The organism is Pacificibacter maritimus, assembly GCF_003814915.1.
GTDB classification, from domain to species: Bacteria; Pseudomonadota; Alphaproteobacteria; order Rhodobacterales; family Rhodobacteraceae; genus Celeribacter; species Celeribacter maritimus.
This window is the reverse complement of sequence record NZ_RKQK01000004.1, coordinates 113,693-171,363: the sequence shown is the minus strand read 5'-3', so window position 1 is coordinate 171,363 and position 57,671 is coordinate 113,693. Positions and strand designations below refer to the sequence as shown.

Annotated in this window: 54 protein-coding genes, 1 tRNA gene and 1 riboswitch (2 of these 56 running past the window's edge); of the genes, 25 read left to right on the top strand and 30 right to left on the bottom strand. The window is 49.3% G+C overall.

All coding sequences use genetic code 11. The features are described 5' to 3' along the window. Positions 1-784, bottom strand: partial view of a thiamine ABC transporter substrate-binding protein gene (locus tag EDD53_RS12340; RefSeq protein WP_123793697.1) — the 5' portion only. The gene continues 191 nt to the left of window position 1, outside the view; 784 of the gene's 975 nt are visible here — the first part of the coding sequence; it begins with the start codon at positions 782-784; its stop codon lies off the left edge, out of view. A gap of 42 nt (positions 785-826) precedes the next feature. After that, a riboswitch (TPP riboswitch) is annotated at positions 827-929 on the bottom strand. Between the two features lie 100 nt (positions 930-1,029). On the opposite strand from EDD53_RS12340, the gene aroC reads away from it, so the two are divergent. Beyond that, positions 1,030-2,133, top strand: a complete 1,104-nt coding sequence (gene aroC / locus EDD53_RS12335) for a chorismate synthase (RefSeq protein WP_123793695.1) — start codon at positions 1,030-1,032, stop codon at positions 2,131-2,133. Position 2,134: 1 nt separating this feature from the next. Here the strand turns inward: aroC and EDD53_RS12330 are convergent, their stop codons facing one another. From EDD53_RS12330 to EDD53_RS12320, 3 genes are all read right to left on the bottom strand, one after another. Then, positions 2,135-2,995 carry a DMT family transporter gene (locus EDD53_RS12330; protein ID WP_170162755.1) on the bottom strand — a complete coding sequence of 287 codons (861 nt, stop codon included), beginning with the start codon at positions 2,993-2,995 and terminating at the stop codon, positions 2,135-2,137. Positions 2,996-3,069: 74 nt separating this feature from the next. Next, a complete protein-coding gene (locus EDD53_RS12325; protein ID WP_123793693.1) occupies positions 3,070-3,357 on the bottom strand; it encodes an HU family DNA-binding protein in 288 nt (95 codons plus the stop codon). A 130-nt stretch (positions 3,358-3,487) separates the two neighbouring features. Continuing rightward, a complete protein-coding gene (locus tag EDD53_RS12320) occupies positions 3,488-4,966 on the bottom strand; it encodes an AMP nucleosidase (RefSeq protein WP_123793691.1) in 1,479 nt (492 codons plus the stop codon). A 331-nt stretch (positions 4,967-5,297) separates the two neighbouring features. Between EDD53_RS12320 and EDD53_RS12315 the strand changes: the two genes are divergently transcribed. Continuing rightward, entirely contained in the window at positions 5,298-5,984 is a 687-nt protein-coding gene (locus EDD53_RS12315; RefSeq protein WP_342772328.1) for an SDR family oxidoreductase, read from the top strand. Between the two features lies 1 nt (position 5,985). Here EDD53_RS12315 and dxs read toward each other — a convergent pair whose 3' ends face one another. From dxs to EDD53_RS12290, 5 genes are all read right to left on the bottom strand, one after another. Then, complete coding sequence (gene dxs / locus EDD53_RS12310; RefSeq protein ID WP_123793687.1) at positions 5,986-7,914, bottom strand: 1-deoxy-D-xylulose-5-phosphate synthase; 1,929 nt, start codon at positions 7,912-7,914, stop codon at positions 5,986-5,988. Positions 7,915-7,928: 14 nt separating this feature from the next. Further along, the gene (locus tag EDD53_RS12305) at positions 7,929-8,795 is read right to left on the bottom strand and encodes a polyprenyl synthetase family protein (RefSeq protein WP_123793685.1); all 867 of its coding nucleotides are present in this window, start codon (positions 8,793-8,795) and stop codon (positions 7,929-7,931) included. Beyond that, a complete protein-coding gene (locus tag EDD53_RS12300) occupies positions 8,796-9,038 on the bottom strand; it encodes an exodeoxyribonuclease VII small subunit (protein ID WP_123793683.1) in 243 nt (80 codons plus the stop codon). Between the two features lie 102 nt (positions 9,039-9,140). Continuing rightward, entirely contained in the window at positions 9,141-9,836 is a 696-nt protein-coding gene (locus EDD53_RS12295; protein ID WP_123793681.1) for a response regulator, read from the bottom strand. Further along, positions 9,833-10,339 (bottom strand): MarR family winged helix-turn-helix transcriptional regulator, encoded by a 507-nt coding sequence (locus tag EDD53_RS12290; protein WP_123793679.1) that lies wholly within the window; start codon positions 10,337-10,339, stop codon positions 9,833-9,835. Before EDD53_RS12290 ends, EDD53_RS12295 begins: the two co-directional genes overlap by 4 nt. A gap of 164 nt (positions 10,340-10,503) precedes the next feature. Between EDD53_RS12290 and EDD53_RS12285 the strand changes: the two genes are divergently transcribed. Beyond that, positions 10,504-11,373 carry a branched-chain amino acid aminotransferase gene (locus tag EDD53_RS12285; RefSeq protein ID WP_123793677.1) on the top strand — a complete coding sequence of 290 codons (870 nt, stop codon included), beginning with the start codon at positions 10,504-10,506 and terminating at the stop codon, positions 11,371-11,373. A 102-nt stretch (positions 11,374-11,475) separates the two neighbouring features. Then, positions 11,476-11,937, top strand: a complete 462-nt coding sequence (locus tag EDD53_RS12280) for a hypothetical protein (RefSeq protein WP_123793675.1) — start codon at positions 11,476-11,478, stop codon at positions 11,935-11,937. A gap of 13 nt (positions 11,938-11,950) precedes the next feature. On the opposite strand, the gene queG is transcribed toward EDD53_RS12280, so the two are convergent. Genes queG through mtgA form a run of 3 tightly spaced genes read right to left on the bottom strand, consistent with a single transcriptional unit; the run spans position 11,951 to position 14,364 of the window. Then, the gene (gene queG, locus EDD53_RS12275; protein WP_123793673.1) at positions 11,951-12,988 is read right to left on the bottom strand and encodes a tRNA epoxyqueuosine(34) reductase QueG; all 1,038 of its coding nucleotides are present in this window, start codon (positions 12,986-12,988) and stop codon (positions 11,951-11,953) included. Between the two features lie 26 nt (positions 12,989-13,014). Continuing rightward, positions 13,015-13,680, bottom strand: coding sequence for an FtsZ-binding protein FzlA (fzlA, locus tag EDD53_RS12270; RefSeq protein WP_123793671.1), 666 nt, complete (start codon positions 13,678-13,680; stop codon positions 13,015-13,017). A gap of 48 nt (positions 13,681-13,728) precedes the next feature. Next, positions 13,729-14,364 (bottom strand): monofunctional biosynthetic peptidoglycan transglycosylase, encoded by a 636-nt coding sequence (mtgA, locus tag EDD53_RS12265; RefSeq protein WP_425464067.1) that lies wholly within the window; start codon positions 14,362-14,364, stop codon positions 13,729-13,731. Here mtgA and EDD53_RS15010 point away from each other — a divergent pair. Then, positions 14,363-14,509 (top strand): hypothetical protein, encoded by a 147-nt coding sequence (locus EDD53_RS15010; RefSeq protein WP_246002399.1) that lies wholly within the window; start codon positions 14,363-14,365, stop codon positions 14,507-14,509. The two genes, mtgA and EDD53_RS15010, sit on opposite strands and share 2 nt — an antisense overlap. 112 nt (positions 14,510-14,621) lie before the next feature. Here the strand turns inward: EDD53_RS15010 and gltB are convergent, their stop codons facing one another. Next, positions 14,622-19,157, bottom strand: a complete 4,536-nt coding sequence (gene gltB / locus EDD53_RS12260; protein WP_123793667.1) for a glutamate synthase large subunit — start codon at positions 19,155-19,157, stop codon at positions 14,622-14,624. A gap of 157 nt (positions 19,158-19,314) precedes the next feature. After that, positions 19,315-20,748 carry an NAD(P)-dependent oxidoreductase gene (locus EDD53_RS12255; protein WP_123793665.1) on the bottom strand — a complete coding sequence of 478 codons (1,434 nt, stop codon included), beginning with the start codon at positions 20,746-20,748 and terminating at the stop codon, positions 19,315-19,317. A gap of 226 nt (positions 20,749-20,974) precedes the next feature. On the opposite strand from EDD53_RS12255, the gene EDD53_RS12250 reads away from it, so the two are divergent. Then, complete coding sequence (locus EDD53_RS12250; RefSeq protein WP_123793663.1) at positions 20,975-21,781, top strand: undecaprenyl-diphosphate phosphatase; 807 nt, start codon at positions 20,975-20,977, stop codon at positions 21,779-21,781. Positions 21,782-21,834: 53 nt separating this feature from the next. Here EDD53_RS12250 and EDD53_RS12245 read toward each other — a convergent pair whose 3' ends face one another. Continuing rightward, a complete protein-coding gene (locus EDD53_RS12245; protein WP_123793661.1) occupies positions 21,835-22,821 on the bottom strand; it encodes a complex I NDUFA9 subunit family protein in 987 nt (328 codons plus the stop codon). Between the two features lie 141 nt (positions 22,822-22,962). Here EDD53_RS12245 and EDD53_RS12240 point away from each other — a divergent pair. Further along, positions 22,963-23,049 (top strand) — tRNA-Leu (locus EDD53_RS12240). Between the two features lie 83 nt (positions 23,050-23,132). On the opposite strand, the gene EDD53_RS12235 is transcribed toward EDD53_RS12240, so the two are convergent. The 8 genes from EDD53_RS12235 to EDD53_RS12200 form a co-directional block, all read right to left on the bottom strand. Beyond that, the gene (locus EDD53_RS12235; RefSeq protein WP_123793659.1) at positions 23,133-24,236 is read right to left on the bottom strand and encodes a flagellar basal body P-ring protein FlgI; all 1,104 of its coding nucleotides are present in this window, start codon (positions 24,234-24,236) and stop codon (positions 23,133-23,135) included. Beyond that, positions 24,236-25,198 (bottom strand): flagellin, encoded by a 963-nt coding sequence (locus EDD53_RS12230; RefSeq protein ID WP_170162754.1) that lies wholly within the window; start codon positions 25,196-25,198, stop codon positions 24,236-24,238. Before EDD53_RS12230 ends, EDD53_RS12235 begins: the two co-directional genes overlap by 1 nt. A 44-nt stretch (positions 25,199-25,242) precedes the next feature. After that, positions 25,243-26,703 (bottom strand): flagellar hook-associated protein FlgK, encoded by a 1,461-nt coding sequence (gene flgK, locus EDD53_RS12225; RefSeq protein ID WP_123793655.1) that lies wholly within the window; start codon positions 26,701-26,703, stop codon positions 25,243-25,245. Between the two features lie 34 nt (positions 26,704-26,737). Further along, entirely contained in the window at positions 26,738-28,042 is a 1,305-nt protein-coding gene (locus tag EDD53_RS12220; RefSeq protein ID WP_123793653.1) for a flagellar hook protein FlgE, read from the bottom strand. 90 nt (positions 28,043-28,132) lie between these two features. Further along, on the bottom strand, positions 28,133-28,981 hold the full coding sequence (locus tag EDD53_RS12215; protein ID WP_123793933.1) for an OmpA/MotB family protein: 849 nt from the start codon (positions 28,979-28,981) through the stop codon (positions 28,133-28,135). A gap of 155 nt (positions 28,982-29,136) precedes the next feature. Then, entirely contained in the window at positions 29,137-30,633 is a 1,497-nt protein-coding gene (locus EDD53_RS12210; protein ID WP_123793651.1) for a heme biosynthesis protein HemY, read from the bottom strand. A gap of 12 nt (positions 30,634-30,645) precedes the next feature. Beyond that, complete coding sequence (locus tag EDD53_RS12205; protein WP_123793649.1) at positions 30,646-31,860, bottom strand: COG4223 family protein; 1,215 nt, start codon at positions 31,858-31,860, stop codon at positions 30,646-30,648. 79 nt (positions 31,861-31,939) lie between these two features. Continuing rightward, positions 31,940-32,641 (bottom strand): uroporphyrinogen-III synthase, encoded by a 702-nt coding sequence (locus EDD53_RS12200; RefSeq protein WP_123793647.1) that lies wholly within the window; start codon positions 32,639-32,641, stop codon positions 31,940-31,942. 100 nt (positions 32,642-32,741) lie between these two features. Between EDD53_RS12200 and EDD53_RS12195 the strand changes: the two genes are divergently transcribed. From EDD53_RS12195 to EDD53_RS12180, 4 genes are all read left to right on the top strand, one after another. Then, positions 32,742-33,710, top strand: a complete 969-nt coding sequence (locus EDD53_RS12195) for an NAD(P)H-dependent glycerol-3-phosphate dehydrogenase (protein ID WP_123793645.1) — start codon at positions 32,742-32,744, stop codon at positions 33,708-33,710. Positions 33,711-33,713: 3 nt separating this feature from the next. Continuing rightward, complete coding sequence (locus EDD53_RS12190) at positions 33,714-33,989, top strand: YciI family protein (protein WP_123793644.1); 276 nt, start codon at positions 33,714-33,716, stop codon at positions 33,987-33,989. Beyond that, the gene (locus tag EDD53_RS12185; protein WP_123793642.1) at positions 33,986-34,414 is read left to right on the top strand and encodes an EVE domain-containing protein; all 429 of its coding nucleotides are present in this window, start codon (positions 33,986-33,988) and stop codon (positions 34,412-34,414) included. Before EDD53_RS12190 ends, EDD53_RS12185 begins: the two co-directional genes overlap by 4 nt. Positions 34,415-34,478: 64 nt before the next feature. Next, a complete protein-coding gene (locus tag EDD53_RS12180) occupies positions 34,479-34,868 on the top strand; it encodes a DUF1761 domain-containing protein (protein ID WP_123793641.1) in 390 nt (129 codons plus the stop codon). 101 nt (positions 34,869-34,969) lie between these two features. Here EDD53_RS12180 and EDD53_RS12175 read toward each other — a convergent pair whose 3' ends face one another. Both EDD53_RS12175 and ahcY read right to left on the bottom strand, forming a co-directional pair. Further along, a complete protein-coding gene (locus EDD53_RS12175) occupies positions 34,970-35,311 on the bottom strand; it encodes a DUF2853 family protein (RefSeq protein WP_123793931.1) in 342 nt (113 codons plus the stop codon). A gap of 171 nt (positions 35,312-35,482) precedes the next feature. Further along, the gene (gene ahcY, locus EDD53_RS12170; RefSeq protein ID WP_123793639.1) at positions 35,483-36,871 is read right to left on the bottom strand and encodes an adenosylhomocysteinase; all 1,389 of its coding nucleotides are present in this window, start codon (positions 36,869-36,871) and stop codon (positions 35,483-35,485) included. A 136-nt stretch (positions 36,872-37,007) separates the two neighbouring features. On the opposite strand from ahcY, the gene EDD53_RS12165 reads away from it, so the two are divergent. After that, positions 37,008-37,598, top strand: coding sequence for an HD domain-containing protein (locus tag EDD53_RS12165; RefSeq protein WP_123793637.1), 591 nt, complete (start codon positions 37,008-37,010; stop codon positions 37,596-37,598). Further along, positions 37,595-38,062, top strand: coding sequence for a GNAT family N-acetyltransferase (locus EDD53_RS12160; RefSeq protein WP_123793635.1), 468 nt, complete (start codon positions 37,595-37,597; stop codon positions 38,060-38,062). The genes EDD53_RS12165 and EDD53_RS12160 overlap by 4 nt, the downstream gene beginning before the upstream one ends. A 105-nt stretch (positions 38,063-38,167) precedes the next feature. On the opposite strand, the gene EDD53_RS12155 is transcribed toward EDD53_RS12160, so the two are convergent. Together EDD53_RS12155 and EDD53_RS12150 are read right to left on the bottom strand one after the other, a co-directional pair. Continuing rightward, entirely contained in the window at positions 38,168-38,719 is a 552-nt protein-coding gene (locus tag EDD53_RS12155; RefSeq protein ID WP_123793633.1) for an ActR/PrrA/RegA family redox response regulator transcription factor, read from the bottom strand. Positions 38,720-38,795: 76 nt separating this feature from the next. Beyond that, on the bottom strand, positions 38,796-39,416 hold the full coding sequence (locus EDD53_RS12150; protein WP_123793631.1) for an SCO family protein: 621 nt from the start codon (positions 39,414-39,416) through the stop codon (positions 38,796-38,798). A gap of 90 nt (positions 39,417-39,506) precedes the next feature. Between EDD53_RS12150 and regB the strand changes: the two genes are divergently transcribed. From regB to EDD53_RS12100, 10 genes are all read left to right on the top strand, one after another. Further along, complete coding sequence (gene regB, locus EDD53_RS12145) at positions 39,507-40,889, top strand: sensor histidine kinase RegB (protein WP_123793629.1); 1,383 nt, start codon at positions 39,507-39,509, stop codon at positions 40,887-40,889. Positions 40,890-40,968: 79 nt separating this feature from the next. Beyond that, complete coding sequence (locus EDD53_RS12140) at positions 40,969-42,558, top strand: PAS-domain containing protein (protein ID WP_170162753.1); 1,590 nt, start codon at positions 40,969-40,971, stop codon at positions 42,556-42,558. A gap of 40 nt (positions 42,559-42,598) precedes the next feature. After that, complete coding sequence (locus tag EDD53_RS12135; protein ID WP_123793625.1) at positions 42,599-43,621, top strand: aminoglycoside phosphotransferase family protein; 1,023 nt, start codon at positions 42,599-42,601, stop codon at positions 43,619-43,621. After that, on the top strand, positions 43,597-44,274 hold the full coding sequence (locus tag EDD53_RS12130) for a nucleotidyltransferase family protein (protein ID WP_123793623.1): 678 nt from the start codon (positions 43,597-43,599) through the stop codon (positions 44,272-44,274). Before EDD53_RS12135 ends, EDD53_RS12130 begins: the two co-directional genes overlap by 25 nt. Position 44,275: 1 nt before the next feature. Beyond that, positions 44,276-47,242: a double-strand break repair protein AddB gene (gene addB / locus EDD53_RS12125; protein ID WP_170162752.1), complete on the top strand. Its 2,967-nt coding sequence runs from the start codon at positions 44,276-44,278 to the stop codon at positions 47,240-47,242. Continuing rightward, positions 47,239-50,634 (top strand): double-strand break repair helicase AddA, encoded by a 3,396-nt coding sequence (gene addA, locus EDD53_RS12120; RefSeq protein WP_123793620.1) that lies wholly within the window; start codon positions 47,239-47,241, stop codon positions 50,632-50,634. The genes addB and addA overlap by 4 nt, the downstream gene beginning before the upstream one ends. A gap of 54 nt (positions 50,635-50,688) precedes the next feature. Then, positions 50,689-51,009, top strand: a complete 321-nt coding sequence (trxA, locus tag EDD53_RS12115; RefSeq protein ID WP_123793618.1) for a thioredoxin — start codon at positions 50,689-50,691, stop codon at positions 51,007-51,009. Positions 51,010-51,131: 122 nt separating this feature from the next. Then, complete coding sequence (gene hslV / locus EDD53_RS12110; RefSeq protein WP_123793616.1) at positions 51,132-51,689, top strand: ATP-dependent protease subunit HslV; 558 nt, start codon at positions 51,132-51,134, stop codon at positions 51,687-51,689. After that, positions 51,686-52,990, top strand: a complete 1,305-nt coding sequence (gene hslU, locus EDD53_RS12105) for an ATP-dependent protease ATPase subunit HslU (RefSeq protein WP_123793614.1) — start codon at positions 51,686-51,688, stop codon at positions 52,988-52,990. Before hslV ends, hslU begins: the two co-directional genes overlap by 4 nt. A gap of 71 nt (positions 52,991-53,061) precedes the next feature. Further along, positions 53,062-54,282 carry an MFS transporter gene (locus EDD53_RS12100; protein ID WP_123793612.1) on the top strand — a complete coding sequence of 407 codons (1,221 nt, stop codon included), beginning with the start codon at positions 53,062-53,064 and terminating at the stop codon, positions 54,280-54,282. On the opposite strand, the gene EDD53_RS12095 is transcribed toward EDD53_RS12100, so the two are convergent. From EDD53_RS12095 to EDD53_RS12085, 3 genes are read right to left on the bottom strand one after another with little or no spacing between them, the layout of a single operon-like run. After that, positions 54,268-54,876, bottom strand: a complete 609-nt coding sequence (locus EDD53_RS12095) for a Smr/MutS family protein (RefSeq protein ID WP_123793609.1) — start codon at positions 54,874-54,876, stop codon at positions 54,268-54,270. The genes EDD53_RS12100 and EDD53_RS12095 overlap by 15 nt on opposite strands. Continuing rightward, positions 54,873-55,916 carry a murein transglycosylase A gene (gene mltA, locus EDD53_RS12090; protein WP_123793607.1) on the bottom strand — a complete coding sequence of 348 codons (1,044 nt, stop codon included), beginning with the start codon at positions 55,914-55,916 and terminating at the stop codon, positions 54,873-54,875. Before mltA ends, EDD53_RS12095 begins: the two co-directional genes overlap by 4 nt. Continuing rightward, complete coding sequence (locus EDD53_RS12085; protein WP_342772326.1) at positions 55,913-56,509, bottom strand: Tim44/TimA family putative adaptor protein; 597 nt, start codon at positions 56,507-56,509, stop codon at positions 55,913-55,915. The genes mltA and EDD53_RS12085 overlap by 4 nt, the downstream gene beginning before the upstream one ends. A 169-nt stretch (positions 56,510-56,678) precedes the next feature. Here EDD53_RS12085 and EDD53_RS12080 point away from each other — a divergent pair, with 169 nt between their 5' ends. Both EDD53_RS12080 and secB read left to right on the top strand, forming a co-directional pair. Beyond that, complete coding sequence (locus tag EDD53_RS12080) at positions 56,679-57,173, top strand: FxsA family protein (protein WP_123793603.1); 495 nt, start codon at positions 56,679-56,681, stop codon at positions 57,171-57,173. 57 nt (positions 57,174-57,230) lie between these two features. Further along, positions 57,231-57,671 carry the 5' portion of a protein-export chaperone SecB gene (gene secB, locus EDD53_RS12075; protein WP_123793601.1) on the top strand. The gene runs 57 nt beyond the window's last position, so only the first 441 of its 498 coding nucleotides appear in the window; it begins with the start codon at positions 57,231-57,233; the stop codon falls past the right edge of the window.

Below are 57,671 nucleotides of genomic sequence, written 5' to 3'. Positions count from 1 at the left end.
TGATAAAGGCCATGAATTGATCGGCCAGTTCTGGTTGGTCGGTTGTCTTCAGTTTAGCTGCCAGTTCGACCATAAAGTAGTGTCCTTCATCGAAAAGGGCTGCTGACTTTGTTTCATCTTCTTCCGCGATGATATGGTAGGCTGGGGATGTCGTATAAGATAAAACCATGTCGACTTCCCCATCCGTGAACAAGCCGTAGGCTTCAGACCACCCTTTTGTGACAGTTGTGACCTTGGGGGCAAGTTTTGCCCATTCAGTTTCAGCATTGTCACCAAATACTTGTTTGCCCCATAGGATCAACGCAAGGCCAGAAATAGATGTACGCGGATCTTGTATTGCGATTTTCCAATCTTGATCACTGTTCACAAGTTCAGAAAAGCTGGTTGGTGGCGTATCGATTTTGGTATTGTCATACACAAATGCCGTATAACTCCAGTTGAACGGTAAAAAGGTATCATCGGACCAATCGAGCGGCAGAGTGAGTGCAGAGGTATCCACACCATGTGGAACAAACAGACCCGATTCACGCGCCTTCTTGGTTACATCCGAGTTAAATCCGATGGCCACATCCGCATTTGTACGCTCCCCTTCAAGCAACAATCGCGGCAACAGGTCGCCCGTGACATATTCGATATCACAGCCGCAAGTCTCTTCGAAAGCCGCTTCGATTGCGGGACCTGGGCCCCATTCTGATCCAAAGTAGTCTGGCGCATAAACAGTTAGAGGATCAGCAAAAACTGACGAGGCCGTCAGGCATGCCGCAAGTGATAGGCTATATTTCATAGCTCGCTCCATTAAAAAATGGGCGAAGAAAAAGGTGGGCTCATGCGAGTCTCATACCTTCCCTCCGCCGGTTTTAGCCGGTTCAGGTTCTACGGGTCCGCATCGCGCATCTCAGCCACATCTGGTGGCACCCCGAGGTAAGTCGCAACTTAGCGTTAATATTACCAAGTGCAAGCCCTAGGCGCAGTGCCCCCTTTTCCATTCGACCAACACAGGTTAAACGGTGAGAGATCAAGGAGCACACCATGAGCATGAACACATTCGGTCACCTATTTCGTTTCACCACTTGGGGGGAAAGCCACGGGCCCGCCTTGGGCGCAACAGTAGACGGGTGTCCTCCGGGCATTTCGTTGACTGAGGAAATGATCCAAGTGTGGCTTGATAAGCGCAAACCAGGTACGTCCAAGTACACAACCCAGCGACGTGAGCCAGATCAGGTTGAAATATTATCTGGCGTGTTCGAAGGTAAAACCACAGGGACGCCCATCCAACTGTTGATACGAAACACTGACCAACGGTCCAAAGACTACGGCGATATTGCAGAAAAATTCCGCCCCGGTCATGCTGACATTACATATTTCCAAAAATATGGCCTGCGGGATTACCGTGGCGGTGGACGCTCCTCTGCACGCGAAACTGCCGCTCGAGTTGCCGCTGGCGGAGTTGCACGTGCCGTGTTGGCAGAGCTCATTCCAAGCTTGGAAATCAAAGGCTACATGACCCAAATCGGGCCGAACCGTATTATCGGCGAGCGCGATATGTCGGAGATCGACAACAACCCATTTTGGGTGCCCAGCGCGGTTACAGCCAGCAATTGGGCTGCCTACCTAGACGACATCCGTAAGTCGGGTTCCTCTGTAGGGGCAGTTGTGGAGGTTGTCGCAAAGGGGGCTCCTGCTGGACTAGGAGCACCGATTTATGCCAAGATCGACACTGATTTAGCCTCTGCCATGATGTCTATCAATGCTGTGAAAGGTGTCGAAATTGGCGAGGGCATGAATGCGGCTATGCTCACAGGCGAAGAAAATGCCGATGAAATTCGAATGGGGCCAGATGGGCCTGAATACATGTCTAACCACGCGGGCGGCATTCTAGGCGGCATTTCTACCGGTCAAGATTTGGTGGTGCGTTTTGCGGTCAAACCCACCAGTTCAATTCTGACATCTCGTAAAACCGTGACCAAAGAAGGTGAAGACACTAACTTGATCACGAAAGGTCGCCATGACCCATGTGTGGGTATCCGCGCTGTCCCCGTAGGCGAAGCCATGATGGCTTGCGTCATTTTGGACCACCTACTGTTGCACCGCGGTCAAAACGGTGAAAAGCCGCGAGGCACGTTCGGCGGATAGATCAATCTTTGGACAACTGAACGGCCAAGATACCAATCATAATCGTTACTACACCGATGATATCCCATGTGCCTACGCTTTCGCCAAGAAAAACAGCCGCAATAGCGACACCGAAGAACGGGTTCATAAAGTGAAATGCAGCACCCTTCACTGTGCCGATCCGTTCGACCAACTTAAACCATAGCCATGTCGCAAACAGGCCGGGTATAAAGGTTGTGTAGATCATCGCGATGACGAGACTTGCCGACATTTGAACCCGATAAACATCGACCATCGGCGATAAGATGGCCAAAATCACGCTACCAATCAAACTTTGCAACCCGACCACCATCAGCACGTTTGCCCCCGCACCTACAGAGCGCACAGTGATAGTAGCGATAGCCAAAGCGATGGTTCCGGCGACACACATTAAAATACCAATCAGGTCATTTCCTGCTGACAACCGAGTACCCATGATCACCAACACACCTATGAAGCCAATAAGCAGGCCTAAGATTGCCATAGGTTTGGGAATATCTTTCAGAAAGAATGTAGAGAACAAAGCAACCACCAATGGCATCGACGAGGCCAGCACAGAAGCAAGCGAGGCTTCAACTGTGCGCATCGCCAAAAAGTATAAGCCTAAGTAAGCCGCATTCTGGCAAACGCCAAAGACAATGATCGCGCGCCACTGATTGCGATTGAATTGCCAAGACTGGCCAAGCAAGCGCGCCAGAAGCACACCTGCAATACCTGACATCAAAAACCGAACCGACAATGATGCCAAAGCAGGCGCATCGGCAACGATAATCCGCGCAGATGTAAACGCTGATGACCACATTACTACGAAAGCCACGCCCATTATGATCGCTTTTAGATCCATCGCGCTTACACCTTATTCCAAAGAAAAAGAGCCGCACCACGGTACGACTCCTTTAAACAAAACTTTCGAAACGATTAGCCGTTTACGCTGTCTTTAAGCGCTTTAGCAATTGTCATTTTAACAACTTTGTCTGCGTCTTTTTTCATTTGCTCACCCGTCTGTGGGTTACGCACCATGCGCTCTGGACGTTCACGGCAGTAGATTTTGCCAACGCCAGGCAATGTCACAGCACCGCCAGCAGAAACTTCGCGTGTGATGATCGCAGTAACAGCTTCAAGTGCTGTGCCTGCTGTTTTTTTGTCTGCGCCCAATTCTTCCGCCAAAGCGGCGATAAGTTGGGTTTTTGTCATTGGTTTCGACATGTCTGTATCTCCTCGTATCCCCCATGGATTAGGGGGTTATGGCGTATTTCTAAGCGAATATAGTGGGGCCACACAACGCCTAGTGTCATAAATAATAGAATTTCGAACGATTTAGTGGCGATTTTCCGCTTTAAAGAAAGGCAGTTTCCTCAAATGACCGCAATTTCCGACTGTGAATGCGTTCAATCGGCATATCGCGCAAAATTTCCATCGCACGAATTCCGATCAGCAGGTGGCGCGAAACTTGGTTTTTGTAAAAGTCGGACGCCATGCCTGGTAACTTTAATTCCCCATGAAGAGGCTTATCGGACACACACAGCAGTGTTCCGTAGGGAACACGAAATCTAAAACCATTTGCAGCTATAGTGGCACTTTCCATATCCAAACCAATAGCACGTGACTGCGATAGCCGCTGAATTGGCCCCGATGGATCACGCAATTCCCAATTTCTATTGTCGATTGTCGCAACTGTGCCTGTCCGCATAATGCGTTTTAGATCGTACCCATCTAACTGAGTGATGTCCTCAACTGCCGTCTCAAGCGATGTTTGGATTTCAGCCAAAGCGGGGATTGGCACCCAGACAGGAAGATCATCATCCAATACATGATCTTCGCGCAGGTATGCATGCGCCAACACAAAATCACCAAGTCGCTGCGAATTGCGCAGCCCAGCGCAATGACCCACCATGATCCAAGCATGGGGCCGCAGCACTGCGATATGATCGGTAGCCGTTTTTGCATTTGATGGCCCCACTCCGATATTGACCAAAGTGACGCCAGAGCCGTCGGGACGCTTTAGGTGATAGGTCGGCATTTGAGGCATTTTTAGCACTGGATCGATAGGTGTATCAGCTTCGGTGATCTCTACATTTCCCGTGCTGACAAAGCTGGAATACCCGCTGTCTGGATTGGCAAGTTGTTCGCGGGCAAAGGCTTCAAATTCAGAAACATAAAATTGGTAGTTCGTGAACAAAATGTGGTTCTGAAAATGGTCTGCATCGGTCGCCGTATAGTGTGCCAATCGAGCCAAGGAGTAATCTATACGCTGCGCCGTAAATGGTGCGAGCGGTTCCGATCCATCTTCAAAGCGAAATCCAGATCCATTTACAATATCATCGTTGGTCGAGTGCAGGTCAGGAACGTCGAAAACATCCCGCAGAGGGTATTCCATGACGCCTTCTTGTGGGACAGTAATATTATCGTCATGCGCCACGGCAAAATGCACAGGCAGCGGCGTTTTAGACTGACCTATCTCAACTTCTATTCCATGATTGCGCATCACTAACTCGAACTGCATTTCAAGGTAATTTGCGAACAAATCGGGGCGCGTTACAGTTGTCGAATAAACTCCAGGCTTTGAGACATGGCCAAAGGACAGACGGCTGTCTGTCAACGCATGAGATCGCACGGTAACGCGGACTTCGGGGTAAAACGCACGATAGCGCGCAGTGGGCATTTTGCTGGTTACTGCCACTGAAAAACGGTCAATCAAAAAAGTTGTCGCTTCGGTGTACAGTTCTTGCAATCGAACGACCGCAGCCTTTGCATCTGAAAACTTTTCTGACGCTCTCACTGGGGCTGTTTCGATTTCTAATCCTTGATCGGCCATCGCGTCATTGTCTCCATAAGATTGAAACAGGTTTTCCTGCCATGTTGTTTTTCTAAATAGCCTTGAACTTCGACCTATGGTCGGCAATTGTCATCAACTCAATGAACAACGCAAGCCCAGTCGCATCAATTTCTATAAATCGGAGAATACACTGATGTCACGTCACCTTTTTTCATTCGGTCACGGGTACTCTGCGCAGGCATTGACCGACATAATTCAGCCCCTAGGGTGGCGGATCACAGGCACGACGCGCAGTTCAGATAAGGCTCTAAAGTTGCGAAATTCGGGAATTGACTGCCTTGTTGTTCCTAATCAAGACATCACAGGATCGTTGGAAACGGCGACCCATTTTTTAACTTCAGCGGGCCCAGCCGAAAACGGCGACCCATTTTTGAATACCTACAAAGATCAGCTAAAAGCAGTTGCCGGAAATTTGGAGTGGGTCGGGTATCTTTCAACAACTGGTGTGTACGGTGATCACGCAGGGGGATGGGTTGATGAAACAACCTCACTAGCGCCATCAACCAAGCGAGGCCAAGCACGTGTCGAAGCTGAAGCCCAGTGGCGCGATTTTGCACAAGACTGCGGATTAAATCTTAAAATATTTCGTCTTGCAGGTATTTATGGGCCTGGTCGAGGCCCGTTTGTTAAAGTGCGTGCAGGCACCGCAAAGCGCATTATCAAAGACAATCAGGTCTTTTCTCGTATTCACGTCGAAGACATCGCTCAAGTATTACTTGCATCCATAAATAGACCCCAATCCAGCCAAATATTTAATGTTTGTGATGATTTCGCAGCACCGCCTGAGGATGTGATAGGCTATGCAGCCGAGTTGCTAAACGCCCCCATTCCGCCTGCCGTTCCTTTTGAAACAGCAGAGATGACACCCATGGCACGCAGTTTTTATGCCGAGAGTAAAAAGGTCAAAAATGACCGCATCAAAAGCGAACTCGACGTAGCCCTTCGTTATCCCGACTATAAAGTCGGCCTCAAAGCGATGCTTGCGTTAGAAGATTGAGTCAAGCGCGCTTGGACTGGAGATCCGCGAGGCCAAGAACAGACAGAACCTTGGCTTCAATATCGGAAGCATTGAGACCTGCCATTGCATACATATCTTCGGGGCTGGACTGATCGATGAAGGTGTCAGGCAGAACCATCGAACGATATTTTAACCCTCGATCGAACACACCATCATTTGCTAAAAAATCAGCAACATGTGAGCCAAACCCCCCGATTGCTCCCTCCTCAATTGTGATGAGCGCATCGTGATTTTCAGCAAGGTCACGAATAAGCGTGTGATCTAAAGGCTTTGCAAAGCGCGCATCTGCAATCGTCGGCGTGATGCCTTTCGCGGCCAAACTTTCGCAAGCGCGTCGCACTTCATCTAGGCGCGTGCCAAAGGACAAAATCGCGACGCGTGCGCCTTTTTGAATGATACGCCCTTTTCCAATTTCCAAAGGCGTGCCGCGTTCTGGCAATTCAACGCCCACCCCTTCCCCACGAGGATAGCGAAATGCGATAGGTCCATCATCATGCGCTGCAGCGGTGGCGACCATATGTACGAGCTCAGCTTCATCGGCGGCAGCCATAACCACGAATCCAGGAAGGTTGGCCAAAAATGCCACATCGAACGACCCTGCATGAGTTGCCCCATCAGCGCCTACTAATCCCGCGCGATCAATTGCAAAACGGACTGGCAAACGTTGAATAGCAACATCGTGCACAACTTGATCGTACCCGCGTTGCAAAAACGTAGAATACATTGCGCAAAACGGCTTCATTCCCCCAGCAGCAAGCCCCGCGGCAAAGGTCACCCCATGTTGTTCAGCGATACCAACGTCAAAGCAGCGTGATCCATAACGTTCAGCAAATAAATTCAAGCCTGTTCCATCGGGCATCGCGGCAGTCACGGCACAAATTTTGTCATCATGCTCCGCTTCAGTCACAAGAGATTTGGCAAAAACGGATGTATAGCTGGGCGCATTTGGCGTCGCTTTTTGCTGCTTTCCAGTCAAAACATCAAATTTTCCGGTCGCATGCCCTTTGTCTTGTGCGCTCTCGGCAGGCGCATAACCTTTGCCCTTTTTGGTAATCGCATGGATCAATACTGGGCCTGTCGCACGGGTTTTCACAGTGCGCAGTACAGACAATAGCTGGTCCATATCATGGCCATCGATCGGACCAACATATGAGAACCCCAGTTCTTCAAACATTGTTCCACCGACAGTCATGCCTTTTAGCATCTCTTTTGCGCGGCGCGCCCCTTCTTGGAACGGTGGCGGTAAAAGGGATACTGCACCTTTGGCAGCTGCTTTTAGTTCTTGAAAGGGCTCCCCCGCATAAAGGCGTGAAAGGTAGCTTGAGAGTGCGCCAACCGGTTCGGCAATCGACATTTCATTGTCGTTGAGAATAACAAACAAACGTTTACCCAGATGGCCCGCATTGTTCATTGCTTCAAACGCCATACCTGCGGACATAGACCCATCACCGATCACAGCGATTGCGTCTCCCAAGGCTGGGTCGGGTGCGCCACCCAAATCACGCGCAACGGAAAACCCCAAAGCCGCGGAAATCGAGGTTGAACTGTGCGCCGCTCCAAAGGGGTCATAGGGGCTCTCAGATCGCTTAGTGAACCCTGAGAGGCCGTTTTTAGTGCGCAAGGTACGAATTCGATCCCTGCGACCAGTTAGGATTTTGTGAGGGTAGCATTGGTGAGACACATCCCAAATCAAACGATCCTTCGGTGTATCAAAGACAGAATGCAATGCCACCGTCAATTCGACAACACCAAGCCCAGCACCAAGGTGTCCGCCTGTTTCGGATACTGCTGCAATTGTTTCTGCGCGCAGTTCGGATGCCACGTTTTTAAGATCAGCATCACTGAGAGATCTCAAGTCAGATGGCGTATGAACCCGATCTAGGGTGGGGGTATTGTGGTGGTCAGGCATTCAGGTCGCCTTTCTTAGGTTTCGCGCGAGATAACGAAGCGCGCGATGTCACGCAAGGGCTCAGCGCGGTTTCCATAGGGATCAAGTGCAGCACAAGCTTCATCAACAAGTTTGGCAGCGCGGCCTTGAGCACCGGAAAGGCCCAAAAGCGAGACAAAAGTTGCTTTACCAGCATCTTGATCTTTTCCGACGGCTTTACCTGTTTTATCAGTATCACCAATCACATCCAAAACATCGTCTTGAATTTGGAACGCGAGTCCAATGGCCTTCGCATATGCACGCAACGGCGCAGGGCTTGCTTGACCTAAGATTGCACCAGCACAGGCAGACCATTCGATTAAAGCGCCTGTTTTATTCGCCTGCAATTCTGTAATCGCCATGAGATCAAGTGGCGCTTCAGATGTTTCAGCTGCAATATCTTGAGCTTGACCAAGTACCATGCCCTGCGCCCCAGAAGCGCGCGCGAGTGAAGCCAGCAAATCGACCCTAATCTGGCTGGATTCGGCGACCTCCGGACGCGACAAAAGCTCAAATGACAGCGATTGGAGAGCATCCCCAACCAAGACAGCAGTGGCTTCATCCCAACGTTTATGCACCGTAGGCTGACCACGACGCAAATCATCGTCGTCCATGCAGGGTAAATCATCGTGGACAAGGCTATAGGCATGCATCGCCTCAATTGCTGCGGCAGACCACACTGATTGTATTGAAGGGATCTCGTGCAAGGCTGCGCTTTCGACCACCAACAAAGCACGCAATCTCTTGCCACCTTGAAGGGCGTAACGCATGCCAGCTTCAACGTTGGTGTCACCTAACGGGGACAGCACAGCGTCAAAACAGGTTTGCACCAAAGCTTGGCATTGGTCGAGACGCGCCTGCATTTAGAGACCTTCAACAGCTTGAGCGGTAACGGGTTTGCCGTCAGCGCCAACTGAAATTTTTTCAACTTTTTCTTCGGCGTCTTTTAGCTTGGCTTCGCAATGCGCTTTCAGCTCAGCACCACGTTTATACAGATTAATACTGTCCTCAAGCGCGACTTCACCGCGTTCAAGCTTAGCAACAACCTGATCCAATTCATTCATCGCAACTTCAAAGCTCATTTCAGACACGCTTGTTTCGGTCATAATTCAATCTCCAGACAGGTCCACCCACGAGTATATAGGCCTGCATACAGGGAATTGCACCTGTTTGACCAGTTGCAGTTTTCGCATTTTTGATTGGGCATCTTATTCTGGGCTTAGCATATAACCTGTGCCGCGAACGGTTTGCAAAAACCTAGGTTGACGCGGGTCTTTTTCGAACTTGCGCCGAAGTCGCGTAATTTGAACATCTACAGCCCGCTCTTGGGCTTGGCCGCCATCACGCCCCAGCTTTTCTACCAGCTCGGCCCTTGTCACAGAAACACTGGGGGTTGCTGAAAATATGCGCATTAGTTGGGCTTCAGTTTGGGTGAGCCGAACAATGTGATCCCCCTCCCAAAGCTCTCCGCGCTCAACATCATAACGAAAGCTGCCCAAATGCAGATATTTAGGTAGCACTGCCACTTCTTCCACTTGTGGCACACGGCGCAAAACCGCATTGATACGCAAAAGCAGTTCTCGTGGCTCGAAGGGTTTGGCCAGATAATCGTCAGCCCCCGCTTCAAGCCCTGCAATACGGTGTTCGGTTTCCCCATTGGCTGTCAGCAATAGGATTGGGGTGGTCATTATTTGACGCAAACTGCGCGTCAAAGCGACCCCATCTTCTCCAGGCATCATCACATCCATGACGATCATATCGAATTCAAGGCCGGCTAAAAGTCTGCGCGCATGGGCGGCATCTCTTGCTGATGTCACACAAAACCCATGGCGGATTAAAAACTTTTGCAAAAGCTGGCGGATCCGCTCATCGTCGTCAACAATTAACAGATGCACATCGCTCACTGATCAGATTCCTTTAAGGCATTAAAATAGGCTTTTTGATCTTCGTCCATCATTGCCTCTAGAACTTGCTTAAAGCCAACAACAGCATCTGGCCCTGCCTGACTAAAGGCTCTGCGCATTCTGGTGCGTTGAGCTTGTGATAGCTCAGCCTCAAGCGCCAACCCCTTTTGGGTCAAATGCAGGTGGCGCTCACGCTTGTCTTGCTTTCCAACCCGACTTTCGACCAATTCATGTGCAATCAACGCGCGCAGAACGCGGTTTAGAGACTGTTTGGTGACGCCGAGAACCTCAAGCAAAGCATTAACAGTGGTTCCAGGAGCACGGGCAATAAAGTGGACAGCGCGATGGTGAGCTCTGCCATATCCATGTGCTTCCAAAATCTTATCAGGATCCGAGGTAAATCCGCGATAGGCAAAAAACATGGCCTCAATGCCTTTGCGCAACTGTTCATCAGTCAAGAACAACAGGCTTTCGCCGCTTTGCGTACCTTTGCTTTCCGCCATATTGTACTTGTCCCCTCACTTGCCATTCAAGAGCGTCATATGTCAGCCACATTGACATTCCCAACCGCAATTGATACCGAAATTCAAACTTTGCGCAAGATAATGTCGGATATTTCACAGCAAAGCGCAACTTATGCAAATACACGAACATGAGGGATTAATTTATGGCGGGTTCATACGAAGATCGTGATGGCAAAATTTGGATGGACGGCAACCTTGTTGACTGGCGCGACGCGCAGGTCCACATTTTAACTCATGCCATGCATTACGCTTCCTCCGTATTTGAAGGCGAACGTTGCTACAACGGTAAAATTTTCAAATCCCGCGAACATTCTGAACGCTTGCTGAAATCAGGCGAGTTGCTGGATATGCCAATCCCCTATTCTGTCGACGAAATCGAGGCTGCTAAATATGCCGTTCTCGAAGCAAACGGCTGGACCGATGCCTATGTGCGCGTAATAGCTTGGCGCGGCGCTGGTGAAGATATGGGCGTGGCTTCGAACAAAAATCCTGTGCGCATGGCGGTGGCTGCGTGGGAATGGGGCGCCTATTATGGAGATGCCAAAAACGTAGGGGCCAAACTTGATATTGCCAAGTGGAAACGCCCATCGCCAGAGACCATTCCTACAGCCGCAAAAGCCGCTGGCCTGTATATGATCTGCACAATGTCCAAACATGCCGCCGAAGCAAAAGGTTGCTCAGATGCGCTGTTCATGGATTATCGCGGCTATGTCGCTGAGGCGACAGGAGCAAACATCTTTTTCGTAAAAAATGGCGAAGTTCACACCCCCATTCCTGATGCAATTCTAAATGGCATTACGCGCCAGACAATTATCGAAATGCTGAAAGAAAAAGGCATTCCGGTGCATGAGCGCGTTATAATGCCCGAAGAGCTTGAAGGCTTCGAACAATGCTGGCTCACTGGCACAGCTGCCGAAGTAACGCCAGTTGGTCAAATCGGCGACTACACATTCGAAGTCGGCGCTCTTACGCGTGACATCGCAGACTCATACGAAAAGCTGGTTCGCGCCTAGCTTAAGAAAAACGAAAGCTTGCACTGCTAAAGATGTCAAAGTGACATGTTGCGGAGCAGGCTTTTGATCAGAAGAGATACACTCATCATTGGAACGGTTAGTATGTTGATCATACTTCCAGCCGTGATTGCCCTATCTGCATATTTCATAACTAAGAACCCACATTTTCGGCCCTTGGGAATTACCTATGAAAAGCTGGCTGAAGCAGGTTTGATTGCCACATCAGGCGAAATAGTGGCACTGATCTCAATCGGCTCGCAAGTAAAATCAAACACGCAAAAGAATGATATAAGAAATGCCCTGAACGTGGCTTTTGACCGCTATAACGCAAAGGTTCGAGTCAAATTTCGCGATACCCCATCAGATAATACTGTGAGTGTCACTTATATCGTTGGCCGTAGCCAGATTGGGCCCTATCCCTTCAGTCAAGCTGCTAAAGGTATTAAGGCATCTGTTCGTGCTGAACGCATGGTTAAAGCGCATGCTGAAGCACTTGAAAAAGAGTTGGCGCGTAAACAAACCCAAAGTAATTCGGGTTCATGGTTTCGTGTTTTTGACAACTAAGCCAAAGTTTTGGTTATTTCGAAAGCTGTGTCATCGCCCAGTTGGCAGCATCTCGCACGGTCTCATCTACGTCTGATAGCAGTGGTCGGATGACATCAATAAAGTGCGGTGCATTCGAATTACCAATGGCATATAGAACATTGCGCACAAACCTATCGCGACCAATACGCTTGATGGGTGAGCCTGAAAATTTTTCACGAAACCCCCTATCATCTAACACAACAAGGTCAGCTAGTGGCGGTGCGACTAAATCGGCCCGTGCGCGATAACGAATATCGGCAGCCTCAACTGCAAACTTGTTCCACGGACAAACAGCCAAACAGTCATCGCAGCCATAAATTCGATTGCCAAGCTTTGGGCGCATGACTGGATCCACGGGCCCGTGATGTTCAATTGTGAGATATGAAATACACTTACGCGCATCGATTTGATAAGGCGCAGGAAATGCATCCGTAGGGCAAGCTGTCAGACAGGCAGTGCACGACCCACAATGATCCGTTTCCTCTTGATCAGGCTCAAAAGTATGCGTGGTAAATATAGCCCCTAGAAAGAACCAACTGCCCAATTCCCGCCCAACAAGATTTGTGTGCTTGCCTTGCCAGCCAAGCCCTGCTTTCGCCCCGAGTGGCTTTTCCATAACAGGCGCCGTATCCACAAAGACCTTAATCTGAGTGTCTGGGCCAGCTACATCAATCAACCAACGCCCAACACGTTTTAGACGTTTTTTTACAATGTCATGATAGTCGCGATTGCGCGCATAGACAGAAATTGCCCCTGCCTCAGTGCGCTCAATTGCCGCCATAGGATCATCATCAGGCGTATAGCTTTCAGCGAGCATAATCACTGAATTCGCCTCAGACCAGAGCGCTGACGGATCGCCACGCCACGCCATACGGTCCTGCATCCAAGCCATTTGGCCATGACGCTCAAGATCAACAAATTTTTGCAAGCGTTCCATCGCTTCTGGAATGTCAGGCCGCGTAAAGCCCACCATCGTAAACCCTTCGGCGATAGCTTGGGCGCGCACAGCTTCTTTCGTCAATCCATCCACGGTTAGGCCCCTTGCGCATAGTGATCTTAAAAATCTAAATCGGCGTAATGTGCGGGTGGCGGAAATCCTGATACCTGATCAACCAACAAAGACCGAAATGCCGGGCGCGACTTAATTTTTGCATACCAATCTTTGACCACTGCAGACCGATTCCAATCGACATCTGAAATGTAATCCAGCGACGATAGATGCGCTGCCGCAGCAAAATCTGCCAAGGTCATACTGTCCCCTGCCAACCAGCGCCGTCGATCCAGCAACCATGCCATATAATCTAAGTGATATTTAATCGCCCTAGCGCCCGCTTTTACATTCTTAGAATCTGGATAGCCTGACTTTGTAAGCTTGCGGTTCACCCGCTCATACAGCAGGTTAGATGTCACTTCGTGATGAAACTTATCATCGAACCAAGATACCAACCGCCGCACTTCAAATCGCCCTTCAGGGTCCTTTGGCATCAACGACGGCGTTGGGTGTTTTTCCTCAATGTATTCGCAAATCGCAGAGCTTTCCGAAAGCGTCATATCATCGATGCGCAATATCGGTATTTTACCCGCTGGATTGCGACGTAAAAAATCAGGGTCGCGTTCCCAATAGCGCTCTTCGACGAGTTCAACTTCTAGTTTTTTCTCAGCGAGGCTTAGGCGCACTTTGCGACAAAACGGCGATAGGGGAACATGGAAAAGTCGGATCATTGGTACCACTCATTTTTTCTTCTTAATTGCCGTGAAAACGCGCTTAGATCAATCCTCGAAACAACTTGAGCGCCCATCCGCTTTAATCGTGGCAGCACCATCCAAAACCTGTGCTGCACGCCTGCGAACAAATGGGCCTGGTCGACCAGCACTGCGCAACTTTGGTGAGGGCAGGACTGCCGCCAATTGCGCCGCTTGCTGAGCTGTGAGCGCTTCAGGCCCAACCCCGAAATACGACCGCGCCGCCGCTTCTGCCCCGAACACGCCTTCATCGAATTCAGCAATATTGAGATAGACCTCAAGAATTCTGCGTTTGCTCCATGTAAGTTCAACGATCGGCGTTATCAAAGCCTCAAGGGCTTTGCGCGGCCAAGATCGTGCGTGCCACAAAAAGGCGTTCTTCACAACTTGCTGCGAAATGGTCGAAGCACCACGTCCCGCCCCCTCGTCTATCGCGGCGCGAATAGCACCAAGATCAAAGCCCCAATGCTCACAGAAATTCGCGTCTTCGGATGCAACGACGGAACGCGCTAAAACGGGCGCTATATTTTCAATTGGCACCCATTGATAGTCAACATCGCCAAGCACGCGTGCCTCGCTTCTCATATAGGGTGTCGTGGGGACGGGGATAATTTTATAGGATAAAATCCACAACAGCGCGAGCACTAAAACCCCGCCTATCATGAGAGCGAAGCGCCGTCGCATGCGCGCAACAAGCCCGCGCCCTGCTGCCGACACTTTCGCAACGGGACGTTTGGATTTGGTGTTCTTGCGCGTTGGTCGCCTATGCGATTTAGAGGTCGTTGCTTTCTTGGCCATGGCGCAGTGAGTCATGTTCACAAGCAAAAGGTCAAGATCCCGAAGTGAAAAGCTGTGAATTATACACAGAAAAAAAGCCCCCAATCACTTGGGGACTTTAAATCACTATTCTAGTGCAGCGCTTATTCCGCTGGAATTGCACCTTTTTCCAAAGTTAGGGGCGCCTTTAGGTGCACCAACATTTCTTTCGGGCAAACTTGCAAGAAGTTGTCTTTTTCAACTGACCAGTTGGCCAAAATCTCACGCGCCTTCATTGAGCCTGTTTCATTTGCATGACGCTCAACGTGGGACCTTAGTTCATTTTCCCAATGGTCGACAGTGACAGGGCATGTGACCAGAGTTTCGAGGTTCATTAACTGCAGAGCCGTGCCCTCTGGGTCGTAGAGATAAGCCATACCACCTGTCATGCCTGCACCGAAGTTCGCGCCAATGGAGCCAAGGATGACAGCAACGCCGCCCGTCATATATTCGCAACCGCTTGATCCACATCCCTCAACAACAACTGTCGCTCCTGAATTGCGCACAGCAAAACGTTCGCCTGCACGACCAGCAGCGAAAAGTTTACCATCGGTTGCACCGTACAACACGGTGTTGCCGATAATCGTGTTTTCAGAGGCTACAAGTGGCGAGTTCATGGGCGGTCGAACCACAATGATACCGCCAGACAAACCTTTGCCCACATAGTCGTTTGCATCACCAGACACTTCGATCTTAAGACCAGGAGCTGCAAAGGCACCCAATGACTGCCCCGCAGATCCCGTGAGTTTCACTGTCAGGTGATCTTCTTGTAGGTCGTTTCTCATGCCAAAGTTCTGAACGATGTGACTGGAGGTGCGCGTACCAATTGTGCGGTGCGTATTTTGCACAGCATAGGACAATTGCATCTTTTCACCTTCATTCAAGAAGCGCGCAGCATCGGAAACGATCTGTGCATCAAGAGTATCAGGCACAGCGTTGCGCGGCTTGGAGCGATCGTAAACGATTTTATCAGCACCATCGACGGTGATCAAAAGCGGGTTAAGATCAAGATCGTCCAAATGCGCAGAACCGCGTGAAACTTGCGTCAACAGGTCTGCACGACCGATAACTTCATCCAAAGACCGCGCACCGATAGAGGCCAAGATTTCACGGACTTCTTGTGCATAGAAGGTGATCAAGTTGACCACTTTATCGGCATTTCCGGTGAACTTTGCGCGCAAATCATCGTCTTGAGTACAAACACCTACTGGACATGTATTCGACTGACATTGGCGTACCATGATGCAACCCATAGCAATCAATGCAGCCGTGCCAATACCGTATTCTTCGGCGCCAAGCATCGCAGCCATAACGATATCGCGACCAGTGCGCAGACCACCATCGGTGCGCAGAGTCACACGTTCACGCAGGTTATTCATAGACAGAACTTGGTGCGCTTCGGTCAAACCCATTTCCCACGGAAGCCCTGCAAACTTGATCGAAGTCGCAGGCGAAGCGCCAGTGCCACCATTGTGACCAGAGATCAAAATGATGTCAGCCTTAGCTTTAGCTACGCCCGCAGCGATTGTACCTACGCCAGATGAAGCGACGAGTTTGACTGTAACTTTACAGTTCGGGTTGATCTGCTTGAGGTCATAAATCAGCTGAGCCAAGTCTTCGATAGAATAGATATCGTGGTGCGGTGGCGGCGAGATCAAAGTCACACCCTTAGTCGAGTGACGAAGTTTGGCAATTAGGTCTGTCACCTTCATGCCGGGCAGCTGACCGCCCTCACCTGGCTTCGCGCCTTGGGCTACTTTGATTTCCAATTCTTCACAGGCAAGCAGATATTCGGCAGTTACACCAAAACGCCCCGATGCGACCTGCTTGATTTTTGCAGATGCATTATCGCCATTTGGTTCTGGTGTGAAATCTTCTGGGCTTTCCCCACCTTCACCAGAATCGGATTTTGCACCGATGCGGTTCATCGCGATGGACAAGGTACGGTGCGATTCTGGAGACAGTGCCCCTAGTGACATACCTGGTGTGACAAAACGTTTGCGGATCGCTGTGATAGATTCAACTTCTTCGATCGGCACTGGTTTATTCAGCGCTTTAATATCCAATAAATCGCGCAAATGAATTGGCGGGTTGGATTTCATTTTGGCGGAATACTGTTTCCACATCTCATATGAGGCACGATCACAAGCTGATTGCAGCATGTGCATTGACTGCGCTTCCCATGCATGGGTTTCGCCAGATTTGCGTGACTTGTAAAAACCGCCAATTGGCATAGCGCCTGTTCCCAAGAAGCCTCGCGCATGTACTTCGAGGAGTTTCTTTTGAATGCCGCCTGTACCGATTCCAGAGATGCGTGACTGCATTCCAGGGAAGAATTCGGCACACATGGCGCGTGAAAGCCCAACAGCTTCAAAGTTCAAACCGCCGCGGTAAGATGAAATCACAGAGATCCCCATCTTTGCCATGATTTTCAAAAGACCTGCATCAATCGCCGCACGGTAGCGCGCGACTGCTTCGGTCAATGTGCAATCCAAAAGGCCGCGCTCGATACGATCCGCCAAAGAATCTTCGGCCAAGTAAGCGTTCACGATGGTCGCGCCACAGCCAATCAAAACCGCGAAGTAATGCGGATCAATACATTCAGCGGAACGTACACCCAAAGAACAGAATGTGCGCAGACCTTTTTGGGTCAACCAGCTGTGAACGCCAGATGTCGCCAAAATCATTGGCATCGCAACGCGTTCAGAATTTTGACCTTGGTCGCTCAATACGATATGGCCACCGCCCGAGCGCACGGCCTCTTCTGCTTCCGCACGAATGCGATCCAGACCTTCGCGCAGGGCGTTCGGTCCACCGTCCACAGGGAAAGTACAGTCGATTTCAGTCATGCCTGCATTGAAGCTTGCTTTGAGCGCCTCAAACTGGGTGTTGCCAACGAAAGGACTGTCGAGAACCAAAATTTCAGTCTGCGCAGAACTTTCGTCCAGCACGTTTTTCAAGTTCCCGAAACGCGTTTTCAAAGACATCACGCGGTATTCGCGCAAGGAATCGATCGGAGGGTTGGTTACCTGAGAAAAGTTTTGGCGGAAGAAATGGCTGAGCGGGCGATATTTTTCGGACAGAACGGCAGAAGGTGTATCATCCCCCATAGAGGCCAATGTTTCTTTGCCATCTTCAGCCATAGGGGCCAAGATTTGTTCTAGCTCTTCAATAGAGTATCCAGCAGCAACTTGGCGCTGCTTCAACTCAGCACCACTAAAGATTGCTTTTTCTTCAAGACCTGAAAGATCCTTTTCCAGATCCTTTATCTTGCCTGCCCATTCCCCAAAGGGTTGTGAGGCCGCAAGCTTATCTTTCATTTCTTGGTCAGAGTATAATTTGCCGTCAGCCATATCGACCGCCAACATTTGTCCAGGCCCAAGCGCACCTTTTTCGACTACATTTGCTTCATCAGTCGGCACCATGCCAACTTCTGAACCCGCGATTACAAGACCGTCGCCAGTCACAACATACCGCATTGGGCGCAAACCGTTGCGATCAAGGCCAGCACAGACCCAGCGACCATCTGTCATCGCCAAGGCCGCAGGGCCATCCCAAGGCTCCATTACGGAATTCACATAAGAATACATGTCACGCCATGCTTGGGGCAGCTCAACGGCCTGCTGTGACCATGCTTCGGGCACCAACATCGTTTTCGCCATTGGCGCAGAGCGACCTGCGCGCACTAAGACTTCAAACACCGCATCAAGCGCAGCAGAGTCTGATGCACCCTGTGGAATGATCGGCTTGATATCCTCTGCTGTGTCCCCAAAGGTGCTGGACGCCATGCGGATTTCATGCGAGCGCATCCAGTTTCTATTGCCTTTGAAGGTGTTGATCTCACCATTATGCGCCAACATGCGGAACGGCTGCGCCAACCACCATTGCGGGAATGTGTTGGTTGAATAGCGTTGGTGGTAAATCGCGAAAGCAGATTCAAAACGCTCGTCCATCAAGTCTGGGTAGAATTCCGCGACCTGTTCTGCCAGCATCATGCCTTTGTATATGATCGAACGGCACGACAAGGAACAGACATACAAAGATTGAACACCCGAGCCTTGCGCCGCTTTTTCAATTCGGCGACGAATCACATAGAGTTCGCGTTCGAATGTTTCTTCGTCCACGCCTTTAGAGTTTGAAATCAAAATTTGTTCAATCTCAGGTCGGGTGGCGTTGGCTTTTTCGCCTAAGCAGTCAACGCTGACAGGAACATGGCGCCAGCCGTAAATATAGTAGCCCATGCGCAGCACTTCAGATTCGACAATTGTGCGGCATGTTTCTTGAGCGCCAAAATCTGTGCGCGGCAAAAAGACTTGGCCAACTGCAATCAATTCATCAGCGCGCGGCTTGTGCCCTGTACGCTTTACTTGATCGTGGAAAAACGGCACAGGAATTTGAACGTGGATACCAGCACCGTCACCAGTTTTACCGTCAGCGTCTACAGCGCCGCGGTGCCAAATAGCCTTAAGGGCAGCGATACCGTTTTCGACAACTTTACGTGACTTTGATCCATCTACAGAAACGACAAGACCAACCCCACAAGAGGAATGCTCGTCTTCTTCACGGAACAAAGAATTCTGTGCCATCCACTCGCGTTTTGCTTCTTCGCGTGCGGCCCAGCTTTGATCAAATTTTTTCATGTCGGAACCCTTTCTAATGCATGGCCATTGGGCCGTTGGGTCAGAGCGAATGCTCTTTAAGACTTCAGGAGAGTCGAGGAACTATGGCGTGGCACCACGTTCATGTCTCAAACGCATACGCGCAAGATTGGACACCACGCCCTCGACCCGTTTAGATTTATTCAGCGGCGACGCTGGCGGCAGCGTTGACTTGTTCAACGATCGCGTCAGCCGCTTCACGACCGTCGCGAATTGCCCAAACAACCAAAGACGCGCCACGCTGGATATCACCGCAAGCGTAAACACCAGGGAGTTTGGTTTCATGCGTTTTGAAGTCTGCCAAAACAGTCCCCCAACGCGTGACCTCCAAGCCTTCTGCGTTCCATAGTTTTGGGAGCTCTTCAGGTTCGAAACCTAGAGCTTTGATGACTAAGTCCGCGTCTTCAACATAATCAGCGCCCTCGATAACTTCGGGGGATTGACGACCTGATGCATCAGGCACACCAAGACGCATTTTTTGCACCATCACGCCAGAAACTGGGTTACCAGCAAAGCCTTTAGGGGCAGAAAGCCATACGAATTCCACGCCTTCTTCTTCAGCGTTTTGTGTTTCGCGTTGAGAGCCTGGCATATTCGCCCGATCGCGGCGGTACAGACATTTGACGGATGTTGCGCCCTGACGAATAGCTGTGCGCACACAATCCATCGCAGTATCACCACCACCGATCACAACGACCTTTTTGCCCGCAGCGTTCAATTCACCATTTTCGAATTCGGTAACTTTATCGCCAAATGAGACTTTGTTACTGGCAGTCAAGTAATCCAAAGCGCGGACGATTCCCTCAGAACCTGCACCAGGGCCTTGCAGATCACGTGATTTATATACGCCAGTCGCGATCAATACCGCATCGTGCTTTTCACGCAATGCGTCAAAAGTGATGTCCTCACCAATATTGCAGTTCAAAACAAATTCGACGCCAGATTTTTCCAATTGCTCAATGCGGCGCATAACCACATCTTTTTCCAGCTTAAACCCAGGAATACCATAAGTCAGCAAGCCACCTGCACGGTCAGAGCGCTCATATACAGTGACCTGCAGACCTGCGCGACGCAGACGATCAGCCGCTGCAATACCACCTGGGCCAGAACCAATGATACCCACGGTTTCGGTACGCTCAGTAGACGGCTTGATCAGCTCAACCCAGCCATTTTCCCACGCCGTATCAGTAATATATTTTTCAACAGTGCCGATTGTAACCGTGCCATGGCCAGATTGCTCGATGACGCAATTGCCTTCACACAAACGGTCTTGCGGACAAATACGGCCACAAATTTCAGGAAAGGCATTGGTTTCTTGCGACACCTCATATGCCTCTTTCAGGCGACCGCTGGCAGTCAAGCGTAGCCAATCTGGAATATTGTTGTGCAGGGGACAATGAGACTGACAATATGGCACGCCACATTGCGAACAGCGAGACGCTTGCTCTTCAGCTTTATCAGAGATGAAATCTCCGTAGATTTCCAAGAAGTCGCCCTTACGGTTTTCTGCGTCACGCTTTTCAGGCATCGCCCGACTTACGTTCACAAACTTGAGCATCGGCTCTTTCGCCATGACACAATATCTCCGTGAGTTGAATTTGAGTTTTGACGTTGTTTACAGAGAACCCAGTAAAAAGAAAAGTCATTAGTGCTGCCCTAAATAGATTTTTTTAGCAGAACCCAGCCTCGCAACTCAGGTGAAACTAGTTTTTTATATCATAATAGCTGACCTAAAATCATTCTTCTTATTGAGATTAAATGGGTTTATTAGTTAGGTCGAAGCTAGGGAAAGATTTCGAATGAGCCTGTTTTACTTACTCCTCGTTGCGTTAATTCAAGGTGTTACAGAATTTTTGCCCGTATCTTCGTCTGGCCACCTGATTCTTTTGCCCTACTTTACCGGCGCCACCGATCAAGGTCAGGCAATAGATGTTGCTGTTCACGTCGGCACGCTCGGCGCTGTGATACTTTATTTTTGGCGCGACGTCCGCGTAGCTTTGATAGGCACACCCCGTATGGCGATGGGCAAAATCGACACGGAGGGCTCAAAACTAGCTCTCCTACTGCTGATCTCCACTATACCCGTCATCATTTTTGGATTGATCGTGAAAACAACTGGGCTGTCTGACAGCCTGAGATCCATCCGCGTGATTGGCTGGACCATGTTGATATTTGGCTTAGTCCTTTATTGGTTTGATCGACGAAGCCCTGTAGAGAAAAATCAAAATAACTGGTCCCTCAAAGACGCAATGATTTTGGGGATATGGCAAACGATAGCACTGATTCCAGGAACCTCACGTTCAGGCATAACAATTACTGGCGCACGCGCCCTTGGTTATGCGCGTGAAGACGGTGCAAAAATCGCGATGCTAATGTCAATTCCGACCATAATGGCATCAGGTATTTTGCTTGGTTTAGAAGTTGCAGGCGACGCGAATTGGGAATTACTTAAACACGCAAGCATCGGCGCTGTCTTTGCATTTGCATCCGCACTAGGCGCCCTCACATTGATGATGCGCCTCCTACGTTCGGTCAGCTTTACACCTTATGTCATTTATCGCGTCATTTTGGGTATAACCTTGCTAGTTATATCCTACAGCACATAAAAAGGCGCGCCTCAATGCAAAGCGCGCCTTTTGAAAAAACAAGATATCGAGCCTCAGTTATTACGCAAATTCGCCGCACTGTCTCGAATAGCCGCGTACTGACCTGAATCACGGTAGACCCAAAGATACTCGGGCAATATTACATCCATAGCAGTTGGCGAAATACCCAAGTCTGAGAAACCCTCAGCATCGGCATCAACAATACAATCACAGGCTAGGTTTTTCACCTGATCACGAGTCAAAACGTGATTGTGGAACAAGCCAAACGTAAGCGATTGCAGCAAACCAAAGCCCATTGCCATGAAGTCACCAGCAAAAAAGGGAAGATTCACGATAAAGCGACGACGCTGAATTGTTTCCAACATCGTTTGCATCAAGCCTTTCAGGCTATCCACTTCAGGTCCACCCAGCTCATAAACACCAGCCTCGGCTTTTCCCAATACACCCATGACGGCAGCCTGAGCTACATCATCAACATAAACAGGTTGGAACTTAGTCTCACCGCCCACCAATGGCAGGACTGGTCCAAAGTTTGTCATTTTCGCAAAACGATTGAAAAACTCATCTTCTGTTCCAAAGATCACTGACGGGCGTAAAATCACTGCATCAGGAAACGCATCTAGAACAGCCGCCTCGCCGTGAGCTTTCGTTTTCGCGTAGTCGCTTTCAGAATCCTCGTCTGCACCAATCGCAGACAAATGGACTAGCGTACCGACTGATTGCTCGGCAGCGATACGCGCAATACGTCCAGCGCCCTCGGCTTGCACGGCTTCAAATGAATTTTTGCCTAATTCAGTTAGAACCCCAACACAGTTCACAACAGCATCAGCCCCTTGCATGGCTGCGCGCACAGAATCGTCATCGCGTACATTACACATTACGGGTTCGACCTGCCCCACCACTCCAAACGGTTTAACGTAAAGAGACTCGTTTGGACGGCGCACCGCAACGCGCACCCGCCAACCTTCTTTCGCCATACGACGTGCGATGTAACGCCCAACAAAGCCAGCGCCGCCATAGATGGTGACCAATTTCGTCATCTGCATCTCCAATGCCATTTTCCATGTTTTTATTAGCTTTTCAGAACCAAATGAACAAGACGCTATAAACGCTATCGAAAACAATCTATTTTTCGTTGACAGGCCACAATCTGCACTTTAAACGCCGACCTCTCGACACCTGCCCAGGTGGCGGAATTGGTAGACGCGCTAGCTTCAGGTGCTAGTATTGGCAACGATGTGGAGGTTCGAGTCCTCTCCTGGGCACCAGATCGATGTTCTTTTCAGTCTTGGATCAAGTTTTACCTTACTGGCAGCCATGAACATCGATACCGCCAACACATTCAAAACACCTAGCGAACCACGAATTCCGCATGCAAAGCACCTGCTGCCTTTATACTTTTCAAAATATCAATCATATCCCGTGGGGAAACGCCCAAGGCATTCAAACCTGAAATAACCTCTGAAAGTGATGTACCATCGCGAATTTCAGCCAAACCAATTCCAGGCTCTTCCTCAATTGCGGCACGCGTTCGCGGCACCACTACAGTGCCCCCTTCAGAAAACGGGTTGGGCTGAACCACGAGCGGTTCTTCCTCAATTCGTAGTGTTAAATTCCCCTGACTGACGGCAACTCGAGATATTCTGACATCTTCTCCCATTACGATGGTACCCGAACGCTGATCGACAATCACACGAGCCTTTATTTCAGGCTCAACCGAAATATTTTCAACTCTCCCGAGCGCATGGGCCGGAGAAAGTGATTTTGTAGCCGATATGTCCAAAATTACGGTTCCAGAGTCGAGCATTCGAGAAACGACCCGTCCAAAGTTCTTGTTGATAGCAACCTCTATACGCTCTGCTGTCGTGAAATCAGGATTTCGAAGCGCTAAGCGGATTGACTTTAGTTTGGTGAAATCGAATTCGATTTCGCGCTCAATCCGAGCTCCCGATGGTATGACGCCGGCGGTGGGGACACCTTGAACAACAGCAGCTCCGTCGCCTTTGGCTGCAGCGCCGCCAGCAATGACCGTGCCTTGGGCAACAGCATATATTTGACCGTCAGGCGCGTTCATTGGCGTCATGATTAATGTTCCACCCAATAAACTATTTGCATCGCCAATCGCCGATATGGTGACATCGATCTGAGAACCTGTCCGTGCAAATGGAGGGAGTGTTGCAGTTACGAAGACGGCTGCAACATTCTTTGGCCGAAACTGTTCACCCGACACATTGACGCCGAGGCGCTCCAAAACATTTGACATGATTTCTTCGGTGAAAGGCGCATTCCGAAGCCCATCGCCTGTTCCATTTAGGCCAACCACCAAGCCATATCCCACAAGGTCGTTTCCACGCACACCATCGAATTCAACAAGGTCTTTTATTCTTATGGGCGATGCATGAGCCGACAAAACAACAAGAAGCGATAACACACCTGAGAGTAAAATTCTGAGCATTAGATATAATCCGACAATTTCATATTCGAGAGACGTGCTGTGATCGTGTAAATCATTTCAAGCTGTGCTTGTGCCTGAGTTAATTTGGCAGCTGAATCGTAGATGTCGACAGACACAATTTTTGATTTCGCCATTTCCAAACCGTAGCTTTCTGCAGAATTGGATAGTTTGGCCTGAGAAATTTGCTGCTCAACAGTACCGACCTCTGCGCGTGCGTTCGTCAACTTGGCATCAGCGGCAAGCAGAGTCTCCCCTGACTTTTGTAGGATAGTGTTTTGCTGGTCTATATCACCACCCATGATTCCTTGATCGATCAAGGCAGCAAGCACCAAACCCTTTAGTGTGTCGCGGATAGATTCATCATCAGCCTTGATCGATAGATCCGCTTTTTGATGTTCGTTTAGTGCGAAGGGTGACAGGTTGGTGTCAGACCCCAAGTACCCACTGGTTTCAAAACCGCCACCAGGCGCATCGAACCAATCATCCACTACCGATAAAACACCTGCGGCATCTAATTCTGCAGAGGCCAATGTGGTAACCTCGTCTAGCATAGTTTGGGCATCCACGAGCGCAGCACCACCCGTTGCTGTACCTGCTAGCAAAGAGCGACCACCAACACGTGTATTCAAAGTTGCTACAACCGTATCGAGTTTACTGCGCGCATCCTTAGCAACAACGATATTTGAATGGTCGGGGCTTGTACTTGAGGCTGTGAGAATATCGGTCGAAATACTAGATACCTGATCGGAAACCGTTCCCAAAACCGTTTGCAGAGACGATGTAAACAGCTCAGCTTCCGTCAACGCGTTTTCGTAGGCCGACAAAGAGCGCAAGGAGCGTTCGATTGATGCCAAGGGGGCAAAATCCGCAGAAGTCGCCTGACGTAGATCACTTTTTTTACCACTCGCAACTTCGTAGTTATACCGTTCAAGATCTTGCTTGGTCTGGCTGACTAGCCGCATATTTTTGAGCGAAGAGGCAAGATCCCCGTGAGAAACACTATTCATCATACCATTCCAATCAATTGGTTGAGTAAGGTATCAACAGTTTGAATTACCTTCGCGTTCGCCGCGTAGTTACGTTCAATGATAAGGAGCTGTTGCATTTCAAAATCGGTATCCACACCAGCCTCAAGTTCAATCGATTTCAAGTTTTCTTGGCGCGCTGCCGAAAAACTCATTCCCGTTTCGAAATTCAACGCGTCCGATTCAATGATTGAGTAGAAGTCGGCAGATAGACCAGATGCGGTGCGCTCTGCGGAGGAAAATCCCCCAGATGAAACAACACGAGACGATTGCAGTGCATCCGTCATAGCCAAAAGTAGGGAGGCATTTCCCTGTTCGCCCTCAGCACTTGCGCCCAAACCATCACGGATTTTCCAAAGATCACCCGATTGGACCGGATCAACGCCACTGTTCACTGAGAGGCGGCCTGAAAGTGCCACTTCGTTCAGCGGGTCGAAAGCTTCTCCTCCATCCGTGAAAAAACCCGCGTCGCCTATCGCGAGCGTGGGATCTACATCCGAAGTTTGAAATCGTTCAATCAAGTCCCTCGCGACAGCATCCAATTTAATCTGGGCATCGGGAATAAGTTCATCGCGCACCTCAAATAGTCCAGCAAGCCTACCGCCCGCGATTGGCCCCTTGTTGGCATCCGTGGAAACCGGTTGCCCATTGATTGTAAGGCCCGACAAAGCACCCGATGCTACGCTCATTTCTGGCGCAATCGTCGCGACGGTTGAGAAGCCCAATTCAGCCGCTTTTGAATCTACAAGTATGGATCCACCAGGCGTGTATAACGCTACCATATTGTTTTCGCGCAATACCTCTTTCACTGGAACTATTTGCGAAATTTGATCTACAACACTTTGCCTTTTATCGAGCAAACTATTGATATCATAGCCAGAAGATTGGCCTTGTTGGATCGCCACATTAAGATCCGCCACTTGCTGTAATGAAGACTGCAAGACGTCAACCGCTTTACCGATATCTTGATCTGCTGCGATTCTACTTTCGACCAGAGAGTCGGCTGTGGAATTTATTTTTTCGGTCAAGCTTTGAGCTGCATACAAAACATTTTGCAAACGCGCCTCAGATTCTGGGCGACTGGATGCCTCAATCAGACTCGCTTCCAACGAAACAATTTGCCCCGAGATTGAACCAGCCTCATCAGGTTGACCCATAGCGCGGGTAAAATCATTTAGAAAGTCAGTGCGCGTTTCAGCCAAAGCGACTTCGCCATCAGCAATACGACGTTCACCTGTTATGACGGGATCACTTTGACGCGTAATGCTTGTCACTTCCACGCCGGCACCAAAGCGGCCTAATGTTTGAGACGTCAGTTCGATTTCTCGCCGACCATACCCTTCGGTCATCGCATTTGACACGTTTGACGACACGACATCCGCTGCGCGGGAGACCGCGTTGAGGCCCGAGAGAGCATTTGAAAGTGCGTTTCCGATACTCATGTTTCAATCTCCTTATTCACGGGCCTCGATCAGTTTAGCGTTTAATGTTCGTTGTCTCTTGCAGCATTTCATCAACCGTTTGGATGACTTTGGCGTTCGACGAATATGCACGCTGTGTTTGGATAAGGTCTGTCAACTCTCCCGCCACATCTGTCGTTGAACCTTCGCGCGCATACCCAACGACTGAACCTGTTGGTCCATCGCCTGCGTCCCACAGAAAGAACGAACCTGAGTCTGGTGAAACCTGATAGGTTTGATTGTTTAGCGAAATCAGCCCGTTCGGATTAGGGACATCCACCAAAGGAATTTGGTAAAGTTTTCTTGTAAAACCAGTGTCATAGGTCGCTGTAATGTAACCGTTATCATCAACTTCGACTGACGTAAGGTTACCTACAGGAGATCCATCTTTCGTAATTTGGGTGGGTGCAAAACTATCCGAGAGCTGCGTTAAGCCATTTGTGTCACCTATTTTACCAATCGTCATCTCAATCGGCCCACCAGAAACAGCTGCTCCACCACCAACTTCAAGAGCTAGAACACCATCAGTATAGGTTGCGCCTGCGGGATTATTAGCGGTTGGATTTACCGAAACAAGCGTACCACCATTTGCACGCGAAGCGTCAAATTCAAGCGTATATTCGCCAATGATAGTGCCTGATTGCGCTGAATCCCGAATTGTAAAAGTCCAAGTATTGTCAGCAGCTTCAGGCGTAAATGTCATATCCAGCGTTTCAGATGTTCCCAAGTTTCCAAAGTATTCAACTGAAAGTGGCAAAGGATCAGTCGCGTCTTCTGCGGGTAAGTTAACCCCCAAGTTCATCACTGTTGTTGGATCACCTGCTGTTTGATTTGCATTGATCACTACAGGTTCTAATCCCGCCATTGTATCACGTGGGAATGTGGGGATCGATCCATCGGCATCTGCGGGCCAAGCCAATAGCACGAGCCCAGAATCCGTTTTAAGGACCCCGTCAGAATCTGTGTGAAAAGACCCTGTTGTAGACATCATCATTGGCTGGTCGCCGGTGGCCGCATCCAACGAAACAGCGGTCGTAACCGGTAACATACCGCGCCCAGCAACTGCGATATCGGTCGCATTTGACGTGGATATCAATGCGCCGCGCTCTTCGATCAAGCGCGTGGTCGACGCTCGAACGCCACCCGCAGAATAAACACCTGCACCTGCATTGTTGGCGATTACAAAAGATTCAAAATCAGTCGATGCGCGCTTATACCCGTATGTATTTGAGTTCGCGATATTGTCTGAAATTGTTGCAAGTCGTGTGGCATTGGCGTTTAGGCCGGCCACACCCGCATTTAGAGAGGATGAAATTGTCATAGGGTAGCGCCTTTCTGCTGCTGGGACCCGAAATATAAGTCCCAACATGCACGGCACCCCTTAACAGGCGACTAACATCTCAAATCTGATCTAATTCTTACGAAAATTATTTCTAAGTAGAATAATTTCAACACGGTTATTTCTAACTGCCATTGGGTTCCTCACCGCAGCCTTGCGATCAGCATAGCCCGTGACGCGCTGAATGCGTTTGGGCGTAATTCCTGATTCTTCCAACAGTATTCGAATTTTATCAGCCCGCTGGGTAGAAAGATCCCAAACAGGATTATCAACAACAACAAGGGGTTCTGAGCGTACAAAGCCTGTAATAGCAATGTCATTTTTAACAACTGAAAAAACCCTTGCCATCATGGAAACAAGCAGTTCAGTGATGGGTTCAGGGGTGATTTCTCCGCGGGAAAATAGGGGTTCATCGGGTAGATCAAACAATTCGATGATAAGGCCCTCATCCGTGACGCGCGTAACGATATGCCTGAGCGCGTCATCTGCGGCCATGCTTTCACCGCTATATGCTGACAATAGCTCTTCTATCTTTGCGAATCCCTGACTTTCAAGCGCAGATTTCGCATCTGATTCTGACGAAATATCACTGGGAGAACTATCTGTGATCGTGGAAGTCGAAGTAGAGGCGCCAGTACCATTTTGTGCAAGCGTTTCCTCTGTAAATACAGAGTCGCCGCCAAATGTCCCATCACCGCCCCCTGAGACTCGATTGATCGGAATTGTGGGATTGAAATAATCGGCAATCCCTTTGCGCTGCTTTTCCGTTGTCGCATTCAAAAGCCACATCAATAAAAAGAAAGCCATCATCGCAGTCACAAAGTCGGCATATGCCACCTTCCATGCACCACCGTGGTGACCATCACCACCGACGACTTTCTTTTTCTTTATGATAATTGGCGCGTTACCTTTAGCGCTCATGCCACCACCTCGTTCATTCACCCAAGTTGAGTGATAGCAAACAGGTGTTTATGTGGGCTTAACTGTTAAAATAGTTGTTATTTTAGAAATCTTTACACATCACCAATGCATTACGGCGACCAAACCAGAGGTAACTATGATTTGGTCATACCGATTTATGGCTTTTCTGGCTTCTCTATTGGATCAACATCTTCAGCGACCACTTCAACGATGTCCACGTTAGCGGCCTCTTGATCGATATCATGCGCAACCTCGGCATCATTTGTAAGGACTGCATCTGCACCAACAATCATCGGTAGCATTTCTGTGCCCGCAGGCATGGAGACTTCTGAATGTGCAGGCGTACGCCAGCTTAAAGTGTCGAAAGCTGCGCAATTATCACAGATCGGAGCCCATGCAGGATGGACGGTTTGACACTTATCACAAACCCATTGCGGACCATGGCTTGCGGTAAGTGCTTGTGTTAACCACCCACGCACAACGACATCGTCAGCGCCTTCGCCGCGTTCAATCGCTGCCATCAAAGTCATGGACCGTGCTGTTGGATCGCTTTTCACCAAGTCACCCAACATGCGTCGCGCCTCGGGGAAATCTTCTGCTGCGATATTCAGTTCTGCCAGTAACATTTTTGTTTCAGGGTGACCGGGTTTCGCACGCACTAAGCCCGCGAAACGCTTCAACCGCGCCTTAGGCGTTTCATCAGGAACAATACGCGCGAAGGCGGCTGCCAAATCTGGATGCGGCTGCGAATCCCAAGCTTTTTTCAAAATACGCGCAGCGGGGCGAGGTTTACCCTGGCGAACATATTCATCGCTGGCCAATACTGCCGCAGGAATAAGATCAGGTGATTTTTTATTGGCTTCAATCGCGGCCTCGCGTGCCTCAACCGTTGCGCCGGCTTCGAACACGCCTTTCGCTTCGGATAGTGCCAAAACCGCATCACGACGTTTGTGAACGTCACGAGGGATAGCGCCATGTTTAAGCTTAGCTGACAGAGTTGTACGCGCGGCTGCCCAATCACTTTTACCTGCTTGCAAGCCCAAGAGTGTATCTTGAGTTTCGACATGCTTTGGCTTGAGCGCGAATGCTTTTTCAGCAAGCTTCAGGGCAGTTTCCGTATCACCCTCTTCCAGCTTGTGCTTCATAATCCCACGCACACCAACGAAACGCGTGCGATCATCTTTCACCAAGCGACGATAAACATCTTGTGCTTTGCGCCTATCGCCCGTCATTTCTGCGGCCTGCGCGATCAGTAAGTTGGTCAATTCAGGTTTGCGCAGGTATTTTTCCGCCTTGGATGCTTTTGACATCGCAACCCGACCCTCACCAGATGCGAGCGCCATCAGTCCTTCGGCCATCGCTTCGAAACCTTTGCGTTCACGATTTCGGTCGAAGTAGCGTGAAATAGCTGTTTCATCACCAAGCAGGAATTTTACAAGAGCGACACAAAGGCCTGCTATTTTCAAAATCAACCAAGCGGCAACAAGCAAAACGACAAGTGCAATCACAACTTTAATTGGGGATAGGCTGACTTTGAAACCCATAAAGGCAATATCCATGCTGCCTTCGCTATCCATCAGGATCATTCCGCCGAAAGCGACAAGGGCAACAAGCGCGACAAAGAAAACTATTTTAATCAGTGACCAGAGCATATTTGCGCCTTTCTATTGAGCAAGCATTGCGGAGAGTGCATTTGTAACATCAAGACGAGTCTGCGCACGCGCGACCCAATCTGCCATTACAGCTTGCCCCACATCGGGAAGTGCAGAAATTTCGGATAAAGCCTTTGCCAGATCATTTTCACGTACCGCTTGTTGCGCCCGTGACAGGACTGCATCTGGTGAATTACCTTCTTTCGGCGTCAAAGATCTCAGCCCCAACTGTGACCGTAAGAAGCGTGAAGACCAACTTTGACCTTCGGTATCAACTTTAGCAGTTTCCACAATTGCAATATCGGCTGCGCCCTCGAATGCATCAGCAAGCTCTGGCAAAGTGGGAACGCCCTGATTTGCAGCAGATTGGATTGCCTCTGGCACATCAATCGACAAACTGCCGATCATTGATGCAAAAGGCACCCCTGAGTTGATGGCTTCTTGCAAGCGCGACATGTCAGTGACTTTTTCCGCTGCTTCTTTTGTCGCTTCGGCTGTGATTTTCGCCTCTTGCAGGCGCGATATTTCCGCATTCAACAAAGTCTGCATTTCATCCAGTTGACGCTCATAAGCCGCTGTCGCTTCAGGTGAAACGACAGCTTGAGCCACTGGTGCTGCTTCCAAAGAGGTCAATCTTTCTTCAAGTGCTTTGAGGTCTTGAGACAATGGATCAAGCGCAGCCTTTACATCCAACGCATCGATCTGTGATGAAAGTGCTGCAGCAGCTGACTGCGCCGCATCTTGCACGCTCTCGATTCTTTCCACGTTCTGAGAAACTGCTGCTTGGTTTTTTGAAATGGCGGCTTCTAAGTCTGCGAGTCTCTGTTCGGTTTCAACTGTAGAACCGCCTGGGAAGGGCCAACCATCCGGCTTGAGAAAATTTGCGCCAGCGTATCCAGCAGCAACACAAAGCGCACCCCCCAAAACAATAGGTATCAGTCCAGTTTTTTTCACAACAACTGGTGGTTCTGTGGCGGGGACAACTTCGGGCTCTGTGACCTCGGTGGTATCATTGGGTTCTTCTGTTTGTGGATCGGGTGAGTTTACGTCATGATCCGATGGGTCATCCTGTACAACCTCATCTGATTGAACTGCATCATCCTCAGTTAAAGTTGCTTCAATCGCCTCAACTTCCGTGACTGTTGTGCCCTCTGCATCCGTGGATGTAGTGCTTTCGATGGTCTCTGTCTCTTCGACTTTTTTAGTAGTTTTCTTTGACCGTGACACAAACTAACCTTTCGATTCCAAACAAACTCTATTCTTTACGGTAGAAGCCTAATCGGTCTGAAAACGACCCTCAAGCCATTCAATCCAATTGCGACACTATAAGATCAAACATCGCACCTGAATTAGGCACTTTGGCGCAGATCACTTTACTCGCCATTGGCCCCGACCAAGCGTCAGCGACCGCTTGAGAAAGCGAAATTAGTGTAATTTCGCCAGTATACGGATCAAGATTTTGGGACACAATTTTGGCCGACCTCGGTGAAAACAATGGCAGCACTATCGACTGTTGCAGCGCAATTTCTTGCCTGACATCTGCAGAAAACCTGCAGGCTATTTGGCGGTAGGCAACGACTGAATATGTTTCAAGCCCAGCCGCCGCAAGTTGAGCGCATAGATCTACCCGCACATGCTCTCCGCGAATGTATAAAAGTTTTTTGCATGGAGATTTGCGAATAAGTGCAACCAATTCCACCCAAGTTCCCTCTGCAGATACGGCATTTAACCCAGCCTGCACAGCCGCACGCTGAGTTCCATCGCCAACACAAAAAATCGGCACATCAAGACAACGCGCCGCAGCGGCTTCGACTCCATGCTTTGATGTCAAAACGATTGCATCAATTTTCATAGAGGGAAGTTCAAAGTGAACAGGTTCAATTTTCAACACAGGTGCGACAATTACCTGCGCGTCCCTACACCGCTGTTGAATCTTTTCCGCCAGAAGCACCCCGTCGTCTTGGGGTCGTGTTATTAAAACAGTGTTTGGCAAAACATCTCTCAGCATTGTGTGAAGTGTGTCCTAGTGTTACCTCCACTTTAGGAATGAAACAACGGTGGGTATTTATGGGACACCCTAATCCCACCGATATCTGAAAGGCATTGCTATGGCTGGCATTTCTGTTCTTGGAGCTGGCGCGTTTGGGACGGCATTGGCCATTTCGTTGAGCACTATACGTGAGGACGTGACTCTATGGGGGCGTTCACCGCATCAAATGCAAAAACTATCAGATGCCCGCTGCAATGCAGGCCGATTGCCTGATATCGCACTGCCAAACAGCTTAAAACTGACCCATGATTTGAATGTCGCCTGTCAGGCAGATATTATTCTTATTGCGACTCCTATGCAGAGTTTATCAGATTTTGCCAAGACGAACGTAAACTTACTGGCTGGGAAAAAGCTGGTGTCATGTTGCAAAGGGGTTGATCTCGTCACCAATCAAGGCCCCGTTTCGCTATTGCAAGACAGTGTGCCAAATGCGCGGGTCGCGATACTATCAGGCCCGTCATTTGCAATTGATATCGCGCGAGGCTTGCCAACAGCTTTGACGATTGCCAGCGTCGACGAAGCACTTGTCGCCGAGATCCAGTCGGAGTTGACCACCGAAAATATTCGCCTTTATTCCAGCTTAGACCCTATTGGTGTAGAATTTGGCGGAGCACTAAAGAATGTCATGGCGATCGCCTGCGGTATCACGATTGGCGCAGGGCTTGGCGAAAGTGCACGTGCCGCTTTGATTACGCGCGGCAATATTGAAATGCAGCGCCTTGCGGTCGCACAGGGGGCTTTGCCGAAAACTCTGTTAGGATTGTCTGGGTTTGGGGATTTGGTTTTGACCTGTACATCGGAAAAATCTCGCAATTTTTCACACGGTGTCAAATTGGGTCGTAACGAAGCCATTGATCCGACGATTACGGTGGAAGGCGTTGCGACAGCCCGTGCAGTTGCCAATCTTGCCCACAAAACCAAGATTGATATGCCAATCACTGGTGTCGTCACCAACATTCTAGACGGAAAAATCACGATCAAAGAAGCTGTAGAGGGCCTACTCTCTCGGCCACTCAAAAGGGAATAACCAATGAAATATGCTATCATATGCACTGACAAACCAAATGCACTGCAGACACGCCTTGATACCCGTGCAGAACACTTAGCGTATATTGACGCGACAGGTGTTGTTGAACAGGCTGGTCCGTTTTTGAACGAAGCCGGTGATATGTGTGGGTCTTTGATTATTATCGAAGTTGAAACATTAGCCGATGCACAAAAATGGGCGGAAAATGATCCTTACGCCAAAGCGGGATTGTTTGAGAGCGTGACCGTGCAAGCTTGGAAGCGTGTGATTGAAAAATGAACTTTTGGTTGTTCAAATCCGAAGCTGATGTTTGGTCTTGGGACCAGCAAGTTGCCAAAGGTGATCAAGGCGAAGAATGGAATGGGGTGCGCAATTATCAAGCGCGTAACTTCATGCGCCAAATGCAAATTGGAGATCGCGGCTTTTTCTATCATTCGCGCGCCGATAAAGAAATCGTGGGCATTGTTGAAGTCTGCGCCCTATCCCACCCCGACAGCACCAGCGACGACCCTCGTTGGGATTGCGTAGACATCAAAGCCATACGCCCACTCACCCAACCAGTCTCACTCTCAAAGGTAAAGTCAGACCCAAGATTGACTGAAATGGTCTTGGTCAACAATTCACGCCTTTCGGTTCAACCCGTCACCGCTGAAGAATGGAACATCGTATGCGCATTGGGATCTACAGAACCACAAGTCGATTAATCCTAGCCAGATCCAATATCACGCACCATAGTGATTGGTGAGCTTTCATCGAAAGGAACGGGATATGGTTGAGGTTCTCGTCGCAGCTGCTGCTGGGTTTGCTATCGGTGCTGTATGGTACATGGCCTTGTCAAAACAATGGGTTACCGCAGCAGGGATCGCATGTGATGACACTGGAAAGCCTATTGGCGGCTTTTCAGCCGCGCCGTTTGTAGTGTCAGGAATTTGCATGCTTTTGGTGGCAGGAATGATGCGCCACATGTTTGCGATGGCTGGAATTGACGGCATTGGAAAAGGGTTGGTCTCGGGATTAGGTGTCGGCCTATTTTTCATCGCGCCTTGGATTGCTATGAACGTCGCCTATGCCATGCGTCCCCGCGCTTTGGCTGTTATCGACGGCGGCTACGCTGTGATTGGCTGTGGTGTGATAGGGTTAGTGCTGGGCTGGATGTGACAGGAAAACATCTACGTTGCCCAAATGGTCTGAAATTAATAATTTTCAGCACGCCTAAAGTGGATAAGGCCGCCTAAACCTAAGCTAAGACGGCCCATCATCTATTTGTAGATGGCTTCTTTGCCGAAATGTTTGACCAGCAAGTAATAGAATACAGCGCGATATTTGTTGCGCTCTGACTTACCATACGTTTCGATCGCTGCATTAATTGCATCCATCAACTCAGGGCTATCGGTCAAGCCAAGTTTTTTAACCAAAAAATTATTTTTAACCGTTTCCAGTTCGCTTTTTTGGCTACCAGCAACCGTCGAAGCATCCGCGTTATATATAGACGGACCACAACCGATTGTAACTTTTGTCAACAAATCCATATCTGGCGTCATGCCGCATTTGTTTTTCAAATCATCCGCATATTGCGCAATAAGATCGTCACGTTTTCCCATTGGAATTCTCCCACCAAATAGTAGCCAAGCGGCCAATATAAACAGCCTCAAAAAGGGCTTGATGAAAGACTAGTAGCTAAAGCTACCAACACAAAGGGAATTTTTTACAACGTTCCCCGTAAGCAAAGGGCCACCGCATGGGTGGCCCCTATCATCTGAATTTATACAAAATTAGTAGCGGTAGTGTTCGGGTTTAAATGGCCCCTCAACCGTCACACCGATATAGTCAGCTTGCTCTTTCGTTAGTTCTGACAGTTGCACGCCGATACGTGCAAGGTGCAAGCGGGCGACTTTTTCATCCAAATGCTTGGGCAAAATGTAGACATCGTTTTTGTAGGCTTCGCCGTTTGTCCACAATTCCATTTGCGCCAAAACTTGGTTGGTGAAAGACGCTGACATCACAAAGGATGGGTGACCTGTCGCGTTGCCAAGATTCAACAAACGCCCCTCCGACAACAAAATAATCCGAGAGCCAGACGGCATTTCGATCATGTCGACTTGGTCTTTGATGTTGGTCCATTTGTGATTTTTCAAAGCGGCAACTTGGATTTCGTTATCGAAGTGACCGATGTTGCCAACAATCGCCATGTCTTTCATTTCACGCATATGTTCGATGCGAATAATATCTTTGTTACCCGTAGTTGTGATAAATACATCTGCTGAAGCAACAACATCCTCAAGACGTACAACTTCGTATCCGTCCATCGCAGCTTGCAATGCACAAATTGGATCGATTTCAGTCACTTTCACACGCGCACCTGCGCCGCTGAGAGATGCAGCAGACCCTTTACCAACGTCCCCATATCCACAAACAACAGCAACCTTACCTGCCAACATCGTATCGGTTGCACGACGAATGCCATCAACAAGGCTTTCTTTACAACCATACTTATTGTCAAATTTTGATTTGGTTACAGAGTCGTTCACGTTGATAGCTGGGAACGGCAGTTGTCCTTGCTTTACGAGATCATAAAGGCGGTGCACCCCTGTTGTTGTTTCTTCAGACACGCCAACAATCTGATCGCGCATTTTTGTAAACCAACCAGGCGTTTCGGCCATCCGTTTTTTTATCTGTGCAAAGACTGCTATCTCTTCCTCGGATGTTGGAACCTCAAGCAGCTCAGGCTCGCCATTTTCAGCGCGCGCGCCCAACAAAATATACAGTGTCGCATCGCCACCATCATCCAAAATCAAGTTCGGACCATCGGCAAATTGGAAAGACTTATCCAAGTAATCCCAGTGCTCTTCCAAAGACTGACCTTTGATTGCAAATACAGGCACGCCACTTGCAGCTATCGCTGCGGCCGCATGATCTTGGGTTGAGAAAATATTGCAAGATGCCCAGCGCACATCTGCCCCCAAGGCTACCAAAGTTTCAATTAAAACAGCGGTTTGGATGGTCATGTGCAGTGAACCAACGATGCGCGACCCCTTAAGAGGTTTCGTGTCACCATATTCATCACGCAGCGCCATCAAACCTGGCATTTCAGTTTCAGCGATGTCTAATTCCTTGCGGCCGAATTCGGCGAGCGCGATGTCTTTGACGATATAGTCGGCCATTTTGAGGGCAGCTCCTTGAGAATGTCTTTGTGGCTGGATACCACCTCGTATACGCGCTTACAACGTAAGCAGATTGATTTGCGGTTAAAACCAACGCAATTTATCGCCACAAGAGCAAGAAAAACAGGACAGAAAAATGGCACAGGCAAGAGCATGGCAACGTATGCTATCAGGTCGCAGGCTTGATTTACTTGACCCCACCCCAATGGATATAGAAATTGAAGATATCGCGCATGGGCTTGCCTTTGTCGCTCGATGGAATGGTCAAACCCGTGGCGACTGGGCATATTCAGTCGCAGAACACTCTGTTTTAGTTGAACAAATCTTCAGACAGCTTTATCCGACAGAACCGGTAAAATGGCAATTAGCAGCACTTTTACATGATGCGCCTGAGTATGTGATCGGCGATATGATTTCGCCAGTTAAGGCTGCAATTGGCCCTGATTACAACGAACTTGACGAAAGATTGACCGCCGCAATCCATATTCGATTTGGCCTGCCTGCAAAGCTACCTGTGGCGATTAAGCGCAAGATTAAAAAGGCCGATCTTGTGTCCGCTTGGTTGGAAGCCACTCAGATTGCTGGATTTTCCGAATCTGAAAGCACAAAACTTTTTGGCAAACAGGATGCGGAAGTGATCAAAGATCTACGAATTCACCTACGTCCACCTGTACATGCGCGCACCGCATTTACCAAACGCCATGCCGAATTGATAAGCCAGTTATGAACCTACACATTCGAAAAGCTGGAAGACTGGATGCACGATCCCTTTCGACATTTCTGAATGACACCATAGGCTTGAGCAACATATCACCAGATGAGATCATCGAAAGAATGCGCCTTGATGGCTCTGCATGGTTGTTAGCTGAGGATGCAGGCGGGCGCATTTTAGGGGTGCAATGGATCGAAAATAACCCCGAATTTCTTGGAGATGTTGCTGATATTTCCAGTTTCATAGCGCAGGATGAAAAAGGGCTTTCCATCGGATCACAGCTGTTCAAAGCCACCTGCGACACCGCCCGTAATTTAGGGTATCAGGCGCTTGATGCGATCATTCGCGCCGATAATGAACGGGGTATAACCTATTATCAAAGTCGTGGATTTGAGCAGATCAAACGGCTTGAAAATGTGCCGTTAGAGGGTGGAACCTATGCAGACAAGATCTGGAAACGCTACGCCTTAAAGCGCTGATTTTATAATGTTTTAAAGACAATATGGCACAAGGTTGTGAAATTTTAACGCTTTCGCACTGGCCCACTTTAAATTTTTTACAGGTTATCAACCTATTTCACGTCGCTATTTCGGTGAACGCTTAGCCAAAATGCGCTGCAAAGTGCGACGGTGCATATTTAGACGCCGCGCTGTTTCGGACACATTGCGATCACAGAGTTCATAGACGCGCTGAATGTGTTCCCAACGCACACGATCTGCTGACATGGGATTGTCAGGCGGAGGGGGCAAATCATCACCACTGGCCAACAGCGCATTTGTAATATCATTGGCATCGGCTGGCTTTGACAAATAGTCAGTCGCCCCCATTTTTACGGCGGCCACAGCCGTGGCAATTGCACCATATCCAGTCAAAACCACAATCCGACTGTCGGGTCGTTTAGCGCGCAGCACTTCGACCACATCCAAACCATTTCCATCGCCAAGGCGTAAATCTATCACCGCGTAAGCTGCTGGGCGAGCGGTTGAAATGGCCTTACCTGCTACGACAGATCCCGCAACCTCTACATCAAAGCCCCGCTTTTCCATCGCGCGGGCAAGGCGGCGCAAGAATGGCTCGTCATCATCCACCAAAAGCAGCGATTTATCCGCACCGATATCTAATTTTTCCAGTGTCATAATATTGATCCCTATGGCCGGTAACGCCCAGCGAGTACGTAAGTGAGAAGTAGACCAAGGCTAAATTTTGTCAAACTTAGCTGATTTCATCGACAAAACACGCAACAGTTTCAGCCAGTTTTTCAGGGGAATCATCACGTTTGAAAAAGTCTACAAAGCCGACCTCAGGCATAACGAAATAGGTCTGTGTGGAGTGATCCATCAGATAGTATTCAGGGTCTCCATCTGCCTCTTTTTGGTAATAAGTTTTGTAGGCTTTTGAGGCAGCTTTGACCTGTTCAGGGGATCCAGTCAGGCCGATCATATTGTCATGAAACAAGCTGGTGAATTCTTTCATCACCTCGGGCGTATCGCGTTCGGGATCGATTGAGATAAAGGCCGTTTGCACATCATAGCCTTGTTCATCCAAGATACGCTGCGCATCAGCGTTGCGCATATTGTCGAGCGGGCACACATCAGGGCAGAAGGTATAGCCGAAATACAAGATTGTCGGCTTGGTTATAACGTCTTGATCGGTGACCGTTACGCCATCTTCAGAGACCAATTCAAACGCCCCCCCGATTGCGCCGCCTGCAACTGCCGCTTGTGAACAATTAGCAAGATTAGGCGCTGCATTTGGGCCATATGCATAATAGGCTGCGCCAGCCAAAAGAGCCGCAACAGCGACAGCGGAAGTAGATGCGACGAAACGTGTCATTGGTCTCTCCTAATTAGTCAGTGCATTGATCGGCTGAACTAGGCAGACTAACAAGGGATTAAATGACGCAGTAGGATCAATATTTAGTCAATGGCACAGATTTCCAAGAATATCGTCGACGAAAAGCAGCGATCAAACTGGGTCAAGCTGCACACTTTGATCTGGCTCAGGTGGATCGCGATCGCGGGTCAAGTTATCACGATTGGGGTCGCGGGGCTTGTTTTGGGGTTTCAACTGTCTCTTGGCGGTTTCGCTATCATTATTGGCGCATCGATTATCGTCAATATTGTCATGATGATTGCATATCCTGACGTGCGCAGATTGACAGAGCGCGGCACGACATTGATGTTGCTGTTTGATCTGACGCAGCTTTCGGCAATGCTATTTTTGTCAGGCGGGCTGAACAATCCATTTGCCGTTTTAATTTTGGCGCCTGTCACCATCTCTGCCACGGTTTTGCGACCGACTTTTGGCCTTGTGATCGGCGGAGTTGCGATTGTTTTGGTGACTTTGGTTGCCCTGTTTAACGTACCTCTCCTGAATGCCGCAGGCGACCCTGTGACTTTGCCACTGATTTTTGAAATTGGCAGTTGGGCTGGCATTATCATTGGCATTATCTTTTTGGGCGTTTTCGCATGGAAAGTTACATCCGAAATCCATTCAATGTCAGAAGCGCTGCTCGCAACACAAATGGCATTAGGGCGCGAACAAAAGCTAACCGATCTGGGTGGTGTGGTCGCGGCTGCGGCCCATGAACTTGGGACACCTTTGGCGACGATCAAACTGGTCAGCGCGGAACTGGTTGATGATCTGAAAGACAACGAAGAGCTGCGATCCGATGCTCAGCTTATCCACGAGCAGGCAAACCGCTGTCATGGCATTTTGCGATCTATGGGCAGTGCTGGAAAGAATGATTTACATTTGCGAGTAGCGCCCTTGCAAGCCGTCGTGGAAGAGGCTGCCAACCCACATACTGAGCGCGGAAAAACAGTTATTATTAGCACTTTAGAGACCAATAAGGCGCCCCATCCCTATGTTGAACGCAAGCCTGAAATCATTCATGGATTGCGCAATCTCATTCAAAACGCGGTCGACTTTTCGCGGACAACAGTTTGGGTCGATCTGACATGGACCGAAGACAAAATCAGCATTCACATTATAGATGACGGGATCGGATTTCCGCCCTCTGTGATTGGTAAAATTGGTGATCCTTTTGTGCGACGTCGCCGCGCGGAAAGTGATCAGGCCCAGCGCCCAGCCTATGAAGGTATGGGTTTAGGGCTGTTCATCGCCAAAACTCTATTGGAGCGCACTGGCGCTGAAATATCGTTTGCGAATGGTGCAACCGCACAAGACAAAACGGGTCATAGATCAGGGGCAATTGTAAGTCTATCTTGGCCCAGTGGTAAAATTGCAATTTCCAAACAAGATCAAGCCAAAGCGTTGGGGGAAAATGTGTTGTTTGACCATTGAGCGGCACAGACTTTAACCCATCGTTAACCTAAACTTTGAATGATGATCTCCAAGACTTTAATCGAGAATGGGGATTCTCATGACAACCGATGCACTGATAACTCTTGCTGGATTGGGGCTTGGCGCCCTTTGCATAGCCTTTATAGCGCTATACGCTCTTGCGACTTTGGGCGATCGCAAAGCATTGGCGCAGTCAATAAATTTACAAGCCAGTGAAAACGATGTCATCTTTCTGTTTGAAGACGAAACCCTCGTAAACGCCACGCATGCCGCCCATTCAGTATTGGCTAGGGCCGCTGATGTCGGGTCCGATTGGTCGCGTTTGCTCAGCGTTATACTAACAAGGTTTCCAACCATTCAGTCTGAAATTTCGCACCTTTCAGATCTGGGCTCCCTTGAGATCGAATCAAAAGATGGCTCGACGCTGCTACGGGCAGAATGGCGCAATGGCTACGCGCGCTTAACATTGCTTGATACGGACAGTATGCACAATTCCCAAGTGAACATGGATCAACATGCGCTTATCGCCCTTGAACAAGAATTGGATACTTTGCGCGCCACGACCGACCTAGTGCCCTTTCTGGTTTGGCGTGAACTCGACGATGGTACTATCAGCTGGGCCAATGCGGCCTATACCGCGATGGCAGATTCTACATTGGAAGCTGGTGAAATTCCCATCTGGCCGCCTAAAGCCATCTTTGACACGCAACAGTTGAGGACCACCAACTCAGGCGATTTCATGCGCCTTAATTCTATCTTAGATCCATCGGGCGAAAAACCTTATGAAGTATTCCCTATGTCACTGGACGACGGAACACTTTTCACAGCCATGCCCGCAGAGCGCACTTTGGCTGCTGAAAGAACCTTGCGCGAATTTCGCCAAACCCTCACCAAAACCTTTGCCCACCTCACCATCGGGTTGGCCATTTTCGACAAAGACCGTAACCTTGTCCTGTTCAACCCTGCACTGCACGACCTGACAGCGCTGCCTATTGAATTTCTGTCAATGCGCCCCGCTTTGACAGCATTCTTGGACAGGTTGCGCGACACAAAAATGATGCCAGAGCCGAAAGATTACAAATCGTGGAGACATGAAATTTCTGCGTTAGAAAGTGCCGCTAGCATCGGCACATATGAAGAAATTTGGTCGTTGCACGGTGGCGTTACATACCGTGTGACAGGCCGCCCTCATCCAGATGGTGCTATTGCCTTTCTCTTTGAAAACATCAGTGCGGAAATGTCATTGACGCGTCGCTTCCGCTCCGAAATTGAAACAAGTCAGGCTGTTTTTGATTCCTTGAACGAAGCCATTGCTGTTTTTGAAAATGACGGCACGTTGTTGATGGCTAATTCAGCTTATAAAACTCTTTGGGGTACGGACGATACAGATAACAACAAAGAAGTAAGTGTTTTAGATGCGACACGCGTTTGGCATGCGAAATGCGCCCCTAGCCCAATCTGGGGCGATGTCCGCGATTTTGTAGGGCGCATAGGTGAGCGCAATGAATGGGAAAGCACCACGCGGCTTTGGGATGGGCGGCGCGTACATTGCAGGTTTGTCCCCTTAGCCAATGGACAAACACTGTCAGGCTTCACACCCGAAGCAATCATAGAACGCCCACCAAGACGCTTTACACTCCAGCCAGATCCAAGCCTTGCGCAAATGTGATTGCCCTTGCCTCTGGGCGTAGGGCGACTAATGTTGGCGCATGATAAAGCGCGATATATTGGCAAGTGATTTTCTTGCATCGACCAGCTGGAAAAATGCCCAACGCACCTCTCTTGCTGGGGATGCGTCAATGCGGCGTTACGAACGGCTGTTTTCCCCTGCAACAGGACAAACGGCCATCTTAATGGATGCACCACCCGAAAAAGGTGAAGACGTGCGTCCCTTTGTAAATGTTGCGTCTTATTTGACCAATTTAGGCCTAAGTGCGCCTGAGGTTTTTGATGCCGATTTAGATCAGGGCTTTCTTATTCTCGAAGATCTGGGGCTCGATATGTATGATGTGGTTTGCAACAGCGCGCCCGCGTCTGAGCCAGATCTATATTCTGCTGCGGTGGATGCATTGATTGTGCTGGCACAGGCCGCACCACTTGAGGGGGCGACTGATTACCAGCCTTTGATGACCGATCTCGCGACATCCTGTATCAAATGGTATGCTGAGCCAATTTTGCAGCGAGACCTACTCGAAGAACAGCAAAAAATTGATCAAATATTATCGCCCTTGATCGCATCACTGGGTGCAGGACGAATTACGATTTTACGCGATTTTCATGCGCAAAACCTGTTGTGGCTTCCAAATCGCTCTGCCCCGAAAAATGTGGGGCTTTTGGATTTCCAAGATGCCATGCTTGGCCATCCTGCCTATGATCTTATTTCGCTAACGACGGATGCACGGCGGGACGTGTCGCCACAAATTCAAAAACTTTGCATTGAACGCTTTGCGCAAAAACTTGACCTCGACACAAATGACTTTTCTCGGGAAACGGCCATTTGTTCGGTCCAACGCAATTTGCGGATTTTGATGATATTCGCACGCATGTCGCTACACTTTTCGAAACCGCATTACGTGGACTTGATTCCGCGCGTGTGGGGGTATCTCATGACAGACTTAGCCCATCCAGATTTATCAGAGCTATCTAAGTGTCTTAAATCCACTCTGCCAGAACCGACACCCGAGGCTATCAGAAGGTTGAAATCTCTATGTGGAACAATCCCGACACGGTAATGTTTTTTTGTGCAGGGAAGGGGACGCGGATGAAGGCCCTGACACAACAAGTTCCAAAACCCATGGTCCGCGTAAACAGCGTACCCTTGGTAGATTACGCATTAGAAGCGATGTCGGGGGTTAATCGCCGATTTGCCAATACACATTATTTGCCAGATATTCTTGAAAGCCACCTAAGGGCCGCGAATGTTGAGCCAATCCATGAGCCCGAATTATTAGAAACCGGCGGTGGACTAAAACATGCTTTGCCCACGATTTCCCGCGATGTTCTTTTTACGATGAACACAGATGCCGTATGGAAAGGCCCTAAGCCTGCGGAATTATTGGTAAAGCAATGGGACCCGACCAGAATGGATGGTTTGATGTTGTTGATCCCAATAGATCGCGCAATCGGCCATAAGGGACAGGGCGATTTTCTGCGTGACAAGACCGGTCTACTGCATCGTGGGGCTGGTGAAGTGTTTACCGGGCTTCAAATTATCAAAAGCAAATTTGTAGAACGGGTGGCTGAAACGCATTTTTCGATGAATGTGGTTTGGGACGACCTTTTACAGCGAAAGACGCTTTTTGGTGCGATCTATCCGGGGACTTGGTGTGATGTTGGGTACCCTGAGGCAATCGAGCTTGCTGAAACTTTGCTGAAGGATGATTAAAATGTTTTCTGAACAGCAGTCAGCCCGCTTGTTTGGCCTACCTTGCGGAACTCGGTTTGCGTTTGCTTTGAAAGACGGATTGCTAGAGCGCCTTGAATTGCAATCGCCCGAGGCACTTGCGCGTGTGGAAATATTCGTCAATTCAGGCAGGATGCAAACCGAGCTCAAGCGTGCATTTGATGATGGGAAAACACAGTTCTTGCCCAAAATTCGTTTGGTTACTGATCTCAGTGCAGGACTGGCCGCTCAGGGTGTGACATCAGGCGTCTCAGGATTACAGCGCCGACTTGAACTGTCCCAACTTGTGGCGCGTTTTTTGGATCAAGAACCCGATTTCGCAGCACGGTCTTCCATTTTTGATCTGTCTGATAATCTTGCTGCGCTTTTGGCCGAGATGCATGATGAAGATATACACCCCGATGCTTTGAATGAGATCAACGTCCAAGATACCTCTGGCCACTGGGCCCGCGCACGGCGCTTTTTATCAATTATTTCGACGTTCTTTGACCCTACTCAAGATCAACCCCCAATGCCAGAAGCGCGACTGAAAATGGTCGTCGAAAGGCTGTGTGACGAGTGGTCAAACGCCCCGCCGACGCATCCAATCATCATCGCAGGCTCAACTGGATCTCGCGGCACAACGGCTCAATTCATGCAGCTGGTAGCCCAACTTCCGCAGGGGGCAGTTGTATTGCCAGGCGTTGATTTTAGTTTGACATCAGATACTTGGGATAAAATTCGAGACACGTCAGCTTACGAACATCCACAGTTTCGCTTTGTAGATATCGCAGACCGTTTGGGGCTGCACCCCAGCAAAATTGAAAACTGGGCAACTTCCAATACCGCGAATGACGACCGAAATCGATTGGTGTCCTTGGCGTTACAGCCCGCTCCCGTCACGGATCAATGGATGAGCGAAGGTCCCGTTTTCCAATCCATAACAGCGGCTTGTCGCGATTTAACTCTAATCGAAGCACCAGACGCCCGATCAGAAGCTGTATCCATTGCGCTAGCCCTAAGGAAAGCCACTGAAGAAGGTCAAAAAGCGGCCCTCATCACGCCTGATCGTAACCTTGCGCGCCATGTTACCGCTGTTTTGGATCGATGGGATATTGCGCCTGATGACAGCGCAGGCATCCCTCTTAGTCAAACACCGCCCGGCCGATTGTTGCGCCATGTTTCATCGCAACTTGGGCGGCCTGTTTCGTCTGAACAGCTTCTTGTGATGCTCAAACACCCTTTAGTGGCCAGCGGAAAAACTGATGCGGGAAAAATGCGTGGGGACAACTTGTTGTGGACGCGCAGGTTAGAAAAAAATCTACGGCGCAACGGACCCGCATTTCCGATGCGTGAAGATCTAGTCGAGTGGGTACACAAAAAGAAAGACGGTCAAGTTGTTGATCCAATTCAACTGCAATGGGCACATTGGATTGCAGATATTATCGACTCGTTTTCAGGCAGCGCCACCGCGCATCTGTCAGAGCACCTTGACCGCACTCTGGAGATCACCAAAGCATTGGTGCAGGGGCCGGTTTCCACCGATTACAGTGAATTATGGGCGCAATCTGCCGGTCGCGCAGCGCTGCGGACTGTCACCGAGCTTGAAGCAGAGGCGAGCCATGGCGGTGATATGACACCACTTGAATTTGCAGCCTTGTTCCAAGCTGTCATTGGGCGCGGTCTAGCGCGTGACATGTCTCCAAAGCACCCCGGTATCATGATTTGGGGCACATTAGAGGCGCGGGCGCAGGGTGTAGATTTGGTTATTCTTGGGGGATTAAACGATTCCATTTGGCCTGCGCTTGCCGCACCTGACCCTTGGTTTAGTCGCGATATGCGCAAACAAATTGGTCTAAAACCACCAGAGCAACAAATCGGCCTATCTGCGCATGATTTTCAACAAGCCATTGGTGCGAAATCGGTCATTTTAACACGTGCCCAGCGCAATGCTGAGGCCGAAACTGTAGCGTCTAGGTGGCTTATTCGTCTTACGAACCTTTTGTCAGGCATGTCAGAAGAGGGTAAAGAGGCGCTGGAGGTGATGCGGCAAAAGGGGCGTGTCTTTGTTGATATGGCGCGTCAATTGGAGCAGCCTAAAACGCGCGTACCTGCTGCGAAACGACCAAGTCCACGCCCCCCAAAAGAGGCCCGTCCACGACAGCTTTCAGTGACACGCATCGAGACTTTGGTGCGTGATCCTTACGAAATTTATGCCAGTCGAGTGTTGCGCTTGAGTAAACTCGACCCGCTCACCCAATCAGCAGATCCAAGGGATCGCGGGGTAGCCTTTCACAAGATCATGGAAGAATTCATAAAACATGCCCGCGAAGAAAGCCACGCAGAAGCCGCCGCACGGCTCATTGCAACTGCCGAGCGCGTTTTAGAAGAAACTGTTTTGTGGCCAGCGGCGCGCCGAGTCTGGTTGGGGCGCATCAAAAAAATTGCTTTGCCGTTGGTTATTCGAGAAGCTGAGCAACGCGAAAAAGGGCGGCCTGTCGCACAAGAAATCAAAGGCGGCTATCATCTTAAAGACATTGATTTTTCTTTGACTTGCGAAGCTGACCGCATCGATGAAACCCCGAATGGCGACTACATTATATATGACTACAAAACAGGTGCGCCTCCCACGCAGAAAGTCGCCGAAACGCTACGCATGCAATTGCACCTAGAGGCGATGATGCTTGAAAACGGTGGTTTTGCGGGCATTCATACGGGTCGCGTTGCGCAGATTGCGTATCTTGGATTAGACCGCAAAGTCGCGAAGACTGAAATTGATTTGCACCCAGGCGACACGGATAAAACCGAAGAAAAATTCCGCGCGTTGATCAGTAATTATGACGATCCCACACAGGGATATACATCGCGGCGTATTGTGCAAACCACGAGCTATGCAGGGGACTTTGACCATCTTGCACGAGTGGGGGAATGGTCTGATAGTGATGACGCCTTTGGGGAGGATGTGCGATGAACACCCTAAATGATGCAACGCGCAGACAGATTGCAGCCGCACGCCCTGATACATCGACTTGGGTATCCGCTAATGCGGGATCAGGTAAAACCAAAGTTTTAACTGATCGTGTGGCACGGTTGCTTTTGGCGGGCACGCCGCCACAACATATTCTGTGTTTAACCTACACCAAAGCTGCTGCTTCAGAGATGCAAAACAGGCTATTCAAGCGTCTGGGTGCTTGGGCAATGATGCCTGATGCAGAGCTTGCTGAGGAATTAAAATCCTTATCCCCTGACATGGCTTTGACGGTGGATGAAATGCGTCACGCGCGCACTCTTTTTGCGCGTGCTGTGGAAACACCAGGTGGTTTGAAAATTCAAACAATCCATTCTTTTTGTGGCGCAATTTTAAGGCGCTTTCCTTTGGAGGCTGGCGTTTCACCGCAGTTCAAAGAATTAGACGTCCGTGAAACAAACACCATTTTGGCTGAAATTCTTGATACTTTGGCCGATGGACCCCAGCGCAACGCGATTGATGGAATTGCGGCATATCTGTCGGGTCAAGACGATCTAGACCCAATGAAGCTTGCTCAAGAGGTTGTAAGGAAGCGGGACCATTTTGACCAAAAGGTCACGCGGTCTGATGTTTGGAATTGGTACAACCTGCCAAAGGGTTTTGACGAACAAGCGCTTTTGGACACCGTTTTCATGGGTGATGAAGATGTAGCGCTTGAACGTGCTGTTGCCGTTATGATGGTATCGCCAAACAAGACTGATGTAACCGCTGCGCTGAAATGGAAACACTTGATTGGGCGCAAGCCATCTACCGCGTTTTTGCATGAATTGAGAAATGCATTCTTGGTCGGATCAGGCGAGAACCAAGGTCTATCACGGTTTGGCCTTGCAAGAGGCCTGCCCACAAAGAAATGTGCAACTGCAGAACCAGAGGCCTTGCGGCAACTTCAGGACTTTATGCAACGCGTGTCGGTGGCTGGAGAAAAATTGCTGTCTTTGGAATCAGCACAAAAATCCTTTGCACTGCATCTCTTTGGTCAGGCAGTGGTGCAGCCATATAAAGACACAAAGGCAAGGCTTGGCTTGCTGGATTTCGATGACTTGGTTCAAAAGACAAGAGACCTGTTGTCGATTTCAAGCGTCGCCCAATGGGTTTTGTTTAGACTTGATGGTGGCATCGACCATATTCTTGTTGATGAGGCGCAAGACACCAGCCCTGATCAATGGACGGTTGTGCGCTTATTGGCAGAGGAATTCACTGTAGGCGAGGGCGCGCGCCCTGATGTGACGCGTACCATTTTTGTCGTCGGCGATAAAAAACAGTCAATCTATTCGTTTCAGGGTGCGGCCCCCGATTCCTTTGATGAAATGAAACATCATTTCGAAGCAAATCTCAGTCATGCAGGCAAAGATTTGCAAGATGTCGCATTGGAGCATTCGTTTCGATCTTCACCTGCGATTTTGCATCTGACCGATAAAACATTCGAACTGACTGGTGGGTATGGGCTTGGCGGTGAACCAAGCCACATTGCATTCTTTGATGATACGCCGGGGCGTGTTGATCTCTGGCCCTTGGTTGCACCTGAAAAAGCCGAAAAAACATCAGACGATTGGGAATCTCCTGTCGATCTCGTTGCCCCTGAGCACCACAATATTCGGTTGGCTGAAATGGTTGCTATGAATGTGAAGAAAATGATCACTTCAGGGTCTATCCCGCGGCGCGATGACAAAGGGACCGCCATTCAGCCTGGTGATATTCTTATTCTGGTGCGCAATCGATCTGGCTTATTTTACCCGATGATCCGTGCGCTTAAAAAGCTATCACTGCCTGTTGCCGGTGCGGATCAACTTATTCTGAATAACGAATTGGCAGTGAAAGATGTAACATCGCTGTTGGCATTTTTGTCGCTACAAGATGATGACCTAGCGCTTGCAGAAGCTCTAAAATCACCGCTGTTTGGATGGTCCGAACAAGACCTTTATTCGCTTGCACATGGGCGTACAGCCGCAACTTTATGGCGAGAATTACGGGAACGTCATCAAGAATGGCCCAAAACATTTGAGGTGTTAGATGACCTGCGTAGAACGGCTGATTTTTTGCGTCCCTACGATTTAATTCAACGCATATTGATACGTCATAAAGGTCGCAAAAAATTCTTAGCACGGCTTGGTAACGAAGCCGAGGACGGGCTGGATGCGCTTTTGCAGCAAGCACTGCAGTATGAAACAGCACAAACCCCCAGTCTGACAGGATTTATCAACTGGTTGGGTGCAGAAGAAATCAAGCTCAAGCGTGTGCTTGATGACGCTTCAAATTTAATCCGCGTTATGACTGTGCATGGATCAAAAGGCTTAGAGGCACCGATCGTGATCTTGCCCGATACCATTCGTGAACCCAAAGACACCCGAGATGATTTGATTGACTTGGGCGCTGGAAATATTGTGTGGAAAGCGAATAAAGACAGCAATCCGTCTGTCATTGTAACCGCGCTCGAGCGCATAAAAGAAAAAACCGCAGAAGAAGAAAGTCGCTTGCTTTACGTCGCCATGACCCGTGCCGAAAATTGGTTGATCGTGGCAGGTGCAGGCGCACTTAGCAAGAATAGTGTGAGCTGGTACCAGCTGGTTGAAGACGGAATGCGCGCCGCAAACGCCACCGAAGAAATTCATCCAAGTGGCGTTGGATCGCGGTTTTCTCATGGTGAATGGCCAGCACGGGTTGAAAGCAAACACAGTGCTGAATTTCACGATAAGACTCTGCCAGAATGGGCTGTTACTACAGCTAAAATCACATCGGCGCCCCAAACATTCCTGTCCCCATCGGACTTAGGCGGAGCCAAGGCTCTGGCGGGGTCGATCTCTAGCCACGATGAGGATGCTGCCCTGCGCTATGGCAACCAAGTGCATTTATTGCTTGAACACCTGCCAAACTACCCAAAAGACGCCAGATTTGAGACTGCAAAACTGCTGCTGAATGCGGATGATCTGTTTGCAACCCCCGCCGAGCTAGACTCACTTTTACTCGAAGTGTCCCGCGTCATTGATCAAGATTACGACTGGGACATATTTGGTGAAAACAGTCAGGCCGAAGTCGCTTTTTCAGGCAGGCTGCCCTCTGTAAACAATCAAGCTGTGCATGGGATCATTGATCGTCTTATTGTTACGGAAAACACAGTTCAAATTGTAGATTTCAAGTCAAATGAAATTGTTCCAACGACACCAACCAAAGTGCCAGAAGGTCTACTCAGACAGATGGGCGCCTATATGGAGATATGTAAAACCATGTATCCAAACAAAAAAATTGAAACAGCGATCCTTTGGACAAAGACTGCCACACTCATGGAGCTTGAGCACGATATAGTGATGTCCGCTTTGCGACGCACCTCTACATCTTGACGCTTTAAGGTGGGGCACCTAGGTTCGGTTCAACACATTATTAGGAGAATTCCAATGGCGACTGTCGCTGTAACTGATGCAAGTTTCGAAACCGAAGTACTACAATCTGATATCCCAGTGATCGTCGATTTCTGGGCAGAATGGTGTGGTCCATGTAAACAAATCGGCCCAGCGCTAGAAGAATTGTCTACTGAGTTCGAAGGCAAGGTCAAAATCGTTAAAGTTAACATTGACGAAAACCCCAACTCACCAGCTCAATTTGGTGTGCGCTCAATCCCAGCTTTGTTCATGGTTAAAGGTGGCGAAGTTATTTCCAACAAAGTAGGCGCAGCCCCAAAAACAGCGATTTCTGGTTGGATCACCGAAAGCATTTAAACTGGTCCAGAAAGTTATTTAAAAAAGGGGTGCCAGTGGTGCCCCTTTTTTCTGGCACTCTTTGCGCATGGTTGTACTCACGAACGCTCATGCACATATGAACCTTATCGAGAGGACACATCATGACCGATACTACATTTCCCGGCTGGCACGGAACCACCATTATCGGCGTAAAGCGCGACGGTGAAGTTGTAATCGCAGGCGACGGCCAAGTCAGTTTGGGTCAGACCGTGATCAAAGGCACTGCACGCAAAGTACGCCGCCTGAAACCAGGTGGACACGAAGTTGTGGCTGGTTTTGCTGGCTCAACAGCGGATGCGTTTACACTGCTTGAGCGCTTGGAGGCCAAACTTGAAGCCACACCTGGCCATCTGGCGCGCGCGAGCGTGGAGTTGGCCAAGGACTGGCGAACCGATAAGTATCTGCAAAAATTGGAAGCTATGCTTATCGTCACCGATGGCTCTGAGCTTTTAGTGATCACTGGCGCTGGCGATGTGTTGGAACCTGAACATGACATAGCCGCGATCGGGTCAGGTGGAAATTTCGCCTTAGCAGCTGCTCGTGGGTTGATGGAAACCGACAAGAACGCTGAACAGATCGCACGCGAAGCGATGGCAATTGCCGCCGACATTTGTGTCTATACCAATGGCAAACTGACCGTGGAGAAAATTACAAAATGACCGATCTAACCCCGCGCGAAATTGTATCTGAACTTGATCGTTTTATTATCGGTCAAAATGATGCCAAGCGCGCAGTCGCTGTAGCCATGCGCAATCGTTGGCGCCGCAAGCATCTAGAGGATGATCTACGCGACGAAGTATATCCTAAGAACATTTTGATGATCGGACCAACTGGCGTTGGCAAAACCGAGATTTCTCGTCGCTTAGCCAAACTTGCACGCGCGCCCTTTATCAAGGTTGAGGCCACAAAGTTCACCGAAGTGGGCTATGTTGGTCGTGACGTAGAACAAATCGTGCGTGATTTGGTAGATTCCGCGATTTCGCAGACACGTGAACACATGCGCGAAGATGTAAAAGCCAAAGCGCATCAGGCGGCTGAAGACCGTGTAATAGATGCCATTGCAGGCACTGATGCACGCGAGCAAACCCGCGAAATGTTCCGTAAAAAGCTAAAATCTGGCGCATTGGATAACACTGAAATAGAACTTGAAATGCAAGATACGTCATCGCCCATGGGTGGGTTCGAGGTTCCAGGTCAACCACAAATAGGTGGCATGATGAACCTTGGTGACTTATTCGGAAAAGCCTTTGCAGGGCGCACCGTGCGCAAGAAAGTCAAGGTGTCTGAAAGCTACGATGTTTTAATTTCGGAAGAGGCTGACAAGCTTCTGGATGATGAAACCGTCACGCGCGCCGCCCTCGAATCTGTTGAACAAAACGGCATCGTATTCTTGGATGAAATTGACAAAGTCTGCGCCCGCACGGATGCCCGCGGTGGCGATGTTTCACGTGAAGGCGTGCAACGCGATCTGTTACCCTTGATCGAAGGCACAACAGTTTCAACCAAACATGGGCCCGTAAAAACGGACCATATTTTGTTTATCGCCTCAGGTGCTTTTCATGTCGCAAAGCCGTCTGATCTATTGCCCGAATTACAAGGTCGCTTGCCAATTCGCGTTGAATTACAAGCGTTGGGCGAGGATGATTTTGTACGGATTTTGACAGAAACCGACAATGCGTTGACGTTACAATACACCGCCTTGATGGACACAGAAAAAGTGACTGTGACTTTCACTGAAAGTGGCATCAAAGCGATTGCCGCTGTGGCGACCGAAGTGAACGCTAGTCTTGAAAATATCGGTGCACGCCGCTTGTACACGATTCTGGAACGTGTGTTCGAAGACCTATCCTTTACAGCCCCTGATCGCGGCGGAGAAACTGTGTTGGTCGACGAAACTTATGTGCGCAGCAGTGTTGGTGAAATGGCTGAAACTGCGGATGTCAGCAGGTTTATGCTGTAACCAACGCCTAGATTTAGCTTACGCCGTCAAAATCCGCTTTTCTTTCTCGGTAGACGGCGTAAACCACGCATATGACCTATACCCAATTTATCGTTCAGAACGCCCGCTGGTTACTGGTAGGGTTTTTGCTGTGCCTAACATCATCTTACGGACAAACCTATTTTATATCGGTATTTGCTGGTGAAATTCGAAATGAATTTGGCTTAAGCAACAGTGCTTGGGGCTGGATTTATTCCGCTGGAACCATGGCCTCGGCTTTGGTTATGATTTGGGCGGGCACTTTGACCGACAAATTTCGCGTGCGGCGACTTGCGCCGATCGCCTTGGTGGGGCTTGGTTTGGCGTGCTTGGCGATGGCGGCCGCGCCGACAGCATTGTCTTTAATTTTCATCATCTTTGCCTTACGCTTTGGCGGACAGGGTATGTCGGTGCATATTGCTATGGTCGCAATGGCACGTTGGTTTCACGGAACCCGAGGCCGCGCTTTATCAATTGCATCGCTGGGAAATGCGGCTGGCAACGCGATCTTGCCATTCATTTTTGTATCGCTCATGGCGTATTTTAGCTGGCGCGAACTCTGGGTTTTTGCTGCGATTTTGTCGGTGGTTTTGGTACCACTCATTTTGTCGCTTTTGCGCGAAGAGCGCACACCACAGTCAATTGCAAAAACCAACTACACCCTTGGGATGAACGGCAAGCATTGGAGCCGTAGCGCGATGTTGCGCCACTGGCTGTTTTGGGTGTGTTTACCCTTTTTGTTGGGGCCGCCCATTTGGATCACAGCACTGTTTTTCCAACAAGTGACATTGGTTGAAGAAAAGGGTTGGGAGTTGATTCATTTTGTTGCGTTGTTTCCGCTGATGACCCTTGGATCCGTTGCTATGAATTTTCTATCGGGTATTGCTGTCGATAGATGGGGGGCTGTGCGTATTTTGCCACTTTTAGCAATACCGTTTGCTGTCGGTTTCATTGCACTTTCTTTGTCACCGAATTTGGTCTGGGCATCTTTTGCGATGACAATTGTGGGCATTGGTACGGGCGGGCAGGGGCCGATGATTGGCGCCTTTTGGGCTGAAAGCTATGGCACCCAACATCTTGGCGCGATCAAAGCTGCTGGGGCTGCTGTAATGGTATTTGGGTCTGCAATTGGGCCAGGCGTATCGGGTATATTAATTGATGCAGATATTACGATGAAGGTGCAGTTGATCGGTTATGCCACCTATATGACCTTAACTGCCGCGCTTGCCTATATTGGCATGCGCTATGCGCGCAGACTGCTAGCTACGGCGTAGATACACGTAATACGCCCCTGAACCGCCATGTGATAAATGCGCTTCGGTCACTTGCATAACCACCAAACGCAAAGGCGCAGAGCGCAACCAGTGAGGTAATTGATTTTTTAAAATACCTATAGGTGTAGGAATTGGGCCGCCTTGATCGCGATCTTTGCCTTTTCCTGTAATCACCAAAACAAGTCGCAAACCGCGCGCGTGAGATGACAAGATAAAATCGGTCAAAACGGGATGCGCCTGTGCAACTGTCATACCGTGAAGATCAATACGCGCTTCAGGTGCAAGTTTACCACGCCGCATTTTTGCAAATTTTTTATAATCCATTTGCACGGGCGCTTGTTTAAGAGCTTCAGAAATAGATGGCATCAGGCTGTGGTTGGGCGGTGGTGTTTTTGCCTTGCTGCCCAAACTGAATTCTTTGATCTGTTGACGCAGAGGTTTAGCAGTCTCAACGCGTTCAATGGGTTTTGGCACAAGCTCACCCATATCCTGCAGGGGCATAGGCTGTGCATGCAAAGGAATCGTGGTCTTTTTGACCTCTTCCCACAACGAGCGATCTTCGTCACTCAGTGTTTTTTTGCCGCGCCGTTTCATGTTTCATTCTGTTCCTCTAATCCGTAAGCAAGTTGAATTGGCATCAAAACAACCATGCGTCCCGTGTCACGAATACGACCTGCCAATTCACCTGCTGTGTCACCCGTACCATAAAATACATCGGCGCGCTGTGCCCCTTTGATTGCGGACCCCGTATCTTGCGCAATCATCAGACGCCTTAGGGGTTCATTACCGTCTTTTTCCACCCAGACGGGCGCGCCAAGAGTGATATAAGCGGGATCCACCGCAATACTGCGCATGGGAGTTATAGATCTGCTCATTGCACCGATAGGACCTGAGGCAGCATCCAACTCATCGCGCCGAGTGAAAAAAACATATGACGGATTTGTGTATAATAATTCCTGGCCCTCAACGGGATTTCTGCGGACCCAATTCTTGATCACCTGCGCAGACACTTGGTGTTCAGAATAGACACCGCGATTGATGAGTTCTTTGCCAATCGAATTGTAGTTATACCCGTTGTGACCCGCATATCCGATACGAATTGTACTGCCGTTTGTAAGTTGAATACGTCCCGATCCTTGGACCTGCAAAAAAAACAATTCCACGGGATCGTCGACCCAAGCAATTTCTAAGCCTTGGCCTGCAAGCGCACCCTCGCCAATATCACGCCGCGTATAATAGGGTGAGCGTGCGGTTCTGTCTTTTGGCAAACTATACACTGGGTAGCGGTATTTGGCGGTTCTGGTCAAAGATCCAGACAGCTCTGGTTCGAAATACCCAGTAAACAAAGCGTCGTTTGCATCTTCGATCAGGACAGGGCGAAAGAATAATTCGAAGAAAGTTTTGGCATTGGTTTGCTGACTTGCGACGCGGCAGACTTGCGGCCACTCAAACCCTTTGATGCGGTCGCAAGAATTTAGAAAAACTCTGAGAGCTTCATCGTGCGCATCTTCATCCCAACCGTCTAAGTCGGAAAAGGAAAGGAGTTTTGCCACGGTTTCGCCCTCACTATAGGCGGGCGCTGACAGGGCCAGCACGGCTGCCAAAGCAGCACCTGCAAGCCCCGTTAAAGTCATGCGCCAGTTGCCACCAGTTGCCAATTTGGATTGGCGCTGCCGATCTCGCGCGCGAAAACCCATATATCTTTTTGGCGTTTGATCTTGTTTGGATCGCCTTCGACAATCACACCCTCATCATTGCGCGCCACAGTGGTGATTTCTGAGACGAAGCGCACTTTGATTTCTTCTTCGTTGGCGTCTTTGTCGATTTCAACATCGATGATCTGTGTTTCATGCAGGCCAATGAACTGTGCTTCAACGGTCAGGCCTGCATCTTTGCGGCTGTCGATTACAGACTGGAAGGCTTCTTCGACATCGTCCGAAATAAAGTCAGAAACAGAAGAAAGATCGCCGTTTTCGAAGGCCATCAAGATCATTTCGTAAGCTGAACTTGCGCCTGTCAAAAAGTCAGACACAGAAAAGTCAGGTTCGTTGCGCTTTAATTCAGCTAGGTTTTCCGCAGCGCGCGATCCCTCAGGTACGTTATCCACGATATCGTGATCAACGCCACCCTCAATCACCTCAAACTGGCGTTTGGGATCTTCGTTTTGCTTCAGCGGATCTGTGCGTGGCTGTTCAAAGCCATCACGCGTACCAAGAATGTTTCGCAATCGCAAAACCAAAAAAACTGCTATTCCGGCCAGAACCAGAAGGGAGACCAGTGAACTGTCCATCGATACCTCTTTTCCAATGGAGCGTAGTAAAATGCGCTCTTTGTTCCTATGTAGGTTGTCGGTGGTACCAAGTCCACCAGTCGCAAGAAATTTGAAAGGTCATTCTATGTGGTTATTTGCTCTTTTTGTCGCAGTCCCCGTGATTGAAATCGCTTTGTTTATTCAAGTCGGTGGCGCCATTGGATTGCTGTCCACATTGGCGATCGTGATTTTGACGGCTGTACTTGGTACGTATTTGGTACGTCAACAAGGAGCGCTGGCCTTGTCTCAGGTCAGAAACTCGTTCGGAGAATTGCGCGACCCCAGTGAACCACTTGCCCATGGGGCTATGATTTTGTTTTCTGGCGCCTTGCTTTTAACGCCAGGCTTTTTCACCGATTTTGTGGGTTTTTTACTTCTGATCCCTGCATTTCGAACCAAAATGTTTATTGAAATGCGTAAGCGTATCAAATTGCAAAGCTTTACCGTCGGCGGTGGATCACATTTTGAGGCTGGCGCAAGACCAAAACCGCAAGATCCAAACGTGATTGATGGCGAGTGGGAAAATGTTTCAAGCGAAGATAACGACAATAATAGCCCCTCAGGTTGGACGCGCCATTGAGCCGGCTTTTTCAACCTGATACAAAGCGTCAACTTTAGTCTTTTTGAGGAAATACACATGGCTGATACAGAAGAAGCAACAGCACCAGCGGCGGAACAAGTCAAAATGCAAATTTTGGGCCAATTTGTGCGTGATATGTCTTTTGAAAATATTCTTGCGCAAAAAGGCTTAAAGGCTGACGGTCGTCCGAATATTTCTGTGCAGGTTGCTCTTGATGCGAAAAAGCGCGAAGGCGCAGAGCACCAGTTCGAAATCGCGATCAAGTTGAATGTAAAATCTGAAACCGAGAATGGTGAGAACACTTTGTTCATTCTTGAGTTGGATTACGCAGGCATTTTCCACATCGAAAATGTGCCAGACGCGCAGATGCATCCTTTCTTGATGATCGAATGCCCTCGTATGTTATTCCCATTCACACGCCGTATCGTACACGATGTAACCCGTGATGGTGGCTTCCCGCCACTCAACTTGGACAACATCGATTTCGTACAATTATAC

Bases quoted from the DNA above. Each gene is read 5' to 3' on its own strand.
- EDD53_RS12220 (WP_123793653.1), bottom strand. From the start codon at position 28,042: ATGACAATTTCATCCTCTCTAAATGCGGGTGTGGCCGGCCTAAACGCC.
- EDD53_RS12185 (WP_123793642.1), top strand. From the start codon at position 33,986: ATGAACTTTTGGTTGTTCAAATCCGAAGCTGATGTTTGGTCTTGGGAC.
- addB (WP_170162752.1), top strand. From the start codon at position 44,276: ATGTTTTCTGAACAGCAGTCAGCCCGCTTGTTTGGCCTACCTTGCGGA.
- EDD53_RS12320 (WP_123793691.1), bottom strand. From the start codon at position 4,966: ATGGCCGATCAAGGATTAGAAATCGAAACAGCCCCAGTGAGAGCGTCA.
- regB (WP_123793629.1), top strand. From the start codon at position 39,507: ATGGCACAGATTTCCAAGAATATCGTCGACGAAAAGCAGCGATCAAAC.
- EDD53_RS12285 (WP_123793677.1), top strand. From the start codon at position 10,504: ATGGCGGGTTCATACGAAGATCGTGATGGCAAAATTTGGATGGACGGC.
- EDD53_RS12280 (WP_123793675.1), top strand. From the start codon at position 11,476: ATGTTGATCATACTTCCAGCCGTGATTGCCCTATCTGCATATTTCATA.
- EDD53_RS12330 (WP_170162755.1), bottom strand. From the start codon at position 2,995: ATGGATCTAAAAGCGATCATAATGGGCGTGGCTTTCGTAGTAATGTGG.
- EDD53_RS12175 (WP_123793931.1), bottom strand. From the start codon at position 35,311: ATGGGAAAACGTGACGATCTTATTGCGCAATATGCGGATGATTTGAAA.
- EDD53_RS12325 (WP_123793693.1), bottom strand. From the start codon at position 3,357: ATGTCGAAACCAATGACAAAAACCCAACTTATCGCCGCTTTGGCGGAA.
- mltA (WP_123793607.1), bottom strand. From the start codon at position 55,916: ATGACTTTAACGGGGCTTGCAGGTGCTGCTTTGGCAGCCGTGCTGGCC.
- EDD53_RS12080 (WP_123793603.1), top strand. From the start codon at position 56,679: ATGTGGTTATTTGCTCTTTTTGTCGCAGTCCCCGTGATTGAAATCGCT.
- EDD53_RS12130 (WP_123793623.1), top strand. From the start codon at position 43,597: ATGTGGAACAATCCCGACACGGTAATGTTTTTTTGTGCAGGGAAGGGG.
- EDD53_RS12180 (WP_123793641.1), top strand. From the start codon at position 34,479: ATGGTTGAGGTTCTCGTCGCAGCTGCTGCTGGGTTTGCTATCGGTGCT.
- mtgA (WP_425464067.1), bottom strand. From the start codon at position 14,364: ATGATAGGCGGGGTTTTAGTGCTCGCGCTGTTGTGGATTTTATCCTAT.
- EDD53_RS15010 (WP_246002399.1), top strand. From the start codon at position 14,363: ATGAGAGCGAAGCGCCGTCGCATGCGCGCAACAAGCCCGCGCCCTGCT.
- trxA (WP_123793618.1), top strand. From the start codon at position 50,689: ATGGCGACTGTCGCTGTAACTGATGCAAGTTTCGAAACCGAAGTACTA.
- EDD53_RS12255 (WP_123793665.1), bottom strand. From the start codon at position 20,748: ATGGCGAAAGAGCCGATGCTCAAGTTTGTGAACGTAAGTCGGGCGATG.
- EDD53_RS12195 (WP_123793645.1), top strand. From the start codon at position 32,742: ATGGCTGGCATTTCTGTTCTTGGAGCTGGCGCGTTTGGGACGGCATTG.
- EDD53_RS12160 (WP_123793635.1), top strand. From the start codon at position 37,595: ATGAACCTACACATTCGAAAAGCTGGAAGACTGGATGCACGATCCCTT.
- EDD53_RS12155 (WP_123793633.1), bottom strand. From the start codon at position 38,719: ATGACACTGGAAAAATTAGATATCGGTGCGGATAAATCGCTGCTTTTG.
- addA (WP_123793620.1), top strand. From the start codon at position 47,239: ATGAACACCCTAAATGATGCAACGCGCAGACAGATTGCAGCCGCACGC.
- EDD53_RS12165 (WP_123793637.1), top strand. From the start codon at position 37,008: ATGGCACAGGCAAGAGCATGGCAACGTATGCTATCAGGTCGCAGGCTT.
- fzlA (WP_123793671.1), bottom strand. From the start codon at position 13,680: ATGATCCGACTTTTCCATGTTCCCCTATCGCCGTTTTGTCGCAAAGTG.
- EDD53_RS12200 (WP_123793647.1), bottom strand. From the start codon at position 32,641: ATGCTGAGAGATGTTTTGCCAAACACTGTTTTAATAACACGACCCCAA.
- EDD53_RS12215 (WP_123793933.1), bottom strand. From the start codon at position 28,981: ATGAGCGCTAAAGGTAACGCGCCAATTATCATAAAGAAAAAGAAAGTC.
- EDD53_RS12305 (WP_123793685.1), bottom strand. From the start codon at position 8,795: ATGCAGGCGCGTCTCGACCAATGCCAAGCTTTGGTGCAAACCTGTTTT.
- aroC (WP_123793695.1), top strand. From the start codon at position 1,030: ATGAGCATGAACACATTCGGTCACCTATTTCGTTTCACCACTTGGGGG.
- EDD53_RS12135 (WP_123793625.1), top strand. From the start codon at position 42,599: ATGATAAAGCGCGATATATTGGCAAGTGATTTTCTTGCATCGACCAGC.
- EDD53_RS12245 (WP_123793661.1), bottom strand. From the start codon at position 22,821: ATGACGAAATTGGTCACCATCTATGGCGGCGCTGGCTTTGTTGGGCGT.
- EDD53_RS12230 (WP_170162754.1), bottom strand. From the start codon at position 25,198: ATGCGGCTAGTCAGCCAGACCAAGCAAGATCTTGAACGGTATAACTAC.
- hslU (WP_123793614.1), top strand. From the start codon at position 51,686: ATGACCGATCTAACCCCGCGCGAAATTGTATCTGAACTTGATCGTTTT.
- EDD53_RS12100 (WP_123793612.1), top strand. From the start codon at position 53,062: ATGACCTATACCCAATTTATCGTTCAGAACGCCCGCTGGTTACTGGTA.
- EDD53_RS12235 (WP_123793659.1), bottom strand. From the start codon at position 24,236: ATGCTCAGAATTTTACTCTCAGGTGTGTTATCGCTTCTTGTTGTTTTG.
- EDD53_RS12095 (WP_123793609.1), bottom strand. From the start codon at position 54,876: ATGAAACGGCGCGGCAAAAAAACACTGAGTGACGAAGATCGCTCGTTG.
- hslV (WP_123793616.1), top strand. From the start codon at position 51,132: ATGACCGATACTACATTTCCCGGCTGGCACGGAACCACCATTATCGGC.
- EDD53_RS12190 (WP_123793644.1), top strand. From the start codon at position 33,714: ATGAAATATGCTATCATATGCACTGACAAACCAAATGCACTGCAGACA.
- EDD53_RS12150 (WP_123793631.1), bottom strand. From the start codon at position 39,416: ATGACACGTTTCGTCGCATCTACTTCCGCTGTCGCTGTTGCGGCTCTT.
- EDD53_RS12290 (WP_123793679.1), bottom strand. From the start codon at position 10,339: ATGGCGGAAAGCAAAGGTACGCAAAGCGGCGAAAGCCTGTTGTTCTTG.
- EDD53_RS12250 (WP_123793663.1), top strand. From the start codon at position 20,975: ATGAGCCTGTTTTACTTACTCCTCGTTGCGTTAATTCAAGGTGTTACA.
- EDD53_RS12300 (WP_123793683.1), bottom strand. From the start codon at position 9,038: ATGACCGAAACAAGCGTGTCTGAAATGAGCTTTGAAGTTGCGATGAAT.
- dxs (WP_123793687.1), bottom strand. From the start codon at position 7,914: ATGCCTGACCACCACAATACCCCCACCCTAGATCGGGTTCATACGCCA.
- gltB (WP_123793667.1), bottom strand. From the start codon at position 19,157: ATGAAAAAATTTGATCAAAGCTGGGCCGCACGCGAAGAAGCAAAACGC.
- EDD53_RS12140 (WP_170162753.1), top strand. From the start codon at position 40,969: ATGACAACCGATGCACTGATAACTCTTGCTGGATTGGGGCTTGGCGCC.
- ahcY (WP_123793639.1), bottom strand. From the start codon at position 36,871: ATGGCCGACTATATCGTCAAAGACATCGCGCTCGCCGAATTCGGCCGC.
- flgK (WP_123793655.1), bottom strand. From the start codon at position 26,703: ATGAGTATCGGAAACGCACTTTCAAATGCTCTCTCGGGCCTCAACGCG.
- EDD53_RS12210 (WP_123793651.1), bottom strand. From the start codon at position 30,633: ATGCTCTGGTCACTGATTAAAATAGTTTTCTTTGTCGCGCTTGTTGCC.